This is a genomic window from Streptomyces sp. RLA131 (assembly GCF_056270125.1).
The window spans coordinates 454,180-508,110 of the sequence record NZ_JBWDOQ010000002.1; the positions used below are offsets into that span (position 1 = coordinate 454,180).

General features: G+C 70.2%; 56 protein-coding genes and 4 pseudogenes (2 of these 60 cut by a window edge). 35 read left to right on the forward strand and 25 right to left on the reverse strand.

Annotation, left to right across the window (positions count from 1 at the left end; all coding sequences use genetic code 11):
* Both RWE79_RS02760 and RWE79_RS02765 read right to left on the reverse strand, forming a co-directional pair.
* Positions 1–1,011, reverse strand: the 5' portion of a protein-coding gene (locus RWE79_RS02760) for a PfkB family carbohydrate kinase (protein ID WP_475938376.1). 588 nt of this gene lie to the left of the window's left edge; the window shows 1,011 of its 1,599 coding nt (coding positions 1–1,011); the start codon lies at positions 1,009–1,011; the stop codon falls past the left edge of the window.
* Positions 1,001–2,452, reverse strand: coding sequence for a PfkB family carbohydrate kinase (locus RWE79_RS02765; protein WP_475938377.1), 1,452 nt, complete (start codon positions 2,450–2,452; stop codon positions 1,001–1,003). Before RWE79_RS02765 ends, RWE79_RS02760 begins: the two co-directional genes overlap by 11 nt.
* 326 nt (positions 2,453–2,778) lie before the next feature.
* Here RWE79_RS02765 and RWE79_RS02770 point away from each other — a divergent pair, with 326 nt between their 5' ends.
* The 3 genes from RWE79_RS02770 (at position 2,779) to RWE79_RS02780 (ending at position 5,623) form a co-directional block, all read left to right on the forward strand.
* A complete protein-coding gene (locus RWE79_RS02770) occupies positions 2,779–3,498 on the forward strand; it encodes an MBL fold metallo-hydrolase (RefSeq protein WP_475938378.1) in 720 nt (239 codons plus the stop codon).
* Between the two features lie 518 nt (positions 3,499–4,016).
* Positions 4,017–5,147, forward strand: coding sequence for a YihY/virulence factor BrkB family protein (locus RWE79_RS02775; RefSeq protein WP_475938379.1), 1,131 nt, complete (start codon positions 4,017–4,019; stop codon positions 5,145–5,147).
* Positions 5,148–5,356: 209 nt separating this feature from the next.
* Positions 5,357–5,623: a DUF4235 domain-containing protein gene (locus RWE79_RS02780; protein ID WP_475938380.1), complete on the forward strand. Its 267-nt coding sequence runs from the start codon at positions 5,357–5,359 to the stop codon at positions 5,621–5,623.
* Positions 5,624–5,785: 162 nt separating this feature from the next.
* Here the strand turns inward: RWE79_RS02780 and RWE79_RS02785 are convergent, their stop codons facing one another.
* Entirely contained in the window at positions 5,786–6,928 is a 1,143-nt protein-coding gene (locus RWE79_RS02785; RefSeq protein WP_475938381.1) for a carboxylate-amine ligase, read from the reverse strand.
* Between the two features lie 538 nt (positions 6,929–7,466).
* Here RWE79_RS02785 and RWE79_RS02790 point away from each other — a divergent pair.
* The 3 genes from RWE79_RS02790 (at position 7,467) to RWE79_RS02800 (ending at position 9,868) form a co-directional block, all read left to right on the forward strand.
* Positions 7,467–7,769 (forward strand): helix-turn-helix transcriptional regulator, encoded by a 303-nt coding sequence (locus tag RWE79_RS02790; RefSeq protein ID WP_475938382.1) that lies wholly within the window; start codon positions 7,467–7,469, stop codon positions 7,767–7,769.
* A 520-nt stretch (positions 7,770–8,289) separates the two neighbouring features.
* On the forward strand, positions 8,290–9,387 hold the full coding sequence (locus RWE79_RS02795; protein ID WP_475938383.1) for an amidase domain-containing protein: 1,098 nt from the start codon (positions 8,290–8,292) through the stop codon (positions 9,385–9,387).
* 127 nt (positions 9,388–9,514) lie between these two features.
* Positions 9,515–9,868, forward strand: coding sequence for a hypothetical protein (locus RWE79_RS02800; protein ID WP_475938384.1), 354 nt, complete (start codon positions 9,515–9,517; stop codon positions 9,866–9,868).
* 16 nt (positions 9,869–9,884) lie between these two features.
* Here RWE79_RS02800 and RWE79_RS02805 read toward each other — a convergent pair whose 3' ends face one another.
* Positions 9,885–10,877 carry a magnesium and cobalt transport protein CorA gene (locus RWE79_RS02805; RefSeq protein WP_475938385.1) on the reverse strand — a complete coding sequence of 331 codons (993 nt, stop codon included), beginning with the start codon at positions 10,875–10,877 and terminating at the stop codon, positions 9,885–9,887.
* Positions 10,878–11,014: 137 nt separating this feature from the next.
* On the opposite strand from RWE79_RS02805, the gene RWE79_RS02810 reads away from it, so the two are divergent.
* Both RWE79_RS02810 and RWE79_RS02815 read left to right on the forward strand, forming a co-directional pair.
* On the forward strand, positions 11,015–11,770 hold the full coding sequence (locus RWE79_RS02810; protein ID WP_475938386.1) for a ZIP family metal transporter: 756 nt from the start codon (positions 11,015–11,017) through the stop codon (positions 11,768–11,770).
* A 150-nt stretch (positions 11,771–11,920) separates the two neighbouring features.
* A pseudogene (locus tag RWE79_RS02815) lies at positions 11,921–12,274 on the forward strand (ATP-binding protein); the annotation flags it as partial.
* Between the two features lie 92 nt (positions 12,275–12,366).
* Here RWE79_RS02815 and RWE79_RS02820 read toward each other — a convergent pair.
* The 5 genes from RWE79_RS02820 to RWE79_RS02840 all read right to left on the reverse strand — a co-directional run bounded on the left by RWE79_RS02820 (position 12,367) and on the right by RWE79_RS02840 (position 15,658).
* Positions 12,367–12,636: an STAS domain-containing protein gene (locus RWE79_RS02820; protein WP_475946431.1), complete on the reverse strand. Its 270-nt coding sequence runs from the start codon at positions 12,634–12,636 to the stop codon at positions 12,367–12,369.
* Between the two features lie 17 nt (positions 12,637–12,653).
* Positions 12,654–12,992 carry an STAS domain-containing protein gene (locus RWE79_RS02825; RefSeq protein WP_475938387.1) on the reverse strand — a complete coding sequence of 113 codons (339 nt, stop codon included), beginning with the start codon at positions 12,990–12,992 and terminating at the stop codon, positions 12,654–12,656.
* 117 nt (positions 12,993–13,109) lie between these two features.
* Positions 13,110–13,529 (reverse strand): ATP-binding protein, encoded by a 420-nt coding sequence (locus tag RWE79_RS02830; protein ID WP_475938388.1) that lies wholly within the window; start codon positions 13,527–13,529, stop codon positions 13,110–13,112.
* A gap of 208 nt (positions 13,530–13,737) precedes the next feature.
* Complete coding sequence (locus RWE79_RS02835; protein WP_475938389.1) at positions 13,738–14,403, reverse strand: HAD family hydrolase; 666 nt, start codon at positions 14,401–14,403, stop codon at positions 13,738–13,740.
* A gap of 382 nt (positions 14,404–14,785) precedes the next feature.
* A complete protein-coding gene (locus RWE79_RS02840; protein WP_475938390.1) occupies positions 14,786–15,658 on the reverse strand; it encodes a Rieske (2Fe-2S) protein in 873 nt (290 codons plus the stop codon).
* A gap of 236 nt (positions 15,659–15,894) precedes the next feature.
* On the opposite strand from RWE79_RS02840, the gene RWE79_RS02845 reads away from it, so the two are divergent.
* The 4 genes from RWE79_RS02845 (at position 15,895) to RWE79_RS02860 (ending at position 18,481) form a co-directional block, all read left to right on the forward strand.
* Positions 15,895–16,050, forward strand: a complete 156-nt coding sequence (locus RWE79_RS02845; RefSeq protein WP_475938391.1) for a DUF6131 family protein — start codon at positions 15,895–15,897, stop codon at positions 16,048–16,050.
* A gap of 198 nt (positions 16,051–16,248) precedes the next feature.
* Positions 16,249–16,524, forward strand: coding sequence for a DUF8129 domain-containing protein (locus RWE79_RS02850; protein WP_475938392.1), 276 nt, complete (start codon positions 16,249–16,251; stop codon positions 16,522–16,524).
* A gap of 193 nt (positions 16,525–16,717) precedes the next feature.
* A complete protein-coding gene (locus RWE79_RS02855; protein WP_475938393.1) occupies positions 16,718–17,725 on the forward strand; it encodes a TIGR03557 family F420-dependent LLM class oxidoreductase in 1,008 nt (335 codons plus the stop codon).
* Between the two features lie 81 nt (positions 17,726–17,806).
* Entirely contained in the window at positions 17,807–18,481 is a 675-nt protein-coding gene (locus RWE79_RS02860; protein ID WP_475938394.1) for a class I SAM-dependent methyltransferase, read from the forward strand.
* A gap of 75 nt (positions 18,482–18,556) precedes the next feature.
* Here the strand turns inward: RWE79_RS02860 and RWE79_RS02865 are convergent, their stop codons facing one another.
* The 3 genes from RWE79_RS02865 to RWE79_RS02875 are packed head-to-tail and all read right to left on the reverse strand — an operon-like array spanning position 18,557 to position 20,435.
* Positions 18,557–18,877, reverse strand: a complete 321-nt coding sequence (locus RWE79_RS02865) for a hypothetical protein (protein WP_475938395.1) — start codon at positions 18,875–18,877, stop codon at positions 18,557–18,559.
* Positions 18,878–18,910: 33 nt separating this feature from the next.
* Positions 18,911–19,225: a hypothetical protein gene (locus RWE79_RS02870; protein ID WP_475938396.1), complete on the reverse strand. Its 315-nt coding sequence runs from the start codon at positions 19,223–19,225 to the stop codon at positions 18,911–18,913.
* 49 nt (positions 19,226–19,274) lie between these two features.
* Positions 19,275–20,435, reverse strand: a complete 1,161-nt coding sequence (locus tag RWE79_RS02875) for a phospholipase D-like domain-containing protein (protein WP_475938397.1) — start codon at positions 20,433–20,435, stop codon at positions 19,275–19,277.
* Between the two features lie 565 nt (positions 20,436–21,000).
* On the opposite strand from RWE79_RS02875, the pseudogene RWE79_RS02880 reads away from it, so the two are divergent.
* A pseudogene (locus RWE79_RS02880) lies at positions 21,001–21,339 on the forward strand (SDR family NAD(P)-dependent oxidoreductase); the annotation flags it as partial.
* 17 nt (positions 21,340–21,356) lie between these two features.
* Positions 21,357–21,617, forward strand: coding sequence for a hypothetical protein (locus tag RWE79_RS02885; RefSeq protein WP_475938398.1), 261 nt, complete (start codon positions 21,357–21,359; stop codon positions 21,615–21,617).
* 10 nt (positions 21,618–21,627) lie between these two features.
* Here RWE79_RS02885 and RWE79_RS02890 read toward each other — a convergent pair whose 3' ends face one another.
* Complete coding sequence (locus tag RWE79_RS02890; protein ID WP_475938399.1) at positions 21,628–22,158, reverse strand: nuclear transport factor 2 family protein; 531 nt, start codon at positions 22,156–22,158, stop codon at positions 21,628–21,630.
* A gap of 339 nt (positions 22,159–22,497) precedes the next feature.
* Between RWE79_RS02890 and RWE79_RS02895 the strand changes: the two genes are divergently transcribed.
* Positions 22,498–22,944: a carboxymuconolactone decarboxylase family protein gene (locus tag RWE79_RS02895; RefSeq protein WP_475938400.1), complete on the forward strand. Its 447-nt coding sequence runs from the start codon at positions 22,498–22,500 to the stop codon at positions 22,942–22,944.
* 54 nt (positions 22,945–22,998) lie between these two features.
* Here the strand turns inward: RWE79_RS02895 and RWE79_RS02900 are convergent, their stop codons facing one another.
* Positions 22,999–23,991: an alpha/beta hydrolase family protein gene (locus RWE79_RS02900; RefSeq protein ID WP_475938401.1), complete on the reverse strand. Its 993-nt coding sequence runs from the start codon at positions 23,989–23,991 to the stop codon at positions 22,999–23,001.
* A gap of 388 nt (positions 23,992–24,379) precedes the next feature.
* On the opposite strand from RWE79_RS02900, the gene RWE79_RS02905 reads away from it, so the two are divergent.
* Positions 24,380–25,270, forward strand: coding sequence for a sigma-70 family RNA polymerase sigma factor (locus RWE79_RS02905; RefSeq protein ID WP_475938402.1), 891 nt, complete (start codon positions 24,380–24,382; stop codon positions 25,268–25,270).
* A gap of 185 nt (positions 25,271–25,455) precedes the next feature.
* Here RWE79_RS02905 and RWE79_RS02910 read toward each other — a convergent pair whose 3' ends face one another.
* Positions 25,456–25,914, reverse strand: a complete 459-nt coding sequence (locus RWE79_RS02910; protein ID WP_475938403.1) for a PPOX class F420-dependent oxidoreductase — start codon at positions 25,912–25,914, stop codon at positions 25,456–25,458.
* Positions 25,915–26,050: 136 nt separating this feature from the next.
* Here RWE79_RS02910 and RWE79_RS02915 point away from each other — a divergent pair.
* Positions 26,051–26,519, forward strand: a pseudogene (locus tag RWE79_RS02915) (carboxymuconolactone decarboxylase family protein).
* 139 nt (positions 26,520–26,658) lie between these two features.
* Here RWE79_RS02915 and RWE79_RS02920 read toward each other — a convergent pair.
* Both RWE79_RS02920 and RWE79_RS02925 read right to left on the reverse strand, forming a co-directional pair.
* Complete coding sequence (locus RWE79_RS02920) at positions 26,659–27,867, reverse strand: FAD-dependent oxidoreductase (RefSeq protein WP_475938404.1); 1,209 nt, start codon at positions 27,865–27,867, stop codon at positions 26,659–26,661.
* Positions 27,864–28,325 carry a hypothetical protein gene (locus RWE79_RS02925; protein ID WP_475938405.1) on the reverse strand — a complete coding sequence of 154 codons (462 nt, stop codon included), beginning with the start codon at positions 28,323–28,325 and terminating at the stop codon, positions 27,864–27,866. The genes RWE79_RS02920 and RWE79_RS02925 overlap by 4 nt, the downstream gene beginning before the upstream one ends.
* 105 nt (positions 28,326–28,430) lie before the next feature.
* Between RWE79_RS02925 and RWE79_RS02930 the strand changes: the two genes are divergently transcribed.
* Positions 28,431–29,045 carry a PadR family transcriptional regulator gene (locus RWE79_RS02930; RefSeq protein WP_475938406.1) on the forward strand — a complete coding sequence of 205 codons (615 nt, stop codon included), beginning with the start codon at positions 28,431–28,433 and terminating at the stop codon, positions 29,043–29,045.
* 105 nt (positions 29,046–29,150) lie between these two features.
* On the opposite strand, the gene RWE79_RS02935 is transcribed toward RWE79_RS02930, so the two are convergent.
* Positions 29,151–29,408 carry a WhiB family transcriptional regulator gene (locus RWE79_RS02935; protein ID WP_475938407.1) on the reverse strand — a complete coding sequence of 86 codons (258 nt, stop codon included), beginning with the start codon at positions 29,406–29,408 and terminating at the stop codon, positions 29,151–29,153.
* A 693-nt stretch (positions 29,409–30,101) separates the two neighbouring features.
* Between RWE79_RS02935 and RWE79_RS02940 the strand changes: the two genes are divergently transcribed.
* The 4 genes from RWE79_RS02940 to RWE79_RS02955 all read left to right on the forward strand — a co-directional run bounded on the left by RWE79_RS02940 (position 30,102) and on the right by RWE79_RS02955 (position 34,298).
* Complete coding sequence (locus RWE79_RS02940; protein WP_475938408.1) at positions 30,102–30,410, forward strand: hypothetical protein; 309 nt, start codon at positions 30,102–30,104, stop codon at positions 30,408–30,410.
* A 264-nt stretch (positions 30,411–30,674) separates the two neighbouring features.
* The gene (locus RWE79_RS02945) at positions 30,675–32,858 is read left to right on the forward strand and encodes an NACHT domain-containing protein (RefSeq protein WP_475938409.1); all 2,184 of its coding nucleotides are present in this window, start codon (positions 30,675–30,677) and stop codon (positions 32,856–32,858) included.
* Between the two features lie 109 nt (positions 32,859–32,967).
* A complete protein-coding gene (locus RWE79_RS02950; RefSeq protein ID WP_475938410.1) occupies positions 32,968–33,501 on the forward strand; it encodes a hypothetical protein in 534 nt (177 codons plus the stop codon).
* A gap of 251 nt (positions 33,502–33,752) precedes the next feature.
* Positions 33,753–34,298 (forward strand): YciI family protein, encoded by a 546-nt coding sequence (locus tag RWE79_RS02955; RefSeq protein WP_475938411.1) that lies wholly within the window; start codon positions 33,753–33,755, stop codon positions 34,296–34,298.
* A gap of 90 nt (positions 34,299–34,388) precedes the next feature.
* Here the strand turns inward: RWE79_RS02955 and RWE79_RS02960 are convergent, their stop codons facing one another.
* The gene (locus tag RWE79_RS02960) at positions 34,389–35,447 is read right to left on the reverse strand and encodes an Lrp/AsnC family transcriptional regulator (protein WP_475945563.1); all 1,059 of its coding nucleotides are present in this window, start codon (positions 35,445–35,447) and stop codon (positions 34,389–34,391) included.
* A 160-nt stretch (positions 35,448–35,607) separates the two neighbouring features.
* Here RWE79_RS02960 and RWE79_RS02965 point away from each other — a divergent pair, with 160 nt between their 5' ends.
* The 4 genes from RWE79_RS02965 (at position 35,608) to RWE79_RS02980 (ending at position 41,160) form a co-directional block, all read left to right on the forward strand.
* A complete protein-coding gene (locus RWE79_RS02965) occupies positions 35,608–37,143 on the forward strand; it encodes an MFS transporter (RefSeq protein ID WP_475938412.1) in 1,536 nt (511 codons plus the stop codon).
* Positions 37,144–37,310: 167 nt separating this feature from the next.
* Positions 37,311–38,399, forward strand: coding sequence for a LacI family DNA-binding transcriptional regulator (locus RWE79_RS02970; protein ID WP_475938413.1), 1,089 nt, complete (start codon positions 37,311–37,313; stop codon positions 38,397–38,399).
* Positions 38,400–38,733: 334 nt separating this feature from the next.
* Positions 38,734–40,134: an ABC transporter substrate-binding protein gene (locus RWE79_RS02975; protein ID WP_475938414.1), complete on the forward strand. Its 1,401-nt coding sequence runs from the start codon at positions 38,734–38,736 to the stop codon at positions 40,132–40,134.
* 87 nt (positions 40,135–40,221) lie between these two features.
* A complete protein-coding gene (locus RWE79_RS02980; RefSeq protein ID WP_475938415.1) occupies positions 40,222–41,160 on the forward strand; it encodes a carbohydrate ABC transporter permease in 939 nt (312 codons plus the stop codon).
* Here RWE79_RS02980 and RWE79_RS02985 read toward each other — a convergent pair.
* Positions 41,132–41,305 (reverse strand): hypothetical protein, encoded by a 174-nt coding sequence (locus RWE79_RS02985; RefSeq protein ID WP_475938416.1) that lies wholly within the window; start codon positions 41,303–41,305, stop codon positions 41,132–41,134. The genes RWE79_RS02980 and RWE79_RS02985 overlap by 29 nt on opposite strands.
* Between RWE79_RS02985 and RWE79_RS02990 the strand changes: the two genes are divergently transcribed.
* The 4 genes and pseudogenes from RWE79_RS02990 to RWE79_RS03005 all read left to right on the forward strand — a co-directional run bounded on the left by RWE79_RS02990 (position 41,304) and on the right by RWE79_RS03005 (position 45,460).
* Positions 41,304–42,122 carry a carbohydrate ABC transporter permease gene (locus tag RWE79_RS02990; protein ID WP_475938417.1) on the forward strand — a complete coding sequence of 273 codons (819 nt, stop codon included), beginning with the start codon at positions 41,304–41,306 and terminating at the stop codon, positions 42,120–42,122. The genes RWE79_RS02985 and RWE79_RS02990 overlap by 2 nt on opposite strands.
* Positions 42,123–42,199: 77 nt before the next feature.
* Complete coding sequence (locus tag RWE79_RS02995; RefSeq protein ID WP_475938418.1) at positions 42,200–44,341, forward strand: beta-galactosidase; 2,142 nt, start codon at positions 42,200–42,202, stop codon at positions 44,339–44,341.
* A gap of 13 nt (positions 44,342–44,354) precedes the next feature.
* Positions 44,355–44,777 (forward strand): annotated as a pseudogene (locus RWE79_RS03000) (hypothetical protein); the annotation flags it as partial.
* A gap of 89 nt (positions 44,778–44,866) precedes the next feature.
* Complete coding sequence (locus tag RWE79_RS03005) at positions 44,867–45,460, forward strand: YagU family protein (RefSeq protein WP_475938419.1); 594 nt, start codon at positions 44,867–44,869, stop codon at positions 45,458–45,460.
* A 255-nt stretch (positions 45,461–45,715) separates the two neighbouring features.
* Here RWE79_RS03005 and RWE79_RS03010 read toward each other — a convergent pair whose 3' ends face one another.
* Positions 45,716–46,696: a phosphotransferase enzyme family protein gene (locus RWE79_RS03010; protein WP_475938420.1), complete on the reverse strand. Its 981-nt coding sequence runs from the start codon at positions 46,694–46,696 to the stop codon at positions 45,716–45,718.
* A gap of 275 nt (positions 46,697–46,971) precedes the next feature.
* Between RWE79_RS03010 and RWE79_RS03015 the strand changes: the two genes are divergently transcribed.
* Positions 46,972–47,640: a DUF6215 domain-containing protein gene (locus RWE79_RS03015; protein WP_475938421.1), complete on the forward strand. Its 669-nt coding sequence runs from the start codon at positions 46,972–46,974 to the stop codon at positions 47,638–47,640.
* Positions 47,641–47,765: 125 nt separating this feature from the next.
* Here RWE79_RS03015 and RWE79_RS03020 read toward each other — a convergent pair whose 3' ends face one another.
* The 3 genes from RWE79_RS03020 to RWE79_RS03030 form a co-directional block, all read right to left on the reverse strand.
* Positions 47,766–48,074, reverse strand: a complete 309-nt coding sequence (locus tag RWE79_RS03020) for a hypothetical protein (protein WP_475938422.1) — start codon at positions 48,072–48,074, stop codon at positions 47,766–47,768.
* A gap of 201 nt (positions 48,075–48,275) precedes the next feature.
* Positions 48,276–48,872: an HAAS signaling domain-containing protein gene (locus tag RWE79_RS03025; protein WP_475938423.1), complete on the reverse strand. Its 597-nt coding sequence runs from the start codon at positions 48,870–48,872 to the stop codon at positions 48,276–48,278.
* Positions 48,869–49,243, reverse strand: coding sequence for a PadR family transcriptional regulator (locus tag RWE79_RS03030; RefSeq protein WP_475938424.1), 375 nt, complete (start codon positions 49,241–49,243; stop codon positions 48,869–48,871). Before RWE79_RS03030 ends, RWE79_RS03025 begins: the two co-directional genes overlap by 4 nt.
* A 336-nt stretch (positions 49,244–49,579) precedes the next feature.
* On the opposite strand from RWE79_RS03030, the gene RWE79_RS03035 reads away from it, so the two are divergent.
* The 3 genes from RWE79_RS03035 (at position 49,580) to RWE79_RS03045 (ending at position 52,123) form a co-directional block, all read left to right on the forward strand.
* A complete protein-coding gene (locus RWE79_RS03035) occupies positions 49,580–50,284 on the forward strand; it encodes a VanZ family protein (protein ID WP_475938425.1) in 705 nt (234 codons plus the stop codon).
* Between the two features lie 68 nt (positions 50,285–50,352).
* A complete protein-coding gene (locus RWE79_RS03040) occupies positions 50,353–51,027 on the forward strand; it encodes a response regulator transcription factor (protein ID WP_475938426.1) in 675 nt (224 codons plus the stop codon).
* Positions 51,020–52,123: a sensor histidine kinase gene (locus RWE79_RS03045; protein WP_475938427.1), complete on the forward strand. Its 1,104-nt coding sequence runs from the start codon at positions 51,020–51,022 to the stop codon at positions 52,121–52,123. The genes RWE79_RS03040 and RWE79_RS03045 overlap by 8 nt, the downstream gene beginning before the upstream one ends.
* Here RWE79_RS03045 and RWE79_RS03050 read toward each other — a convergent pair.
* Positions 52,066–53,051, reverse strand: a protein-coding gene (locus RWE79_RS03050; RefSeq protein ID WP_475938267.1) for an IS5 family transposase whose coding sequence is annotated in 2 segments (ribosomal slippage) — positions 52,066–52,662 and positions 52,665–53,051 — 984 coding nt in all. Because the reading frame shifts where the segments join, the coding sequence is not laid out codon by codon here. The two genes, RWE79_RS03045 and RWE79_RS03050, sit on opposite strands and share 58 nt — an antisense overlap.
* A gap of 788 nt (positions 53,052–53,839) precedes the next feature.
* Here RWE79_RS03050 and RWE79_RS03055 point away from each other — a divergent pair.
* Positions 53,840–53,931, forward strand: the start of a protein-coding gene (locus RWE79_RS03055; RefSeq protein ID WP_475938428.1) for a hypothetical protein. The gene runs 1,021 nt beyond the window's last position; the window shows 92 of its 1,113 coding nt (coding positions 1–92); its start codon is at positions 53,840–53,842; its stop codon lies off the right edge, out of view.

The window sequence follows — 53,931 nt, forward strand, 5'->3', positions numbered from 1 at the left end:
CAGCAGTCCTGCGGCGAATACGTCGCCGGCTCCGGTGGCGTCCTCGACCTGGTCGTCGGCGAGTACGGTCTGGGGGTAGAAGTCGCCCAGGGCCTTGCCCGTTTCCAGGCGCCATGTGTGGATGCCGGTGCGTCGTTTGACAACGATGACGCTGCGGTCGCTGCCGAGCCGTTCCAGCAGCCGGGTGGCGATGTTCTCGTCGGCATCGGTGGGTGTACCCGCGCCGAGTTCGCGGAACTCGCGGTGGTTGAGGAGCAGGTAGTCGGCCAGTGCCACGATGCTGCGGATCTCGGAGGTGGGGTCGAGGCACCAGACGTGGCCGGGGTCGAAGCTGATCAGCGTTGCCGGGCTGGCCTGTTTGACGGCGCGGAGCAGGGCCAGCAGCAGCGCGGGGGTCCGCTCGTCGAGGAAGGAGGTGACATGGACGACCCGTGCGGAGGACAGATAGCCGACCAGGTCGTCGAAGGAGCGTTCCAGATGGTCGGCCATGGCGGCATTCGCGCCGGCGTGAGTGAGCAGGGTGCGATCGCCGTCTTCGGTGAAGGAGAAGCACACCCCGCACAGGCGTCCGTCGTCGCGGAAGACCATCCGATGGTCGACGCCGAGGGCCTGCAACTGGCCGACGGCGGACAGGCCCGGCCCCGGGACACGGCCGGCGGTACCGACATAGCCCAGGCGCAGGTCGAGCTGGAGCTGAGCAAGAGTGTTGATCGCGTTGAACGCGGAGCCGCCCAGCGCGGTCTGCAGCGAGGCGGGCTCGACTGCCTCCAGGGCCGCGTACACGATGTGTTCGTCCACCGCGGTTTCGGTGCCCCACTCGGGCAGTGGACGGCCTTCCTCCAGGAGGCCGGCGATGCGTACGCTCAGGGGAATCCCGCGGTCGGCGTCCGGTGCGCAGGCGCGGGAGGTGTTGGTGATGTAGTCGAGGTTCAGCGCCCCGATCCCGACCACGTCGAGGGCGAAATCCGACCGGGGCAGAACTGCGGGCCCCTTGCTCAGCTCATCGGTCATGCCGACTGCCTCCTCCTCGCAGGAACCCTTCCCTGACCAGCATTCTCTCCAGTTCCAGGAAGGTGGCATCGATACGGTCCGGTGCGAAGTCCAGCCGAATCAGGCCTCCGATATTCGACGGCGCCTCGCACCCTTCCTCTGCCAGGATCGCCACCCGGCCGAACCCGTAATACCCCTGGAAGATGCCGGCTTGGTGAACTGCGTCCTCACTCGCCCGCCGCCCCCCGCTGCTCATCAGCCGCGACGCGGACAGCACACACACCGCGAAACCGCACCACCCGAGCCGGTCACGCATCACCTGTTCGTAGTCGCCGCCGCTCACCTCGTCACGGGCCAGTGCGTGCACGACAAGACCGCAGTCCTCCTGCAGGAACCGTCTCAGCGTCCCCCACCCGCTGCCACCGTCATGCGCGACCAGCACCCCGGCGGGCCGGGTGCCCGGACCGGTCAGCTTTTCGGCCGACTGTACGAAACCCTCGCCCACCAGCGGAGGCCCGGCCACCGGCAGGTGCCCGTACTGCATACGATGACGGGCCAGACTCAGCCCGAGGAAAGACCCCAGCTCTGCCTGCATCCGCCGTGACATCAACGCGGCGAGCACCGCGGCGGAGAACACGTCCCCGGCGCCGGTCGCGTCCTCGATCGCCGTCTCCTGGCCGGGCCTGCGCAACTGGAACCGCTGCGCGAGCACCCCGGCCGCCGAGGAACGAAAGACCTCCACCAAGTCGTAGCGCTTGGTGACGAACACCGTGCACCCCGGCCCGCAACGCTCCAGGACCCGGACGGCCAGGACTTCGTCGGACTCCCCCAGCGCGTACTCCCCCAGCGCCTTGAACTCCCGGTGGTTGACGAACAGCAGATCGCTCAGAGCCAGAATCCCGCCGATGGCTTCGGTACGGTGCTCCGCCCAGTCGCAGCCCGGATCGAAACTTATCCGCAAGGCCGGGTTGTGCCGCCGCGCATCAGCCAGCACCTCCAGCATCAGCCCGGGCGTCACCTCGTCCAGGAACGACGTGACATGGACAATCCGGGCCCCCGCCAGATACGAGGCGATGTCCTCCCGGTGCTCACGTAAATGATCGGCCATCGCGAAATTCGCTCCCGGATGGGTCAGCATCACCCGCTCCACATCGTCCAGGAACGACAGGCACATCCCGCACAGCCGATCACTCCGACGCGCCACCCAGCGCCGGTCGATCCCCAGCAGATCCATCTGCCGGATGAACGACAGCCCCGGCGTCTCGATCCGCCCGACCACCCCCACAAACCCAAGACGGACGTCCACCCGCATCTGAGCCAGCGCGAAGACACAGATCCACGCCGAACCGCCCAGCGAAGCGTCCAACGACGACACGCCCAGCCGCTCGACAGCCTTGGTGATCACCGCCTCGTCAACCGGGCCCTCGGTGTTCCACTCGAACCGGGCGGTCGACTCGGACACCCGCTCAGCCATCCTCTGCGACAGCCTCGAAGCACTCGCGATCAAGTCGATGTTCAGCGCACCGAACCCGACAACCTCCGGACTGTGCCCCCCACCGGCCGAAACTCCACCAACCCCCACGGCCGCCCCCTCACAGCACGTCAGAACCCGCCCCCGGCTACTCCAACCCGGGCTATACCCCCACCCGGCTGCCCTACCCCCCGTCAGAGCCGCGATGGGGGAAGCCGGGGCCATCGGTGTTCCGTGGCCTGCCGTTCACGCCGCGCATAATGCGCCCGCGGCGGAAAGCAGCGGGCCACTCCTCGGCCTCCCGTTAGCGTCGCGCCATGGAACTCATCCGGATCACCTCTGCCGTCTGGCAGTTGGCCCTCCCTGTCGGGCACGTTCACGTCGTGCGTCTGCCGGACGGATACGGCCTGATCGATACCGGTGTGCCGGGGTCGGCCCCGGCGGTCCTGGACGCAATCGATCAGCTCGGCGGCCGTCCTCAGGACGTGCGGCAGATCGTTCTGACCCACTCTCACATCGACCATACGGGCTCGACTGCGGATCTCGTCGCGGCGACGGGCGCCCAGGTCTTGGCCGGCGCGCCGGACACCCCGTTCATCCGCGGCACCGCCCCCGAACCCGAGCCGGTGTTCACCGCCTCGGAACGCGCCCTTCATGCGCGGATCACGGCAGGATTCGCGGACGCGGGCGTGCCTCCTGTGAAGCATGTGCCGGTGGACATCGAGCTGCGCGACGGCGACACCCTCGCCGGCTGGGCCGAGACCGTCCACGTCCTGCATGTTCCGGGCCACACTCCGGGAGGCATCGCACTCCATCTCGCCTCCAGCGGCGTGTTGTTCCCGGGTGACATCGTCGCCACCGCGCAGGGCCGGGCCATCCTCGGTCCGTTCAACGTGGACAGGGAGGAGGCCATCGCTTCCTTCCGGCGCCTGGCCGCACTGGAGGTGGAAACGGTGTGCGTGCCTCACGGCGAACCGTTGATGGAAAACGCGGGCTCGGTGCTCCGGGCAGCTGCTCCGGAGGGTGACTGGCTGTGAGACGAGCGTCCGTCTGCTGCCGTCGCGGGTCGTGGGGTTCTTCGTGCCGGCCGCCCAAAGGCACTGCTCGACGGCGAATTCGTCACCGACGAGCCCGGTCTTCACCGCGCGATGGCAGAGGCTCTCGTAGGACCCGGGGGCTACTTCCGGCCGGGAGTGGAACGCGCGGACGTAGCGCGCCAAGCGCTGGCAGGTGTCGTCTCGGACCCTGATGAGGGGCTCACCTATGTCGAGGACATCGTGCGGCTGCTCGAACGCCGTGATGCCACCGTCGTTCTCCAGTAGCAGGGGGAGCACTCCGGAAGCCGGTGCGGGCCGATGGTGCCCGGGGTCGTCGGTTCGTCCACTTGGTGGCCCGTAAGCACCACGTCCACCTCTCCCACGCCCTCACCGCGGCCCTGCCGCTCCTTGTCCTGTCCCGCCTCGGGGGCCGGGCCACCCGGGCGGCGTGCTGCCGGTGGCGCGGTCGACCTCGGTGAATGAGGTGTGTGACGCGGGTACCGGGTTACGCGTTCCGTATGACACGGCTACTCGATTTCAGACACCGACACGGTTCGGATCGCCAGGACGGGGAGTCCCCGCGCGATGCTCCGGCCCAGCCGGCGACGCGTGATGCTGCCGACGGTCCTGGCCGGCCCCCGGACAGCCACGATCCCGACGAGAGTCTCGGCCCGGATCCGGAAGTGGAGCGCGAGGCGCCGGACGCTCCGACGGATATGTCGAAGAGGTCCTGGTGGGCGGTGCTGCGGCGGACGTTCGGCGAGTTCAAGGACGACGAGCTGACCGACCGCGCCGCGGCGCTGACCTACTACGGAATCCTGTCGCTGTTCCCCGCGCTGCTGGTGCTGGTCTCGCTGCTGGGGATCGCCGGCAGTTCGGCGACGAACAGTGTTCTGGACAACCTCAGGCGGTTCGCCCCGGGCCCTGCCCGTGACGTGATCACCAACGCGGTACGGCAGCTGCAGGGCAACGCGGGCACCGGCTCGGTGGTGGCGATCGTGGGCCTGGCGCTGGCAGTGTGGTCGGCGTCCGGTTATGTGGCCGCCTTCATCCGCGCCTCGAACGCCGTCTACGACATTCCCGAGGGCCGGCCGGTGTGGAAGGTGCTGCCGATACGCCTGGGTGCCACCGTGGTGCTGATGGTCCTGGCGGTCGTCAGCTCGCTGATCGTTGTCTTCACCGGCGCTTTGGCCCGGCGGGTCGGCACCACCCTCGGGATCGGGGACACCGCGTTGACGGTGTGGTCGATCGCGAAGTGGCCGGTGCTGGTCCTGCTGGTCACCAGCATGATCGCGATTCTGTACTGGGTGACGCCGAACGTGCGGGTCCGTGGCTTCCGCTGGATCACTCCGGGCAGCTTCCTCGCGCTGCTCATCTGGATGATCGCCTCCGCCGGGTTCGCATACTACGTGGCGAACTTCGGCTCGTACAACAAGACGTACGGCACCTTCGCCGGAATCATCGTCTTCCTGCTCTGGCTGTGGATCACCAATCTGGCGATCCTCCTGGGCCTGGAATTCGACGCCGAGATGGCCCGGGAACGTGCCATCGTCGGCGGCCACCCCGCCGAAGCCGAGCCCTACGTCGAGGTGCGCGACACACGCAAGTGGACGGAGCAGGACAGGCGGCGTCTCAGAGGGCAGCAGTGACGATTGTCCCGATCACGGTGTGAGCTGGACGGACGAGGGAAGCCAAAGGTCATGGCCCATGAACGCCGTGGCGGGTCTGCAAGACGGTGAACGACCGGCCGGACCACTCTTCCTTCCCGCCGGGCGCATGGCTGCCGCGGCAGAACAACCGCACCGTGCTGCTCGCACGCCGCTCCCGCACGGCACACCGTTCACGGAAGGGGAAGTCAGTGAAAGCCTCCAGCATCGTCTACAAGCCCCTCGGCATGGCTCTGGGCGCGGCCGGCGGCATGCTCGCCAGCCTCGTGTTCAAGCAGACCTGGAAACTCCTCGGCCGCGACCGGAACGCTCCCGACGCCACCGACGAGGAACGCGCCTGGCGGGAGATCCTGCTCACCGCAGCCCTGCAGGGCGCCATCTTCGCGGTCGTCAAGGCCGCCGTCGACCGTTCGGGCGCGGCCACCGTCCGCCGCCTCACCGGCACCTGGCCCGGCTGACGCCGATACCGCAGCCGGTGGCATCCGTCCTGATGGCCCGCTGGTGGGCGGCGTCCGGCACCTTCCGCGTGGCGGGCCGCCGCCGAGGCCGGGAGCACGGACGCTCAGGCCGGTGGCGACGGCGGCCGCCATACGACGAGCCGGTACGTCACGGGGCGCCGGTCAAGCCGACGTCCGGACGGGCTCGCCCTCGTCTCCGTCGGCCTTCCGGGGCGCCGGTGCGATCAGGTCCAGGAGGCCTTCGGTGCCGCCGTCGGCCAGTGCGACCCGCTGCCGCTCCGCCCCCGTGCCGCCGTCGAGCAGCCGCTTGACGCCGGACGTCACCCGGTCGAGGTCGCCCAGGTCGTTCAGGGCGGGCGTGATGTGGTCCAGCAGGGCACCGACGACCTCGGCGGCGGCAGCGGGTGTGCCACGCCGCGGGTCGACCAGGTCCGCGCTCAGCCCGTGGCGTGCGGCGTGCCAGCCCGCGGCCTGGAGAATGCTGGCCGGCGGGTCCAGCGGCCGCGCCCCGCGGCGCCCCTCACGCAGCGCGGTCGCCACCAGTGCGCGGGCGATCCCGGCGAGCGTGACGGCGGTGTCCACGTCGAGCTGGACGTCGGGCGCCCGGATTTCGAGCGTCGGGTACGCGTCGCAGAGCCGGGCGTGCCAGTACAGCTGGCGCCGGTCTCGGATCACCCCCGTGGCCAGCAGCGCGGCCACGCGCTCCTCGTAGTGAGCGGCGTCAGCGATGAACGGCGGCGGACCGCTGACCGGCCAGCGCCCGAAGACCACGGTGCGCCAGCTCGCGAAGCCGGTGTCGCGGCCGTCCCAGAACGGCGAATTGGCACCGAGCGCGACCAGCACCGGCAGCCAGGGCCGCAGCCGGCCGAGCGCGGCGGCGCCCGCGGGGCGATCGGGCACGGCGACATGAATGTGCATGCCGGCGATCAGCTGCTCGTCGACCAGGCGGGCGGCGTCCGCTCGCATCTCCTGATAGCGCCGCTGCTGCGTCACCGGTACGGCCGCCCCGGCCGAGAGGGGCGCTCCGCCGGTCGAGGCGAGCCGGCAGCCGGCACTGTGCGCGGCGGACGCCAGCGCCTGCCGGAACCGTGCGAGGTGTCCGGCGACCTCCTCCAGCCCTGTGCAGACCGGAGTGGCCACCTCCACCTGGGCCTGGAGAAGCTCGCTGTCGATCTCGTCGCCGCCCAGGGCGCCCTCGCGCTCGGCCGCGGCCCGGACCTGGGCGATCCGCGGTATCGGCAGCCCTGTCCGCTCGTCGAGCAGCAAATATTCTTCTTCCACACCGAGAGTCACGCCTGTCGTCATGTGAGTCCGGCTACCCGCGATTCACCGAGTCACGGCTTCCTGACCGTACGGCTCCCGGGGGCCTGCGGCCGCGGTTCCGGAGACCGGGTGGGTGACCGAGCGCCTCCGACGGACCCGGCTCACCAGCGCACAGCTCAGGGACCTGGAGCCCTCTCAGGCCCCGGCGCCCGTGGTACCGCGCCCGGCCCTTGAGCCCGGACACAAACCGCCCTGACGGCAATTCCTGGAAACTCAACATGGCGCTCGCCACGCCGGCGAGGGCCCCCGCACCAGCCCCTGCACGAAGAAGCACGGCGACGGAAGTGTTCGGCCCGGCGCCTGCCGCGGCGGAGGTCCGGGGCCTGGCGGCACGGACCCGCCCCCGCTGCTGCGCGAGGTCATCGTCCGCCTGACCGACGACGCGCTCCGTCCCACCCGCACCCCACAGCAGCGGCGCACCCTGGAACAGGTCGCCCTCGACGAACTGCACGGTGTCGACGCCCTCCCGCTGCTGCTGCCCTCGCCCACCGACGACCGGCTGCGTGCCCTGGCCGATCTGTTGCACGCCGATCCGGCCGATGCCCGCTCGCTGACCGGCCTCGGGATGGCCGTCGGCGCGAGCGAACGCACCCTCAGCCGACTGTTCCGCCAGGAGATCGGCATGAACTTCCGCCAGTGGCGCACCCAGTCGCGCCTGCATCACTCGCTGATCCTGCTCTCCGCCGGGGAGCAGGTGACCACCGTCGCCACGGCCTGCGGCTACGCCAATCCCAGCGCCTTCATCGAAGCGTTCCGGCACACCTTCGGCACCACCCCTGCCCGCCACCGCCAGGATCTCGCGTACCGCCCCGGCGCGGATTGAGCCGCCGCGGCGGCTCCCTGCCCGGCCGGTTGTCCGTCGATGCCGCCGCCATGGTCTGCGGATCGGTCGCCCGCATGCCGCCCCGTCCCTCGGCGGCTCGGCTCCCGCCGGGCACCGGCAGATGGCGGCCAGCGCTGGAATCGCCCGATCGCCGAGGCTGTCCCACGCCCTCGAACTGTCAGCGCCAGTACGCCCGGAAGCGCTCACGGGGTGGTGTGGTCGGGCTGCCCCGACGAGGGGGCTCCGCCCCGGCGGAGGGCTGTCCCGGCGCGGACGCGGGTGCACTCCTTGCCCCGTACCGGAGCCGCCCCGGTCGGCGGGGCGGCACCTCGCGCGTAGTGATGGTTCCACTTCGGTAACCCCCTTCACAGGAGCCGCACAGGCCGTGCGAGGATGCGGCTCCCGGTAGCGAGTGCCGGCGTAGAGGGGAACATCGTTGAAATCAAGAAGACTGAGCCATAAGGGGCGTCGGGCGACCATAGTCACGGCGGCGGCAGCCTCGATCGTCGCCGGCGCGGCGATGCTGCCCAACTGGACTGCGGGCGCGGCGAACGCCGACGACCCCACGGTGGACCCGTCGACCAGGGCCACCTTCCAGCGGCTGGCGGACGCGGTCTTCACCGACCGTACGGACGCCCTGGTGGACAACGGCAAGGCCAAGGGGAAGGCGTCGCTGGCGTCAAAGTTCTCCGGCGACGTGCGGCTGTCCTCCACGCAGTCGCGCGAAGAGAGCTCCGCACTGTCGCAGCTGCGGGGCCGCAAGTCCCGCCTGGCGTCGCTCGGTGAGAAGTACAGCTCGGCCAACACGAGCGTCTCGCTGGACCGTACCCGGGTGAAGGGCGGTCACGCCACGGTCGACGTCACCGAGACCACGAAGCTGACGTACGAGAAGGTGCAGGGCAACGAGCCGAAGACCACCGGCTTCCAGGCGCACCACGAGCTGACGTTCAAGGCCGACCGCGACGGCGACTGGCAGCTGACCGGCATCCGCGACACCGACGACGGCGTCGCGGTCAACCAGGTCACCACCACCACGTTCGCCGCCGCACCAAAGACCGCCGCCGACGACACGCCGCCCACGGCGGCCCGCTCCGTCACCACATGGCCCGCACCGGCCAAGCCGAAGACTCTCTCCGGCACCGCCTACGACTACAAGGCCATGGCGACGTACGCGGCCAAGTACTGGAACAAATACAACCCGGACTACCCGGACTTCAACGGGCAGGGTGCCGGCGGCGACTGCACCAACTTCGTCAGCCAGTCGCTGAAAGCAGGCGGCTGGAAGCATGTCCCCGGCTACACGAACGACTTCCACAAGTGGTTCGGCAACTCCGACATCCAGTCGGACTCGTTCGTCGGGGTCAACGAGTTCTCGTGGTTCGCCCTGTCCTCCAAGCGGGTCACCAGCCTCGCCAACGTCTACCAACTGGACGTGGGTGACGTGCTGCAGATGGACTTCAACAAGGACGGGTCCAAGGACCACAGCATGATCGTCACCTCCCGCAGCTCGCAGGGCGTGCCGTATGTGACGTACCACTCCACCAACACCTACAACAGGTCGGTGGCGAGCATCATCGCGTCGTACCCGAACGCGGCGTACTACGCCTACCGCACCTGAGCGGTCTCCTTCCGTGGGGGCGGGAGCCGGTCCGAGTGGTCCGGCTCCTCGCTCCTTCCGGGGCTGGTGATGTGGAGGTCGCCTTGGGCAACATCGACGACTCTCGTGCAGTGCGGCGGGGCGTGCGATGAGAACCGCCGCCGTGCACTGCGGGCGCAAGATGATCTCCGTTGGCCAGGAGGCCTCGATCCAGACCGTCCACGAACGCGTCTGGCATCTGGAGCGAAGCCCTTGGCATGCGGCCTGGCGTCGGGCCGTCGGTCTGGTCGGCCTGACCGGCTACATCGTCCTCGCCGCCTGGAGCGGCAGCCCGTGGCAGCGCAGCGCGGCTCAGCCCGCTCTGCGTGTCACCGCGACCCTGCCCGGCGGACTCCTGTTGTTCTGGTGGCTGCAGCGTCTCCTTCTCGGCTCCCGCGTGGCGTGGCCACGGCTGCTGCCCGGAGCCGTGGCCACCATGGCCGGCCCACCGGCCACGCACTGACCAACTGCGGGGAACCCTACAGCCAGCCGTTGCGGCGGAACGCCCGGTAGAGCAGGCCGGCCGAGGCGACCATCACGCCGATCGCGAGCGGGTAGCCGTAGGTCCACTTCAGCTCCGGCATGTGGGCGAAGTTCATGCCGTACAGCCCGGCCAGCATGGTCGGGATCGCCAAGATCGCGGCCCAGGCCGAGATGCGGCGCATGTCGTCGTTCTGCCAGGTGCCCACCCGGGCCAGATGGGCGTCGAGGACCGAGTTCAGCAGCTCGTCCAGGGAGCGGACCTCGGTATCGGTGCGCTGCGTGTGGTCGGCCACATCCCTGAAGTACGGCACGATGCCTTGCGGCCATTCGTCGCGTCCCGCGGCGAACTCCTGCACGACCGGCACCAGGGGCTGTACCGCGTCGCGGAACTCAACAACCTCCCGCTTGAGAGAGTAGATCTCCTCGGTGACGTCGTCCCGCGCCGAGGAGAACACGCACCGCTCCAGCTCGGTCAGGTCGGAGCGGACCTGCACGGCGGCCCGCATGTAGGCGTCGACCACCACGTCCAGCACGCAGTGCAGCACACTGACCGGGCCCAGACCAACCGTGACCGGGTCATTCCGCAGGCGGCGTACGGTCTCCTCGGTGGGGTCGACCGGGCCGTGCCGGACGGTCAGCACGAAGCGCGGGCCGACAAAGACCATGACCTCTCCGGTCTCGACGTCGGCGCTCCCCTCGACGTACCACAGCGTCTTCAGCGCGACCGCCAGCACGTCCCCGTACCGCTCGCGCTTTGGCCGCTGGTGGGCCTGGACCGCGTCCTCCACCGCCAGCGGATGCAGTCCGAGGTGATCCGCCAGGTCCTCCAGGTCGGGCCGGCCCGGCTCATCGAGATGGACCCAGGCGAACTCCCGCGGCTTCAGCTCCGCCACCCGGTCCAGGACCGCCCGCCGGCCACCGTCCGCCGCCTGCCCGCAGTCCACCTGCTCCGACTCGAAGCCTTGCTCGCTGTAGATCACGCACTCCATACATCACGTATGTGTCACCACACGGGATTTATGCACCAGGCGGCGGCCACAGGACCAGGACGCCGAACCATCCGCGGCCGGGCCGGGCGGCGGGCGCGCCTGGGTCGCAAGCGCCCCGCCGGGGTAGGGAGGTGATCATGTCGGAAGTGCTGCAGGCGGGTTTGTGGGGTTTGGTCGCGGGTTCGGCCCTTCTGTTGGGTGCGGCGCTCGGGTTCGGGGTGCGGGTACCGGCGAAGGTGATCGCCGCGGTCATGGCGTTCGGCGCGGGCGTGCTGCTGTCGGCGGTCTCCTTCGAACTCGTCGGGGAGGCCTACGATCGGGCGGGCATGGTGCCGACGACCATCGGAACGCTCGCCGGGGCCCTCGCCTACACGGCGGGAAATGTGTGGCTGGCCGGCCGCGGCGCGCGTCACCGCAAGCGTTCCGGACACCGGCAGGCCCAGCCTTCGGAGGCCGAGCAGGACGGCTCCGGGCTGGCGCTGGCGCTCGGTGCGCTGCTGGACGGTGTCCCGGAGTCGGCGGTCATCGGGGTCAGCCTGCTGGACGGCGGCGCGGTGAGCCTGGTGACCGTGGCGGCGGTGTTCATCAGCAATGTGCCCGAGGGGCTGTCGAGTTCCGCCGGCATGAAGCGGGCCGGCCGCAGCCGGGGTTACGTGTTCGGCGTCTGGGGCGCCATCGCGGCCGCGAGCACCGTCTCGTCGGTGCTCGGCTACACCGTGGTGGGCGGCTTCTCCCCGGCCGTCATCGCGGGCGTGACGGCGGTCGCGGCAGGCGCCATCCTGGCCATGATCGCCGACACCATGATCCCGGAGGCGTTCGCGGACAGCCATCTGGGCATTGGCCTGATCACTGTGTGCGGCTTCCTGGTCTCCTTCGGCCTCTCCCACATCTGAGCCGGAGCTCCCATCAAGGGAGACACAGGGGGTGACGTGCGGTGGATCAGGACATGAGGGGAACACGAAGCACAAGGCAGTCGACCGGTCCGCAGGAGCAGGTGAGCGGCCCGGCCCCTGTCCGAAAAGAGCGACGCGGGGAGATCAGTGATGGCGGAACGCTTCCTGGCAGTGCTGCCGGCCCTGGGACAGGCCGGCCGGGCCCGCCAGTGGGCCCAGGAGCAGGTGGACGAGTTCTCCTGGCCCACCCGCTGGCATCCCGAGGGCGCCGTGGTCGCGCTGGTGGTCTCGGAGCTGGTGACGAACGCCCTGAAACACGCGGGAGGCCGGGCGGGCCTGACTCTGACGTTCGGCGCGCGGCGGTTGCGGATCACCGTGAGCGACGAATCGCCCCGGTTGCCCGTCCTGTGCCGTCCCGGACGTGGTGAGCCGGGGCCGTGGGGTCTGCCCCTGGTGACGGCCGCTGCCGAGGACTGGGGCGTGGCGCGCCACGGGACCGGAAAGGCCGTGTGGGCGGATCTGGCCGCCCCCGGCGCCCCACCGTGTCCGGCACCTCCCGGAGCATCGCTGGGTACCGTCGGCGTTCAGGAGGTCGCTCAGGGGTGCTTGAGCTGCCCGGCAGCGACAGCGGGAAACAGCACTGCGGCGTCGGCGAGTTCCAGCAAGCGGGTCATGGCGTCGCTGGGGGTCGGCGGACACACACTTGCGGCCTGCTTCTCGGCGATCCGCCGGGCGATGATCAGGACATTGCGGAAGCTGGGGTCGGCAAAGGTCACGCCCGCCAGGCCAAGGACCAGATGCGGGTGGTGAGTCAGCGCCCGGTCCACCGCCCCGCGCGGGCGGGTGACACCGGCTTCGGAGTCCACAGGCCGAGCGGGCGCAATCAGGTGTGCAGGGCCTGCCCGGTAGTGGGGTACAGCGGGATGACCTCGTTCAGACCCACGAGCTTGATGGTGCTCAGGACAGGTTCGACCGCCCCGGCCAGACGGAGCCAGCCGCCGGCTGCCTGGACACCGGCATTGGCACGCAGCAGGGCGTTGATGCCACTGGAGTCGACAAACGCGGTTTCCGAAAGGTCGACCACCACATTGGGGCAGGCAGCACTGGTGACGGCGTGCATAAGTGCCGGGCTGGTGGTGAGGTCGAGTTCCCGGTCGGCGGTGACGACACTGACATCCGCAGGGACAGGGGGACGTGTCGTCGGTCGGTCGTCAGCAACCATCTTTCGACTTTCTTCTCGGGCAGCTCGGCCGCCGGTGTGCCCGTTCAGGCTGATCCAGGCACTACGACAGCGCAGAGTAAGGGCGGCTGTCAATCGGAGCCCGCACCGCCTGGCAGGCTACGTCATGGATACGCACACCCGTACCCGTTTGCCGGTCGGTGTCGGCTCGTCCTCGACGCTGTGACACAGGGCGAGCACGATCTCCAGGCCGTGCTGCCCGATGCGGCCCGGATCGCGGGGGCGTGCCGCCGGGTGGCTGCGGGAGGTGTCGCTCACGGTGATCTCCAGCAGGCCCGCGCGCAGCTCCACATCCAGCCGGCACGGCCCCGGCGCGTGCCGCACCGCGTTCGTCACCAGCTCGCTGACCACCAACCGAGCCGCCTGAAGCCGCTGTTCCGGCACAGGGACTCCTACCGCGCGGACCCGCTGCAGGAAAGCGGCCACGAAGTCGCGGGCGGCACCGATGGCGGACACCTCGCCGGCGTAGCCCACCGACGCCCGCAGGACATCCGGCCCTTCGTCCCCGTCGTGATCCATCCGGCTCACACCTGCCCCCTCGCCCACATCCGTGGAAGGAGACTCTACGGACGCTCTCCGCATGCGCCACTGACCGCCCCCGTGGTTCCGGCCCGTATGGCCCGTGGGACCGACGAGCATGTCGATCTCGTGCCTGGAGGCCGCGGACGACGGGGAGTCGGCCCGGAACCGGCCCGGAACATGGTCGTGTCGGCCAAAGGCCGTCATGTCAGGACCCCAGGGGGCTTGCGTCGATCCGCCGGAGCAGCTCCGCGGGGTCGTCGTAGACCGCGACAGCGCCGGCCGCCTCCAGGTCCGCACGAGGGATGCCGCCGGACAGCAGCGCGACACAGGGCACGCCCGCCTTGGCCGCGGCCTCGACGTCCCAGACCGTGTCGCCGACGAAAACCGCCCGCTCCGCGGGTACCCCGGCCTTCCGCAGAGCCTGCTCGACGATATCGGGCGCCGGCTTGCTGGCGGGAACGTCATCGGCGCTGGTGGCATCCGCGATGACGTCGTCGGCGTCGAGGGCGGCTCGCATGGCGGCGAGTTCCTTGCTGTCCGCCGAGGTGGCCAGCACGATCCGGCGTCCCCTCGCCGCGACCGCGCGCAGGAGGTCCACGGCACCCTCCAGCGGGGCCAGAGTGCCGGAGTACACCCCGTACAGGGCCTTGTGGGCGGCGCTGATCGCCGCGTCCTGGTCACGGTCCCGGTCATCGCCGAGCAGGGCGTCCAGCAGTTTGTCGGAACCCATACCGATGCTGCGGTGGATCGAGGCCGTCGCGACCCGGTGACCGGCCTGCCGGAACGCCTCCCACCAGGCCACGACGTGAAGATGGTTGGTGTCCACCAAAGTGCCGTCCATGTCGAACAGGGCGGCCCGCTGCTCATTCATGTCTCTCCCTCGTCGGCGGCTGCCGAGGCCCGGCTCCGGCCGCTCCTGCGCTGCTGCCGGTGCTGCCGGCGCTGATGCCGGTGCTCGCGGACTCACCCGAACGGGCTCATCTTTCGTTCTCCGTGCGGGCAGCGACCTCCTTCTGATCGGAACCTGCGGGCATCGATCTCATCCCGTTCGACGAGGTATGCCCGCGAGGGCGGCTACCCACTTCGGCGGAATCATCACCTCGGCGCTGGGGCCGTCGGCGAGAGGGGCACGCCGCACGCGGGGGGCGCTGACCGACGGGCTGTGTGCGGTGTCCGGCTCGCACGCCGGTGGCCCGGCCGATGGACCCGGCCGATGGACCCGGCCGATGGACTCGCTCGGTTCGTGACCGTCGTCAGGCCATGCGGATCTCGACCTGGCCGTCGGATGCCACCCGGCATTCGAACGCGGGCTGCGGGGCTGTCGCCGGGCCTTTCACGATCCCGCCGTCGGAGAGCCGGAACACGCTGCCGTGCCAGGGGCACGTGATGCACCCGGTGTCGACTTCGCCTTCGGACAGCGGGCCGGACATATGACTGCAGCGTTCGGCCAGGGCGTAGAGCTCGTTTCCGGTGTCGCGGACGACGACGACGGCGACCTCCGCGACCAACCGCTTGACCGGGCGGCCGACAGGGAAGTCACCGAGCGGCCCCAGCTGGTGCCAGCCGGGCTCGGCCAGCACGGGAACCGCCGCCGCGTGGTTGACCCCGGCGGCCTGCCGGTAGGCGAGGTGACCGCCGATCATGCCGCCCGCGGAGACCGCCGTGAGACCGGCGTACCCCAGGGCTCGTCCGAGGAGGGGCCGGCCGCGGTGGCGGGCGATCAGGGAGGCCGCGTACGCACCGACCGCGGTGATGTTGGCCGCGGCGTGCACCAGACCCACCCGGGCCTGCGGTGGCGGTTGCTCGGCCCAGTCGATCCAGCCCGCCAGCACGGCGGGCCCGGCGGCGGCAAGCCCCACGGCCACCAGACGGCGCGCAGCACGGCCCTCACCGGGCAGGAGGTCCAGCAAGGCCGCCGAGGTCCACGCGCCGACCGGCACTTGGACCAGCGCGGGATGGAGCGGATGGCCGAGCCACAGCCCGCGCAACACGTCACGGCCGCCGCCCAGAGGCAGCGCCCGTACCCCCTTGCGGACCACGGCGGCGACGCCGTCGAGCCACTTCTGGCCTTCGAGCGACACCAGCGCGGCGGACACCGGCGAAGCACTGCGGATACAGGCGGACATCTCGCTCCTCGACGATCGGGTCAGCTTCATATTCATTAGCTTTCCACCCATAACAGGGCAAAAACCGAACCGGTCGACATGCCACGGTCACATCGCTCGGCGCTACCGCATGAGGGGCTCCGCGAGCTGGTCCGGATGGCCGAACGCGTGGCACCGGCCCGGCGGCCGGATCAGGCTCTCCGGACCGATCGGGTGCACAGTTGACATAGGCGAAGCACCCACGAAGGGGCAGCAGCATGATCATCCTGGGCGTCATTCTCTTGATCATCGGCTTTCTCGCGGGCATCTCGATCCTGTGGACCATCGGGATCGTTCTGCTCGTGATCGGCGCCGTCCTGTGGATTCTGGGCGCGACAGGACGCGAGGTCGGCGGGCGACGCCACTACTGGTAGCCGGAACGCGGCGGCCGTTCGCCGTCGGTCGCCCCCCGGACGTCGCCGCCAAAGGCTCCGCCGGACCCGGCGGGGGTCCGCGCGGGCGTCGACCCCGGTACCCGTCCGGTACGGACCCTGATCCGCATGCGGACCGCCGGGGGGCGTTTCACTCCCTGAAGTGCGGGCACTCGACGGGTTACTTCGGAGGTGACGTCCGTGGAACTGTTCGACGACGCGATCCCAGGTCCGACCACCAGGGAACTGCCCATAGTCGATTACAACCATCTTCCGCGTCTCACGGTCGAGAGCCGCGCCAAAGACCTGAACCGCGAGCAGCTCGAACTCGTCCTCCGCTACGAACGCGAGCACAGCGACCGCACCCCGGTGATCCAGCTCCTCAACGGGCGCCTGCGCCAACTGCGCCTGCTCCGGCGCGGTGCGGTGCTGCCCCCCGGCGGGCCCGGCCCGGCGCCCCACGACACGCGCCCCTGAACCCCCGTTCGCCAACCGGCTCGGGTCCGGTACATCAGCCGATCGGCGGCTCCTCACGAGCGCAGCCGACGGATCGTACCGAAGATCGAGAAGTGACCACGGACAACCTCCTGCCTCCTGCTGAACGGTTCGCCACAGCCACTGTCACCGTGAGTCAGCCGATCACCCGGAGAAAGCGCCAGAGGCGAATGTCATGACCGCATACGGATACTTTCTGTCCTCGGAGGAGTTCGGCCCGGGGGAACTGCTGGACCAGGCCCGGATGGCCGAGCAGGCCGGTTTCGAAGCCCTGGCGATCTCGGATCACTTCCACCCCTGGAACAACGCGCAGGGTCAGAGCTCCTTCGTCTGGTCCGTGATCGGCGCCCTGTCCCAGGTGACCTCGCTCCCGGTGACGACACTGGTGACCTGCCCGATCGTGCGTATGCACCCAGCGGTGAACGCCCAGGCCGCCGCAACGGCCGCCACCCTCACCCCGGGACGGTTCCGCTTCGGCCTGGGCACGGGTGAGGCGTTGAACGAGCACGTCCTGGGTGACGCGTGGCCCGAAGCCGCCGAGCGGATGCTGATGCTGGAGGAGGCCGTCCAGGTCATCCGTCATCTGTTCACCGGTGAGCAGGTAACGCACCACGGCAAGCACTACACAGTCCAGAACGCCCGGCTCTACACGTTGCCGGATGAGCCCGTGCCCTTGTACATCTCGGGGTTCGGACCCCAAGCCGCTGCCCTGGCCGGACGTATCGGGGACGGCTTCGTCACGATGACCCCCAACGAGGACCTGATCGGCCAGTTCCGCCGGGCCGGAGGAGGCGCCAAACCGGTCATCGGGGGCCTCAAGGTCTGCTGGGACTCCGACAAGGACCAGGCCGTCAAGACAGTGCACCGCCTTTGGCCGAACGAACAGCTGCCCGGCGAGCTCGCGCAGATCCTTCCCACTCCTGAACACTTCGAGCAGGCCAGCACTCTGGTCACGGAAGAAATGATCAGAAACGGCGTCACCTGTGGTGACGACCCGGACGCCCACATCGAAGCGGTCACCGCCTATACCGCGGCCGGGTTCGACGAGGTCTACGTCAATCAGATCGGCCCCAACCAGCGCCAGTTCTTCGACTTCTACCGCACCGAGATCCTCCCGCGCCTGCGGGCGGAGAGCCGGGGCGCGAGCCCCACCCCGGTCTCGCCTCACGGCAGTGACGGGTAGACGACGGGCCGGGCGAACGGACGGTAGGGAAGATCGTGATTCTCCGGGCTCGCCTCCGCACCAGGTACTACGGTCGCGAGCATGGTCGAACACGATGCCCTCAGTGTCACCCGCGAGGCCTACGACGCGGTTGCCCCCACGTATGCGCGGCGGTTCCGCGACGAGCTGCGTGAGCGGCCTCTGGACCGCGCCATCCTCAGCGCCTTCGCCGAGTCCGTACATGCGAGTGGGGACGGTCCGGTCGCGGATCTGGGGTGTGGGCCCGGCCATATCACCGCTCACCTGGACGAGTCGGGGCTGGCGGCGTTCGGCGTCGATGCCTCTTCCGTGATGATCGAGTTGGCCCGACAGGCCTATCCGGGCCTGCGGTTCGAGGTGGGCTCGATGGCCGCGTTGAACATCGCTGACGGCGAACTGGGCGGCGTGCTCTCACGTTGGTCCATCATCCACACTCCGCCGCGGGAACTCCCCGTCATCCTGGCGGAGTTCCACCGTGTGCTGGCACCTGGCGGCCACCTTCTGATCGGCTTTTCGGCCAGCGACGATCCATCTCACCCGACCCAGGTCTTCGATCACACAGTCGCGCCGGCCTATCGGTGGTGGCCGGACCACCTCGCCGCCACGCTGCGCGAGGCCGGGTTGGCCGAGGTAGCCCGGATGGTTCGCCGGCCTGAGCCCACCGACCGGCGGCAGTTCCGCGAGATTCACCTGCTCGCCCGCAAATCCGGGGCAGGGGCGCACCGGCCGAACGCATGACCGCGTCCAACCCGCCGGACGGGGAGCCGTCACGCTCCAGGTGCCGGCTCCTGCCCGGGCCGGGTGGACGTACTGTCAGAACTCGCGGTCGATGCCGGTGACCGCGGGGGGACCCAACGGGGCGTCGTCCTGCGTGAATCCGCTGTCGCGCAGGGCGGCCGAGACCAGGCGTACGGCGTCCGCCTCGGCTCCCGCCTGGTCCGGCGCCTCCACCTCAAGCCGCACCGAGAAGGTGTTGCCCTCCTCCTGCACGGTCAGCAGGTTCAGTTCCTCGCTCTCCCCCATATCGGTGTTCCTCGGGTCGTGCGGGCGTAGCCTGCGCCGCACCTCACGGCGGTCGGTGTCGGTGACCCCGTGCACGAACGTGCCGGGCACCGTGATGACGTAAGTGGTCACTGCAACTCCTCTCGTACGGCCAGGGCAGGGCCGTCAGCCGGCGTGGGCTCCGACGCGGTGGTCGCTCTGGCGGGCGGTGACCGGCCGGCCCGGCCTGGCGTGGTGCGCGGTGGCGCCGCGCACGGCGGTGTGGTGGCGCCACAGCAACAACGACGTCAAGGACAGCAGGCCGGCGAAGACGACCAGGAACACCAGCGGCACCCACATCTGCCGGCCACCCGACTGGTCCGCCGCACCGAACGCGGTTCCAGTCGCCCACAGGGCGACACCGGCGGCGTAGAAGGAACGGGTACGGCGCAACTGCCGGAGCGCCGACGGGGCCAGGGGTGCGGTCTGCTTCGTTACCATGCTCGCCCGTGTACCCCCGCATGACGGTTCCAACGGCACGCGATCACGCTTACGGCGCGGTCGCCTGCTGGAACATCGAGGTGAAGTTGCCCAGGTATGCGTCGTAGGGCGCGGCCCCCTCCAGACGGAGCAGTGTCTCGTCATTGTCACGCAGTGACGAGTAGTCGAGGTTGTGCGAGCCGGTGAAGGTCCACTTCGTGTCGGCATGACCGGCGTACGTGCCCTCGATCAGCAGGTACTTCGAGTGCACGAGATAGCCTTTATCTGTGCTGAGCCGGCGCATCTGGACGTTTTCCTGGCCGACCAGTTGCGCCACGTCATTACTCTCGGTGTATACGATATTCACCGTACAACCCTGCCGCCCCAGGGAAACCAGCGCGGCGGCGACCTCGTCTCGGTGCAGGGCGAAAGCCGACACGCTCACCGTCGATCCTCCGACGCACGAGACATTCTCCAGAATGTCCACCACCACGTCGCCGGTTTTCTGCGGGAAGAAGTAGTACTTCACATCTCCCGCCTTCCCGCTGGTGTAGTAGTCGGAATTCTTCTTCATGTCGGCCAGATCATTGAAATAGCTGACGTAGGCGCTGTAAAGGTCAGTGTTCCCGACGATTGTGTACGCGTTGTTCCAATACTTTCCGACATTGACGGCCGTTTGATTAGCAGACGTCTGGATGACGACGTCCTCGGCGACCCCCGCGTCGCCGACACGGGAAAACGTGAAGAATTTGTTGTGATTTATGGGATTCTCGCCACCCTCGGCGACGCAGGCCGCACCGACGGCGCATCGCACGACCCACGAGGAACCGGTCCGGTCGCTGCCGAGTTCTGCGACCAGGCTCTGGGTGGCGGGCGTATCCCAGTAACTCGCGTCCAGCACGACCCGGATGTTCACTCCGCGTCGGTGGGCGGCCGTGAGCGCGTCGGTGTAGTCCTGGTCCTTCAGCGCATACAGGGAGGCGCGGACGAGGCGACCGCTCTGCGTGTTGCCGATCGCCTCGATGATGTGGTCCTTGATGGCGTTCTGCTGCGCCACCGTCCCCTTGGGGTCGTTGAACACCGCGCCTGTGACGATCGGCGGCGCGTCGGCCGCCGAGACGGTCGGCGGATGCGCGATCGAGGCCAGGGCGGTCACCGCGAACGCCGCCGCCCAGTGCGCCCACCCGCCCCGGGCCCGCCCGAGGAACACCTTGCCACGTGAAATACCCAACTCAGTTACCTCACAACGATATTCGTCAATTCAGAACAGATTGCGCCCGGCGCCCCTCCGGGGTGGGGCAGAGCGGGGTCCTTTCATGTCGACGGCGGCGACAATCAATCGAATCCCCATTTACCCCCATCCCGGGATGATCTTGACTTGGCCATGACATGATCACAGTCGATGACCCAGGAGTCAAGCGATTTCTTACTCGCCGAGGCTTTTCCGTCGGATTCACAAGCGGAATTAGGAAATCATTCCCTTGCCGGCAGTGCCGGGATCGGCCGGGGCGTGAGCGGCCGCGCCGCCGGCACCCGAGGAACGCGATGTCCGGCTCCGGCACGCGGCGGTCGCACACCGAGGGCCGGCCCGCCGGGCAGGGCCTTCACGCCGCTCCGGGCCAGTCGGCGCACACGAACGCCCGCAGGGGCGACGCGGGACGCAGGTACAGTCCCCTGTCGACACTTAGGGCCCACAACGTCCCCCATGGGCCTTGATGCGGCATAAATGTCGACAGTAGGAAGGTGTGGTCGGGTCGCGGTGGCGGCCCCTGCGCACCTTCAGCGAGGAGAACGACGTGTCTGCTTCCCCATCCGCGCATCCGAGGACCGGCCTGCTGTCCGGCAAGGTCGCTCTCGTCACCGGCGCCGGCGCCGGCATCGGGCAGGGGTGTGCCCAGCTGTTCGCGGCCCAGGGCGCGGCCGTCGTCGGGTGTGACATCGACTCGGCCGCGGCCGAGCGCACCGAGAAGGAAGCCAGGGAACGCGGGCTCGACCTGCGGATGGTGCATCCCTGTGACATGACGGACCCCGCCGCCGCCCAGCGCTTCGTGGACGAGGCGGTGGCCCTGCACGGCAGGGTGGACGTCCTGGTGACCGCCGGGGCGATCCCACCGCACATGGCGCCGGCGGCCGAGATGGACTTCGAGCAGCAGTGGACGCGGCAACGGTCGACCCGCTCCTCCACAACTGCGTGGAGCCCGAGCTCGTCGGCAACGAGCGCAGGGTGCCCTTCACCCCGGACAGCGGCCCCTACACCCTCACCGACAAACTGTCGGCACTCGGTTTCGACCTCACGCACCCCCAGACCGACGAGGTGCTGCGACGGGCCCGCGGCATCATGGCCCGCGAGGACCGGCTGCTCGCCGACGCCGACCTGGCGGCCCTGGCGGATCAAGTGGCCGGGGAGGAGTGAGGAGTTGGAGTCACTTCGCCCCCGAGGCCGGCTTGGCCCCCTCGTAGGCGTCCATGCCGATGAAGAACGCCGAGAAGCGCCAGCATCCGTCCTCCTCACGGCGCAGCCGGGCGTCGTAGACGACGCTGGCGCCCAGGCGGAGACCGTCGGCGGCCACGGTCACCACACCGAAGGCGATGGCCGTGGCGGTCCCCGCCACGAGGTCGAGCTCCTCGACCAGGACATTGCCCATCAGATGCCGTCGCTGGTCGCCCTGTTCGGCGATGATGCGGTCCAGTCTCTCGCGTACCTCGGCCCGCCCCTCGAAGCGGGTGAACGGCTCGGCCCGCCCCTCGGCCACCTCGAAGAGCACATCCTCGGTGAAGCAGCCGGCGATCACGTCGATCCGTGCCTCGTCGTGCGCGATGCCGAAGCGGTAGAACGCGTCCGCGATCTGTGCCCGCGCGGCAAGAGCCTGCGGGCCGAAGTCGGCGGGCCGCAGCGCGCGCATCGCGATCCGACCCTGGCGGTGGGCCCAGGCCTGCGGGGGAAGTGAGGTCATCAGATACTCCAAGGAGGGCTTAGTGTCGACAGTATGGACCTCTATGGCTGCCATTCTGGGTGAGGATGAGACTTCTGTCGACTGCTTTGTCGAGTGAGGCCTTGTGTCGACACCCGCCCCCGAAGCCGCAGCCGCAGTCAGCCCAAGAAGCCCGAACCGTGCCTACGGAGTACCGATGCCCCCTTCTCCCACCAGCCGTCTGCCCCTCCTGCGCCCCGACCGCCTCGACACCGAACAGCGCTCCCTGTACGAGGAGATCACCGGCGGCCCTCGCGCCGACGGCCTCAGCTCTTCGCGCTCACCGACGCCGAGGGACACCTCAACGGCCCCTTCAACGCGATGCTGTACAGCGCCCCGCTCGGCTCCGCCCTGCAGGGCCTGGGGGCGGCGATCCGCTACCGGACCGCGCTGTCGCCGCGTGTCCGCGAGATCGCCGTCCTGGTCGTCGCCGCGGTATGGGACAGCGACTTCGAGCGCTACGCCCACGAACCCGTCGGCAGGGCCGCAGGACTCACCGCCGCCGAGATACTCGCGCTGCGGGAGGGCGCCGAGCCCGGCCTGACCGACCCGGTAGAACACCGCGCGTGGTCCGCCACCCTCGCCCTCGCCGCCCACCCGGACCGCCTCGACGACGCCTGGTACGCGTCGGCCCGCGACACCCTCGGCGAGCGCACCCTCTTCGAACTCTCCACGCTCGTCGGCTACTACGCCACGCTCGCCCTGCAACTGCGCCTGTTCGGCGTCGCCGCGCCCGGCGTCGCCGCGCCCGAGAAGCCCCACACGTGAGGCCGGCCGGGACAAGGTCCTCACAGGCGAGCCGATTGACGCCGCCCCGGCGGGTCAGGCGTCGGCGCGCACGCGATGCGGGTCGGGTTGCCTGGATTCGACTCGTCCGAGCGGCTTGGGGTCGGCCGTCAGCGCGTCACTCGCCGCCTGCCAAGCGGAGTCCCCGGGGCAGAGCTCGGTGCGGAGATAGGCCCAGGTGAGCCGCTGGACCGCGGACACTCGCTCGGGGCTCTCGTCCGTGGTCTCGGCGACGTCGTATCCGGAGACCCCGCCGAGCCCGTGCTCCGCGTCGAACAAGGTGAGCAGGGACTTGCGGCCCGGGGAGAGGAAGTACGGATCGGTGTGCCAGTCCGGGCCCCGAATCGTCAGATGGGCAGAGGCGTCCTGGTCGCCGGCGACCACGAGCGCGGGCGTCGTCATCTCGGAGAAGTCCGTGGTCAAGAAGAAGGGGAGATTCTCGGCGGCGGACTCGGTGAGGGCGTCGCCGCCTCTGCCGGGCGCGGCAAGCAGTACACCTGCCTTGATCCGGGGCTCGGCCAGGTCCACCTCCGTCCCGTCGTGCGGATCGGTGAGCCGGGCGCCCAGCAGCAGGCTCGCGGTGTGCCCGCCCATCGAGTGCCCGGCCACGGCGACCTTGCTCCGGTCCAGGCGTCCGAGGAGCTGCGGGACGGCTGCCTCGATCACGTCGAGCCGGTCGAGGATGCGCTTCATGTCCTCGGCCCGTGATCGCCAGTACAGAGGTGCCCCGGGGGTTTCGGGATCCAGGCTCAGCGTCCTAGAGCTCAGATGGGTGGGCTGGATCACGACGAAGCCGTGCGCCGCCCAGAAGTTGACGAGGGGGGCGTAGCCGTTCAGCGAGGAGAGGTTGTTCGAGTAGCCCTGACCGTGCGAGAGGAGGATGACCGGCAGCTCGCTCCCGGTCACGGGCGCGGAGACCCGCACCTCCAGGTCCACGGCTCGGCCGGGAGCCGACAGCACAACCGGACTGACCGAGAGGACGGGAGTGGGCGGGCCGACCGCGTCGGCCGTGCGGGTCGATTCACTCATGATGCGTATTTCCCTTCGATGGCCCCCGCGGCCGGTCTCACCCGGCCCGGCGGCGACGGGTGAGGCGGTCAGCAGCGTCCCGCTACGGCCGCACTAAAAGCGGATCGTCGTTCCGATTAATATACGGATCGCCGTTCCGCTTTGTCAACGGCCGTCCGAGGCAGAGAGCGTGGTGCCCCGTTCCCAAGTCGGACGAGCCACACCTGTCCGGTCCGTGACCGGGAGCGGCTACGGATCGCAGGCCGTGCGGACCCCGGTCATCGCGTCGGGGAGAACCTTGAGCCGGATCGTCACGCGTGCTTCCATCAGGTCCTCGTTCACACCGGTTACCTCGGCCCTTCCGGGCTCGTCACACCCGTGACGGAATTCGCGCGAGGAAGGTAACAACATGACCGCACCAGGTCCGGATGAAACCCTGGCGGGAGCCTTCGAGCAGCAGCGCGGGCGCCTCGTGGCGGTGGCCTACCGGATGCTCGGATCGCGGGCGGACGCCGAGGACGCGGTGCAAGAGGCATGGCTGAGGCTCGCTCGCCAGGACCCGGCCGCCATCGACAACCTGGCCGGCTGGCTGACCACCGTGGTGGGCCGGGTCTGCATTGACGTGCTGCGCTCGCGCAGGACCAGGCCCGAGGCCTCGTACGACGACCAGCTGCCCGAGCTGGAGGTGACCGAGGACGGCGGCGGAGCACCCGAGGACGACGCGCTGCTCGCCGAGTCGGTCGGGCTGGCGCTGCTGGTGGTGCTCGACACCCTCCGCCCCACCGAGCGGCTGGCGTTCGTGCTGCACGACATGTTCGCCGTGCCGTTCGTGGAGATCGGTCAGATCATCGGCAGGTCCACGGACGCCACCAAGATGCTCGCCAGCCGGGCCCGCCGGAAGGTACAGGGCACGCCTCGTCCGACCGATGAACGGCAGCAGCAGCGTGCGGTGGTCGACGCGTTTCTCGCGGCAGCGCGGAGCGGAGACTTCGAAGGGCTGCTGCGGGTGCTCGACCCGGACGTCACGTGGCGCTCCTACACCGCGCGCGGCCTGGTCGTCAGACTGGGGGCGGCCGAGGTGGCCGGCAGGGCCCGGCGCGGGGCTCGCGCCGCGGTGAGTTCGCGCCCCGCCCTGGTCAACGGTGAGTCCGGGATCGTGGCGTGGGGCCCGAACGGCAAGCCGCTGGGCGTGATGGCGTGCACCGTGATCGATGGTCGGATCGTCGGGATCCTCTCCGTGAGCGACCCGGAACGCATCGCCTCCATGGACCTCCCGGCACATCCAGGCCAGGGTCTGTAGCGGACCCGGCTCCCGAGGTGGTCGGCCACCGAAGTTCGGCGAGGCCGACCACCGGGAGCGTCATGCGGTCGAGTTCGGGATCAGCGGTGGCCGATAGATACGGCAGGATCGCTGTCCGCCGCGGGGCGAACAGGCTGGTCGCAGTCCTCAACGAGCGGCTACGGCCGGCACCGACCCGGTATGTCCTATCCGTCGATGTCCAGCGCCGTTCCGTACAGCCGGTCCACCTTCAGCCGGATGACCACCCGGCGTTCGGCGACCAACTGCTCCAGGAACGCGTCTTCGTCCTCCGGCCTCGCATCCTTCGGGACCATCCCGAGCAGTTCCCGCCCGACCGCGTCGCCGGGAACCGTCGTGACCTCGGAAACCTCGCCGTCGCCCTCGGCGACGGCGAACGACCACACGTCGCCACCCTGCACATGCAGCGCCGCACGCGGGTCGCGCCGCAGGTGCCTCACCTTGACGCGGTCGGCCGTCGTCGAGAACCGCAGAACGCGGGCCTTGGAGTCCCAGCTGTAGAGCATGGTGGTCAGGTGGGGGTGGCCACCGCGCTTGACGGTGGCGAGAGTGCCGAACTGCTGCCTGCCGAGCAGGCTGGAGAGGGCTTCGTCGGATAACGGGCGAGGTGCCGGGCCTGGAGTCATGATCGGTCAACGTCTGTGGCTGCCCCGGAAATTTCGTGAACGCCCGCCGTGAGCCCGGCCACCGGCGCGGTGTTACGTAAGGGAGGACCTCCTCGTCCAAGTAGGTGGAACCTCACCAACGACGAAGGAGCCCATCATGCAGACTCGGCTCAACCTCCACGGCACGGACCTCGCGCCGAAGTTCGGCAAGTACCTCGTCTCGGCGAACAAGGTCGTGGCCGACTCGACGCTGCCGGCGGCAACACAGGAACTGGTGAAGATCCGCGCCAGCCAGATCAACGGCTGCGGGGGATGTCTCGACATGCACACCAAGGAGGCCGCGCGCGGGCGAGACATCGGTACGGCTCAGCCTGATCGCGGCATGGCGGGACACCTCGGTCTTCACCGACCCGGAGCGGGCCGCGCTGGAACTCACGGAGCAGGGCACCCGCCTCGCCGACGGCAGTGGCGTCACCGACGAGGTATGGGCGAACGCGGCCAAACACTACGACGAGGAGCAGCTCGCGGCCCTGGTGTTCCAGATCGCCGTCATCAACGCCTTCAACCGGCTCAATGTCATCACCCGACAGCGCGGGGGCGACTACCAGCCCGGGCAGTTCGCGTAACGGGGGCGGACCCGATTCAGGTGGCGTCGGGCGAACCCGGCCGGACTTGGGCTCGCCTGACTGCCGCCCACCGGCTGCTGGCGGCGCCGACACCATGAGGACACTCGCCCTCGCCAACCGGCGGGCGGATGGCCGGAGTTCAGGTGAGCGGGGCCGCCTTCGCCTCCCAATCGATGTGGTGGTCGAACTGCCAGGCCGTTTTCTCCGGGTCGATCAGCTTCATGGCCACCGGCATCATGAGGTCGCGCAGTACGCGGCCGACCGGGCCCGCGGTCTTGTTGCTGTTCGTACGGGCGCCGAGCTTGATGATGCGTTCGACGCGGGGGCGGCGCAGTCGTTCGTACGCCGCGAAGGCCTGGTCGTAGGGCAGGTCCCGCAGGCAGCGCGCCAGTTCGACGGCGCTTTCGATGGCGATGGAAGCGCCCTGACCGGAGCTGGACGAGGCGGCGTGGGCAGCGTCACCGATCAGGGTCATGCGGCCGCGGGTCCAGGTCGGGACCCTTGGCATGTTCTCCATCGGGCCGGTGACGAGGAGTTGGCCGGTGTCGGTACGGCTGATCATCTCAAGGGCCGGGGTGCGGTCGTCGGCGAAGGCGGTCCGCAGGGTGCGCATCCACTCCCCCGCGCCGATCGCCTGGGCCTCGGCGACCGTCATCGGCAGGCCGTGGGGCAGGTTGACGAACCACACCGCCGAGGAGTCGTCGAAGACCTGGTAGCCGAAGAAGGCGCGCTTGCCGAAGCACATGTACATGACGCCGTCGGTGGAGGGCATTCCGGATTGGTCCATCCTCGCTCCGAAGCAGACCAGGCCGGCGTAGTTCGGCCGCGGTGCGGCCGGGTCGATCAGGCGGCGGACCGTGGAGCGGATGCCGTCGGCGCCGACGAGGATGTCGGCGCTCACCCGCGTACCGTCCGCGAAGTGCGCGGTGACACCGGCGTCGGTGTCCGTCGCGCTGGTCAGCCGCTTGCCGTGGTGAACGGGTACCGCGCGGCGCTCCGCCTCGTCGTGGACCGCACGGTGGAGATCGGCGCGCCAGACGAACTGCGGGGAGGGGAGGCGGGAGGGCGGGGCGAACCGCGCGAGGGGCTTGCCCGTCCAGCTCCGTAGAGCCATGGCGGTGACCGGTGTGCCGATGGCGCGGACGAGGCCGCCCGCGCCGATCGCGTCGAGGGCATTCTGGCCGTTCGGGGCGATGGTCATGCCGCCTCCGGCCCCGTCGGCCGTGGAGTCGTACGCCTCGTAGACGGCGGCCTCGACACCTGCCTGGCGCAGGGCCATCGCGGCGACCGGGCCCGCGATGCCGCCTCCGATGACGAGCGCGGTACGGGCTTTGCCGATGCCGGTCACGGCCGCTGCCCCCTGGCCGGGTCGTCGATCGTCGGTACGCCGCCGGTCCGGTGGGCGCGGCGCACGTCCTGGACGTACGCGCGGGAGAACATCGCCGACAGGATCGCGATGCCCCCGCGGTGGACGCGGATCTCGCTGTTCGTCGCCGAGCCGGACAGATGGATACGGCGACCGGCCGCCTTGTCGTCGGCGGACGAGGACCGGGAGTCCTTGATCCTGCCGCGGGCGGTCCACCTCAGGTTCCAGTGGTCGATGGCGGTGCCGTCGTCGACGAGCAGCTTGACCATGGCCCGGTCCATGTCGACGTGGATCTCGATGTCGTCGGGAAGGCCGGGAGAACGGAGGTCGAGGACAGCGGCGCCATGGCGGGCCCTGACCTCGAAGCGGCCGGCCTCGGTCCAGTTGCCCAGGTGCTTGACGAGGCCGTGGTCGGAGTGGATGTGCTCGGTGAGGGACATCTCGTGGGTTCTCTCTGGAGGGTGGTGGTGTTGCGCTGACGATTCGATAGTTGCACTGAAACTAGTTGCTCGTCAACTAGTCATTCTGAAGCTAAAATCAGCCCCATGACCCCACCGGCTCCCCGCAGCTCCCCCCTCGCCCTGACCGTCCTGGCTCTCCTGCACTACAAGCCGCTGCACCCGTACGGCATCCAGCGCCTGGTCAAGGACTGGGGCAAGGAGCAGGTCGTCAACGTCAGCCAGCGTGCGAGCCTGTACCGCACGATCGAACGACTCCACCGCGACGGGCTGATCGCGGTCCGCGAGACCGGGCGCGATCAGCTGTACCCCGAGCGGACCGTGTACGACGTCACCGACGCGGGGCGTGCGACCGCCCACGCCTGGCTGGAGGAGATGCTCTCCGCGCCCAAGCAGGAGTTCCCGGAGTTCCCCGCCGCCCTGTCCAATCTGCTGCTGCTCACGCCGGAAGAGATGGCGGACGTACTGGAGCGGCGGGCCGACGCACTCGCGGAGAAGTCCGACACGCTGGAAGCGGCCCTGGCCGCGGAGGCGGAGCAGGGACTGCCCCGCATCACACGCCTGGAGACCGAGTATCTGCGGGCCGTGACGGCCGCGGAGCTGACGTGGGTGCGCGCGGTCGTCGAAGACCTGCGAGCCGGCGCGCTGACCTGGTCCAAGGAGCAGCTGGACACCTTCGCGGAAGGGCCCGTGGAGACGTGAGGCCGCGCCCCCGGTGCGTCCCGGGGATGACCAGGCCCGCCCGGGCGGCCTGGAGCGCCGCGTGTTCGGCGTGTTCGGCGTGTTCGGCCAGGACCGGTCCGGTGGCTATGTGGCGTTCTGGCGGGCACGGTTGCGGGCGACCCGGCGCTTCATGGCGCGACGTTCGTCCTCGCTGAGTCCGCCCCACACGCCTGCGTCCTGTCCGCTCTCCAGCGCCCACCGCAGGCACTCCTCGATGACCGGGCAGCGACGGCAGACAGCCTTGGCCTCTTCGATCTGCAACAGAGCCGAACCGGTGCTGCCCACCGGGAAGAACAGGTCCGGGTCTTCATCGCGGCACACCGCCTGATGACGCCAGTTCATGACACTCCTCCGTTTCGTTCGGGAAAGATCAGTTGGCCACAAGCCCCCATGAGCCCGGACCGCTTGCTGCGGTTGGTCCCTCCCGCCTGCCCGACTGCGGGGTACCTATGCATCCGGGCAGAGGAGACGGCAGCGAACCCGCTTGCCGGTCGGCGAGGACCCCCATGCCACTCGGGCGGCACCGGGTCCGCGGGGGTACGCGGGCCCCGGCGTCCGGGAGCGCGGCCGTCAGTGCACCGCGGGGGCTCATGCCGGGCAGGAAGGGGATGGCCGCGGTTTCTCCGCTACTCCTCGCCGACCACGACGTTCATCTGGCAGCTGACCTTGCCGCCGAACACGCCGACGGTCGTCGAGTCGACGTACAGGGCCCGCGTCTCGATCCACGCCTGTACAGCGGCCACCTCCTCCGCGGACCCGCGTAGCTCGACAACGACGACATTCGGATAGGGAGACGGAGACAGCGGCTCATCAGTGGGGACGTCCATGCCAGGCTCAACGCAGCAGAGCACGGCAGGGCACGGCAGGGCCGCTCGTAGCCTCGCCAGTAGTGCCGGGTCGGACGCCGGGCCGGCAGCCGCGCGCAGTCGCCCGCGCCTCCGGTGCCATGATGACCGTCATCGGCGGGTCCTCCTCGTGGAACGCCTGGCCCGCTGAGAGACCCGTCTCGCTCACCCCCGGAAGGCAGCGCCACACGTGGATGACCGCACGCAGCAGGAACAAGCGGTCAGCCGGGCGACCGCGCAGTCCACCGTCCGGCCGGCCTTCTTCCCGGCGGAGGGTGACGAACTCGCGCTCGGACCCGGGCTGGGACTCACGCTCGGTGCCGCGCTCGTCGGTGCCGCCCCTGATTCCGCCACGGACACCGAGCCGGAACCGGAACCGGAACCACCGCAGGCGGTGAGGGCCAGGGTCAGCGCGGCGGAGGCGGCGAGAAGAACAGGGGTCGGTCGGTTGGTACGCAAGGCAGTTGCCTTCCACATGCGGCTGACGCTCAAGTACTGACTCCCGAGATCATCCTGACGGGAACTCACAGACAGGTGACGGCTCCATCCCGGATGCAGCACGGCCGGGCCGGATATCGGCGGCCAGGGCGCCCGGGTCGCGACGGCCTCGGATCGTGGCGGCCCTGGCTCGGGTCCGGGGCCGACCGCGCAAGCCGACCGCTCAACACGCCCTGGCGCAGCGGACTGTGCCGATTCGTCACAGTCCGGCACCGAATGCAGTATCCGTCCGTCTACGCCGGGTGAGCGCGGAAGCATGCCTTCCATGAAGCGATCGCGGGCCCGCCGGGCAACCGTCATCTACGCAGTTCTTCAGGTCGTGACCGCGGCGCTGGCACTGTGGCTGTCCAAGCAGTTCCAGGTGGCCCGTCTGGCCAGCACTGTCATCGCCATGGCCCCCACCCTGCCCGGGGCCTACCTGGCCTGGGCCGCCTACCGCGACGACCGCGCCGACGCCGCGACGGACACCGACGCCAGGACCAGGGCCCTGACAGCCGCCCTGGCCGCAGCTGTGACCGCCGCCGAGGCCCCGCAACGCGCCCAGCTGGTCGGCCCCGGTGCCCATCGCATCGACCTGACCTTCACCCACCGGCAGGAGCCCGCCAACAACGCGGACGGCGCCGATCCGCAAGGCCACCTGACCGGCATCGTCGGCTACTACCAGCAGCTGCGCCCGGCCCGGCTGGTCATCACCGGCGAACCCGGCGCCGGCAAGACCCTGCTCGCCCTCGACCTGCTGCTCGGCCTGCTCACCCACCCCGACCGTACCGACGCCGATCCCGTCCCGGTCCGGCTCTTCCTGGCCGGCTGGGACGTCACCCGCCCACTTCACGACTGGCTCGCCGACCAGATCCACGACCAGTTCCGCGACCGGGGCATCACCCTCGCCGACGCCCGGCACCTGGTGAACAGCCACCGGGTGCTGCCGATCCTGGACGGCCTGGACGAGATGGACTCCGACGCCACCCCGGCCGCCCGCCGCCGCGCCGCGTGTGCACTGGACAAGCTGAGCGCCTACCAGGGCCCGACCGGCAACGCCCCGGTCATCCTCACCTGCCGCACCACCCAGTACGCCGAACTGGCCGCCCTGGACGTGCGCATGCGCGAGGCCGCCCGCATCGAGATCGACCCCGTCACCCACGATCAGGCCGCCGCCTACCTCACCGCCCGCAGCACCAGCCGCGACCGCTGGGTCACCGTGCTGGGCACCCTGGACCGCGCGCCCGGCAGCTCCCTGGCCCGCGCCCTGAGAACCCCCTGGCGGCTCAACCTGGCCGCCACCGCCTACGAGGAACGTCACCCCGGCACCCGCGCCTATCTCCGCGACCCCGACCACCTGCACACCCTCACCTCCCCCGGCGCCGTCCGCGACCACCTCCTGGCCCTCTACCTGGCGGCCACCGTCAGCCAGCACCCCACCCGCCCCGGGCGCTACCGGCCCGACCAGACCCATCGCTGGCTCGCCGCACTCGCCACCCACCTCGCCACCGCCACGGCCACCACCACTGCCACCGATCTGGTCCTGCACCAGCTGTGGCCGATGGCCGGCTCCCGCCGCGTCCGCACCACCGATGCCCTCCTCGCGGCCCTCCCCATCGCCCTCCTCGCCCTCTCCGCCCTCCTCCTGGCCTGGGTCCGCACCGGCCTGTCGCCCCGCCATCTGCTCGGGGCCACGTTCATCGCGCTGCTCGGGGCCCCGACCGTCCGGCGGGCCGGCCGTGCCGCTGTGCCCGCCCCCCGCACAGCCCGACCAAACCGGCTGTACGCCCCGGCCCATCGCCGCCGGCTGGCCGGCACGCTCGTGATCGGGCTCGTAGGGATGCTCGTGGTCGGGCTGGTGAGCCGGCCCGCGATCGAGTTCACGGCCTGGCTCATGGGCAGACTCACCCTCGGTCCCGCGGCCGTGCTGGTGGTCTCGCCCCTGGTCGGCCTGGTGCTCATGCCCGTGATCGGGCTGGTGGCCGCGCTCATGGTCGGGCTCACGGACACCAGCGACGCCACGCCGACGGACCCTCGCCGTCCGGTACGGGACGACCTCGGGGCCGGGATCGTATTCGGGATCGGGATCGCGCCCCTGATCGCGATCCCGAGCGGGATCGGGGCCTGGATCACGGGCGGGATCAAGGTCGGCATCGCGGTCGGGATCGTGCTCGGGCTCGCGTCAGGGCTCATTCTGGGCATGTACTTCCTCACAGGTGCCGGCCGGCGCTACCTGGTGTTCCTGTACTGCTCCCGGGGCCGGCTCCCCCGGCGACTGGGCACCTTCTTGAACTGGGCCTACGGAGCGGGCCTGTTACGGATCTCCGGCGTGGCCTACCAGTTCCGCCACCGGGAACTCCAGGACTGGCTTACCACCCACCCCGGCCCCGGCCCCGGCGCTGTGGACCCCCGGGGCGGACGGGAAGAGGCCGGCCTCACCCAGGAGATGCGGATCGGACGGCGCGCCTGAACCCTGACCGCCCCTGCGGCGCGGGCCGCGTTCGGCTCCCGTCGCCGCCGGGGCCCAGCCGCGGGTAATCGCGTGCGATCTTTCGGCAGCGGTGGGTACCGTACCAACCATGGACGTAACGTTCACCAAGGTGCACGGGCGCCGTTATCGGATGACCGTCGTTCGGGAACGCGGCCCGGAGTTGGCGCCGCGGCAGGGCCCGGGCTATGACGACTACCTGCCGCACGACGCCGTGCACTTCCTCGTCGAGGCTGAGGCGGGCTTGTCCGGCGGTGTCTTCGGCCGGATCGCCGACGGACGGAACAACATCTTCTGGGCGGCCGATCCCGCTGTCAGGAAGCGTCAGGCGCGTCGGGAGGCGAAGCGGCCGCCCAGCGCCGCCGAGCACGCCGACATGGCTCGGTCCGAGACATTGTCCTCCCTGTGCCAGCCGTTGTGGCAGCTGCGGGCGGGTCAGCGCTCGGCTCTTCCCGACTGGTTCTCCTCGATGAAGCCGGGCATCGGCGAATCGCCTCTCGTCGAGCGCATCCTGCTCCGCCTGGACGCATTCGCCGCGCGCTGGTACGCGCTACCGGTAGGCGGCAGTGTCACGTTGTCGTGGCCGTCACCCGAGCGGGCAGGCGTACGGCGGGATCGCCGCTGACCGGTACTCAGGTCGCTGTCATCTCACCGTACTCGGCCAAAGAACCGCGAGTTCGCCGGCGGGGCCGGGCGGTTGCGCCGGCGGCTTTCCGGGTGACCTTGGTGCTGCCCGGGAGGGGTACGAAGTCGCTGGAGGACCGGCCGTGGAGGCAGAGCGGCGGCAGCACGTCGCTGATCGCGGGCCCGGAAGCCGAGCCGCCGTCGCGGTGAATTCCGCTCGACTGATCACCTCCTTGAAGGGACCCTGTGGGCATGGAGTTCTTCTGTTACCACCGCGACCGGCCCGGCTCCGCAGCACTGCGCGACGAGCTGCTGGAAGAGCACTGGTCGTATATGGACCAGTACGCGAAGGAGATGATCGCCCGGGGCCCGACCCTCGCCGGCGACACAGCCACCGGCAGCGTGCACATCGTCGACCTGCCCGATCCCGCCGCCGCCCGCGCGTTCGCCTTCGACGAGCCCGGCTACCAGTCCGGCGTGTACCGGGACGTGCTGCTGCGGCGGTGGCGCAACACGCTGGGCCGCACCATGTGGGACTTCCCCGGCGGCCGGACCGGTGGCGACCGGTACCTGGTGATCGGCCTCGGCACGGGGCAGGCCGCCGACCTCGCGGGGCCGCCCGACCGGGACGGGCTGATCGCCTACGGGCCGCTGCTGTCCGACGACGGCGCCGGCTGGCTGGGCACGGCGGCGCTGGTCCGGGCCCCGGACCCGGACGCGGCACGCGCCATCCTCACTCCGGACCGGTACGCCGACATCGAGGTGCACAACTGGCAGTTCGGCGGGCGGCCGTCATGACCTGAGGACGTCCGGGCCTGGTCGCGCCGAAGGACCTTCGGCGCGCCCTCCCGAAGGTGCCGCCGGAACGTGGTCCGGCCCGTCGGCCCGTCACCCGATGCGCAGCGTCGCGGCGGCCTTGTAGGTGCGCAGGACGGGCGCGGTCTCGATCCGCGCGATCGCGGTCAACGCCACCTTGCGGGTCAGGTAGTGGTGCAGTTCCTCCGCGTCCCGGCACAGCGCGTGCGCGACCAGGTTCGTCGGTCCGGTCGTCGCCGCGACCACCGCCAGCTCCTGGTGACCGGCCAGTTCGGTGGCGACCGCGTCCAGGTGTGCGGGCGCGACCTGCATCCACAGCAGCGCCGACACGGTCACACCCAGCATCGACGGGTCGATGTCCACGTCGAAGAACAGCGCGCCGCGTGCCCGCAGTTCGGTGATCCTGCGGGCCACCGTGGATGCCGTCGAGCCGGTCGCGGCGGCAAGCTCGGCGTAGCTGCGGCGGGCGTCGTCGCGCAGCGCGTCCAGCAGGAGGCGGTCGGCGTCGGTGAGCAGGTAGACGGGGCCGCTCGGCTCGGCTTCCGCTGTGCCCGCGCCCGGGTCCGGGTCCGGGCCCGCGCCCGGGTCCGGGTCCGGGCACGGGCACGGGCACGGACCTGTGCCGGTGGTGCTTTCGGCGCGCAGCCGCGCCTGCTGGGCGGCGTCCAGGGTGTCGACGCGTCCGCGCCACGCGGTCGGGCCGCCGAGGTAGGTGTGCAGGAGGTAGTGCGCGGACACCGCGGTGATCCCGGCGGTGCGCGGGATGTCGCGCAGCAGCAACGCGTGCGCGTCGGGGCCTGCGGGCGTGGTGTGGATGATCGCGACGATCTCGGTGCCGCCGGAGGTCAGCCGCACCCACGAGGTGTCGGGGCGGCGTGCCAGCGCGACCGCGATGTCGTGCGCGGTGCGCGTCGCGGCGGTCAGCCGCACGAACCACTGGTGGGTGCCGGAGCTGCGCGGCGCGGGCAGCGCGACCACGCGAAGGCCGGCATGCGCGTACAGGCGGCGGTAGCGGCGAACCACGGTCTGGGTGGAGGAGCCGAGGATGTCGGCGACGAGCGTGAACGGCGCCCGGGCGTCGACTTGCAGGGCATGGATCAGGCCGCGGTCCAGATCGTCCAGTACAAGCATATCCACCACATGAGCCACCTTCGATGGCAGTAATCCCCGAATCCTGTCACAGCAATGGAACCAAGTGCTTGATGGGCGGGACGGTGGTCGCGGGTCACGCTTCGCCCGGCCGGCGGGCGGGCCGACGTCCCGGACACACCGCACACCCAGGGGGAGACGCATGTCCCGCAGCACCGGCCACGGCACTTCGATCGGCTCGGAACCGAATCCGGAAGCGGGCGGGCCCGTGGCACCGCCCGCGTACCGATGGCGGTGGCACGCGTTGGCCGCGGTGCTGGTCGCCGAGGCGATGAACCTGCTGGACGCCACGATCGTCCAGGTCGCGGGCCCGGTCATCCACACCGACCTGGGCGGCGCGGATGCCGCCATCCCGTGGTTCAGCGCCTCCTACACCCTCGCGTTCGCGCTCGGGCTGCTGACCGGCGCCAGGCTCGGCGACATCGCGGGCCGCCGCCGCGTCTTCCGCATCGGCGTCGCAGCGTTCGCCGCCACGTCCCTGGCGTGTGCGCTCGCGCCGAACGCCGAGGCGCTGATCGGGCTGCGCGCGTTGCAGGGCGCTGCCGCGGCGCTGATCATCCCGCAGACGTTCGGCCTGATCCGGGCGATGTTCGACGGCGACGAACTGCCCAAGGCGCTGGGCACGATCGGCCCGGTCATGGGCCTGTCGGCGGTCCTGGGCCCGGTGCTCGGCGGGGTCCTGACGCACGTCGACCTGTTCGGCTCGTCGTGGCGCGCCTGCTTCCTGGTCAACCTCCCCCTCGCCGCCGTCGTCCTGGTCGTCGCACGGCGGCTGCGCGAGGACCGCGCGCCGGTCCGGCCCCGCCTGGACCCGGTGGGGACGGCGCTGGCGATGACCGGCACCGCGCTGGTGGTGTGCCCGCTGGCGACCGGTACACCGGGACCGGCCGGATGGGCGGCGGCGGGCGCGGGTGCGGCCGCCCTGGCGCTGTTCGTCGCCCACCAGCGCCGCGCCGGGCGCGGCGGCCGGGCCCCGCTGATCGAACCGGCTCTGCTGCGCGGCCGGTTGTTCCCCGCCGCGCTGGCCACCTCCACGCTGTTCTTCGCCGTCATGACCGGCGTCATGATCACCGTGGTCCTGCACCTGGAACTGGGCCTGCACCGCGGGCCGCTCACCGCGGGCCTGACCCCGCTGCCGTGGTCCGCCGGGCTGGCCGCCGGGTCGTGGGCCGCGGGCGCGTACCTGGTCCCCCGGCACGGGACCCGCGTCATGCACGCCGGGATCGCCGCCCTCGCCGTCGGGCTTGCCTGCGCGATCCTCGCCTACCGGTCCGCCGCGCCGGGCGTGTACCCGCCGGCACTGCCGTTCGCGCTCGCCGTCGCGGGCCTGGGCACGGGCCTGTTCACCCCGCCGTTCTTCACCACCGCGCTGCGCGGCGTCGGCCCGCAGGAGACCGGCTCGGCGGCCGGGCTCCTCAACGCCGTCCAGCAACTCGGCGGCACGCTCGGCGTCGCGGTGGTCGGCGGCGTCTACCTCGCCGGAGACGGCACCCCGCGCGGCGCGGCGCAGGCCGCGCTCGGCACGGCCGGGGCGATCCTGGTGGCGACCGCGCTCGCGGCGGCCGCGATGACCGTACTGCCACGGCCACGGCCACGGAACCGGGACCGGAACCGGGACCGGGACCAGGACCGGGACCAGGACCGGGACCGGGACCTGACGTGTATCCGCCAGGCGTGACGGGATTGCCGCGCCGGCCCGGCCGCCACGGTCGCCCTCCTCGGGACGCGGCGAGGTTACGGACAGATTGCGCAAACTCTTGACGCACTGCGCCTGACTGCGTAGACATGACTGCGCAGTCACACGGATGATTGCGCACAGGATCCAGGCGGCATCGGGAGACATTCATGACGCGACCGGCAGGACGGGGCGGGAGCTCCACCACTCCACGCAGTGTGGATGTGGCCCGTCTGGCGGGGGTCTCCCAGAAGACGGTGTCGAGGGTCCTCAACGACGAGCCGTACGTCTCCGCCGAGGTACGCCGACGGGTTCTCGAAGCCGCCGAGGAGCTCGGCTACCGGCTGAACAACGCGGCCCGGTCGCTGGCCTCCGGACGGACTCGTTCCGTCGGTGTGGTGACGCTCGGAACGGCCATGTACGGGCCCGCCTCACTGCTCATGGGCATCGAGCGAGCCGTCCGGGGCACGGGGTACGCGCTGCGTGTGGTCAACACGATGGAAGGCGACCCGACGGGTGTTGCCGGTGCCGTGGAGTCACTCCTCGATCAGGGTGTCGACGGCATCGTCATCTCCGAGCCGATCGACGAGGGAGTGGTCCCCCTCCACATCGACGTGCCGGTCCTCGTCCTCGGCGCGCCACCGGCCCTGGTCGGCCCCCGGGTGATGACCGCGGGGGTCAGCTCCGACCTGCTGGCGCGGGTGGCCACCGAACATCTGCTGGACCTGGGACACGTCACCGTTCATCATCTGGCCGGTCCGCAGCGGTGGTACTCCGCCAGGGACCGTCTGGAGGGCTGGCGAGCGGCGCTGGCGGCCCAGGGCAGGAGCGAGCCGCCGGTCGTCGAGGGCGACTGGTCGGCCTCGTCCGGATACGCGGCGGGCCGTGAACTGGCCACCGACGGCGAGGTGACCGCGGTCTTCGCCGCCAACGACGACATGGCCATCGGTCTGATCCGCGCGCTGACGGAGGCCGGCCGACGGGTGCCGGAGGACGTCAGCGTCGTCGGTTTCGACGACGTCCCGGTGGCCGCCTACGTGACTCCTCCCCTGACCACCGTGCGGCAGCCGTTCGACGCCGTGACGGAGGAAGGACTCAAGCTTCTCGTGCATGCCATCGAGAAGCCGCAAGCAGACCCCCTACTGGCGAGCGACCCACCGGTCGAGCTCGTCGTACGCGCCTCGACCGCGCCGCCCCCGCCACCCCGGACGACCCCGGGACGCGGGCGGCACACCATCTCCCCCTCCCCGCTCACGTAGTGTCCCGGCCCGCCCGGGCCCGGCCACGAACCGACGATCCACCCACCCACCCCTGATCAGCACCGGTCAGCGCAGTCCTGAGGCAGGTCACCGTACCGGCCTCCACCTCGACCTGCGCCTCATCTGCACCATGCGCGGCGCGCGCCGCCGGTCACAGTCCGCGAGGGCGTCCGTCTGAAGCTGCCGGCCTCGACGCCCCGGCCGTCACTTCCACGTTCCTCTCCCTCGTTCCTCCCCCTCGTTCCTCCCCCTCGTTCCTCCCCCTGTCACTCACACCTGCCGCCACGCCGGCGCCAGGTGTGCCACCCCCTTCGCCCACCGGCGGGAGTTCACCATGCCCGGATTCACCCCCAACAGCCCCTCCTCGATAAGCCGCCGACTCCTTCTCGGCGCCGCGGGAGCGGCTTCGTTGACCGCCGCGCTGTCCGCGTGCGGCGGCAGCGGCGGGACCGGCGCCGGCTCCGGCGGCGCCTCCTCCGCCGCCAAGTCGGTCAGCAAGGCCGCCATCGACAAGGCCATGTCGACCCCGACCGAGCTGACGTTCTGGACGTGGGTCCCGAACATCGCGCAGGAGGTCGCGCTCTTCGAGAAGAAGTACCCGGCCATCAAGGTCAAGGTCGTCAACGCCGGTCAGGGCACCCCGCAGTACACCAAGCTGCGCACGGCGCTCAAGGCCGGCACCGGCGCCCCGGACGTGGTGCAGATCGAGTACCAGTACATCCCGACGTTCACGATCACGGACAGTCTGCTGGACCTGGCGCCGCACGGCGCGTCGGCGCTGAAGGACAGGTTCGTCGACTGGACGTGGGGGCAGGTCAGCGGCAGCAACGGCGAGGTCTGGGCGATCCCGCAGGACACCGGACCGATGGGCATGCTGTACCGGCAGGACATCTTCGACAAGCACAAGATCCAGCCGCCGGAGACCTGGGACGAGTTCGCCTCCGCCGCGCGCAAGCTCCACAAGGCCGACCCGGACATCTACCTGACCAACTTCGCGGCGAACCAGGCGGCCGCGTGGCACGGCCTCATGTGGCAGGCGGGTGCCAAGCCGTATGTGAACAACAGCAGGAGCGACATCTCCGTCAACGTCGACGACAGAATCTCCAGGAAGCTCGCGGCGTACTGGGGCGGCCTCGCGAAGGACGGAGTCATCGGCGTCGAACCGGACTTCACCGACTCGTGGTACGCCGGCCTCAACAAGGGCAAGTACGCCACCTGGATCACCGCGGCCTGGGGGCCGGTCTTCCTTTCCGGTTCGGCCAAGTCCACCGCGGGCAAGTGGCGGGCGGCCCCGCTGCCCCAGTGGGACGCGTCCGCGCCGAGCGCGGGCAACTGGGGCGGCTCGACGAGCGCGGTCATCAGAGCGACCAAGAACCCGATCGCCGCCGCCCAGTTCGCGCAGTTCCTCAACAGCGACCCCGCGAGCGCCAAGCTGTTCGCCACCAAGCAGTTCTTCTTCCCGGCGACGAAGTCACTGCTCACGGACCGCGGTTACGTCGGGGAGGCTCCCTCCTTCTACGGCGGCCAGAAGGTCAACCAGGTGTTCGCCGACATCAGCGGCACGGTCAGCCCCTCGTTCCAGTGGCCGCCCTTCCTCGACCAGGTGGTGACGGACTGGACCGAGACCGTCGGCAAGACCCTCGCCAAGAAGACCGACACCGTCGCCGCGCTCGGCGAATGGCAGAAGCGGATCACCGCCTTCGCCAAGAACCAGGGCTTCACCGTCCAGTCCTAGCCCTGGTGACGCCCGGGGTGGGTCCCGTGCCCGAGTGAGGGCGCGGGGCCCGCCACCGGGACCACCTCAACTCAGAAAGGCCCGCTGATGACTGCCACAACCGCGGCCTCCCACGAGGGCCCGTACCGGGCACGGCCGACACGTCACCGGCTCCGCGGCGTGCGCCACGGCACGGCAGGGACGCTGTTCGTCGCACCCTTCATGGTGCTCTTCCTCCTGCTCTTCCTCGCTCCGCTCGCCTACGCCGCCTACCTCAGCCTGTTCCAGCAGAAGCTCATCGGCGGCACGACGTTCGTCGGGCTGGGCAACTACCTCAACGCCGTCAAGGACCCGCTCCTCGTCCACGGGGTCGTCCGGGTCGCGACGTTCTTCGTGATCCAGGTGCCCGTGATGCTGGTGCTGGCGCTGCTCTTCGCGCTCGCGCTCGACAGCGGCCTGCTGCGGCTCGCGCGGGTGATCCGGCTGGGCATCTTCGTCCCGTACGCCGTCCCGAGCGTGGTCGCCACCCTCATGTGGAGGTACCTGTACGGGCCGGACTTCGGCCCGTTCGCCCAGCTGAGCCGGAACCTGGGCCTGCCGGTCCCGCGTTTCCTCAGCGACGGATGGATGCTCGGGAGTCTGGCGAACATCGTGACCTGGGAGTTCGTCGGCTACAACATGATCATCCTGTACGCCGCCCTGCGGACCATTCCCGAGGATCTGTACGAGGCCGCCGCGATGGACGGGGCCAGTGCCTGGCGGATCGCCTGGTCCATCAAGCTTCCCGCCCTGAAACCGGCGCTCCTGCTCACGCTGCTGTTCTCCGTGATCGGCAGCTTCCAGCTCTTCAACGAGCCGAACCTGCTGCAGCGCGTCGCACCGGACGTCATCGACAGTTCCTACACCGCGAACGTCTACGCCTACTCGCTCGCCTTCACCGGCCAGCAGATCAACTACGCGGCCGCGGTCTCCTTCCTCCTGGGGCTGGTCATCGTGATCGTCTCGTACTCCGTCCTGCTCACCGCCAACCGCAGGAGGACCTCGTGACCACGATCCCCACGGCGATGACGACGACGCCGACGACGCCGACGACGCCGACGTCAACGTCAACGTCAACGTCAACGTCCGCGACCGGGACCACGCGCCGCCGGTCGTCGGCCTCCCGTCGCAGCACCCCGCTGACCATCGCCATGCTGGCCGTCCTGGCCTACTTCCTGCTGCCGCTGTTCTGGTTGTTCGTCGCCTCGACCAAGAGCACCGAGGACCTGTTCACCACGTTCGGCCTGTGGTTCTCGCACTCCCCGCAGCTGCTGACGAACATCCGGCAGACCCTGACCCAGGACGGTGGGGTCTTCCTGCACTGGGTGCTCAACACCGTCCTCTACGCCGGCGTCAGCGCGCTCGGGGCCGCGCTCCTGGCGGCCGCGGCCGGGTACGGATTCGCCAAGTACCGGTTCCGCGGCAACAACGCGGCCTTCAACCTGGTGCTCGGCGCCATCATGATCCCGGCCACCGCCCTGGCGATCCCGACCTATCTGCTCTTCGCGAAGGTGGGCCTGGTCAACACCCCCTGGGCCATCGTCCTGCCCTCCCTGGTCAGCCCCTTCGGCCTCTACCTGATGCGGGTCTACGCGCAGGACGCCGTGCCCGACAGCATCATCGAGGCCGCCCGCATGGACGGAGCCGGGGAGGTCCGGATCTTCTTCCAGATCGCCATGAAGCTGCTGGCACCAGGCCTGGTGACCGTCGTGCTCTTCACCCTCGTCGCGACCTGGAACAACTACTTCCTCCCGCTCATCATGCTCAACGACCCGCGCCTGTACCCCGTCACCGTCGGACTCGCCTCCTGGGCCGCCCAGGCCCAGAACGGCGGGGCCGGTTCCAGCAGCGACATGCTCGCGCTCGTCGAGACCGGTTCGCTGCTCTCGATCGTCCCGCTCGTCGTGGCCTTCCTGATGCTGCAGCGCTACTGGCAGAGCGGCCTGGCCACCGGTGGCGTCAAGCAGTGACGCGCCCCGCGGGCGGTCCGCACGTCGCCCGCTCCACATCGCCCGCCTCACTTCACTATCTTCCGGAGGTTCCCCCCATGGCGGTTCTGCCCGCCCGCGTCCTCTTCGGCGCCGCTTACTACCACGAGTACCAGCCCTACGAGCGGCTCAGGACCGACCTCGACCTGATGGCCGACGCGAACTTCACCGTCATCCGGGTCGGCGAGTCGGTCTGGTCGACCTGGGAGCCCGAGAACGGACGGTTCGACCTCGACTGGCTCCAGCCGGTACTCGACGGCGCCCACGAACGCGGGATCTCCGTCGTCCTGGGCACACCGACGTACGCCGCGCCGCCGTGGCTGGCCCGCCAGTACCCGGAGATCACCGGCGAGCACGCCACGGGCGAGCGCGTCGGCTGGGGCGCCCGCCAGGAGATCGACTTCACCCACCCCGCTTTCCGGTTCCACGCCGAGCGGGTCATCCGCAAGATCGTCAGCCGGTACGCCGGGCACCCCGCGGTCATCGGTATCCAGGTGGACAACGAGCCGGGCCTGCATCTCCTGCACAACCACGGTGTCTTCCAGCGGTTCACGGACCACCTGCGCGCCACATACGGGGACGTCGAGACCCTCAACCGCGAATGGGGGCTGGTCTACTGGTCGCACCGCCTGTCCACCTGGGCCGACCTGTGGAAGCCGGACGGCAACGCCCAGCCCCAGTACGACGTGGCGTGGCGGGAGTTCCAGGCCCGCCAGGTGACCGAGTTCATCGGCTGGCAGGCGGACATCGTCCGCGAGTACACCCGGCCGGAGCAGTTCGTCACCACCTGCATCTCGTACACCCGTCCCGGGGTGGAGGACGACGAGCTGACGGACCGCCTCGACATCGCCTCGGGCAATCCGTACTACGACATGCAGGACGGTCTCGCGCACCCCGGCCCGGCGCCCGACGACCACGAACAGAAGTGGAAGTCCACCGGGGTGTGGTCGATGTACCAGACCGCCGACTGGATGTTCTCCTCGCGCCAGGAACCGTTCCTGGTCACCGAGACCAACGCCGGTTCCATCGGCTTCCCGTGGGACAACCGCCCCGCCTACGACGGCCAGTGGCGGCAGGCCGCCTGGGCTCTCGTCTCACGCGGGGCCCGGATGGTCGAGTACTGGCACTGGCACACCCTGCACTTCGGCGCCGAGACGTACTGGGGCGGAATCCTTCCGCACAGCGGCCGGCCCGGCCGTACGTACGCGGAACTGTCGCGCCTGGGAGCGGAGTTCGACGCGGCCGGCCCGCTCGTCGCCGGAATCGAGCCGGACGCCGACATCACCATGGTGTACTCGACGCCGAGCAAGTGGCTCATGCAGAAGTACCCGCCGCTCGCGACCCCCGACGGCGAACCGGACGCCACCGCCTACCACCGGATCTTCGACCCCTTCTACCGCGGCGCCTTCGACGCCGGCCGTCAGGTACGGATCGTCCACGCCCGGCAGCTGCACGACCCCCGCGGCGAGCGGGAGGGGATGACGCCGGAAGAGGCCGTGCGACGCCACCCCGTGCTCGTCGCCCCGGCCCTGTACGTCGTCGACGACGCCACGGTCGATTGGCTCGCGGCCTACGCCCACGCGGGCGGCCACCTGGTCGTCGGCCCGCGGACCGCCTACGCCGATCACGAGGCCCGTGCGCGGCACGAGCCCGCCCCCGGACGCCTCGTCAGAGCCGCGGGCGTCCGCTACGACGAGTTCAGCAACCTCACGCACGACGTCCCGCTCCGCGCCGTGCCCGGCGGCCCGCTCGAACTGCCGGAGAACGCGACCGCGACGCGCTGGATCGAGGGCCTCACTGTCGTCAACGCCGACGCCGACACCGACACCGACACCGACGTGCTCGTCGAGTACGACCACCCGCACTTCGGCCGCTGGCCCGCGGTCACCACCCGCCGGCACGGCGACGGCCGCGTCACCTGCGTCGGCACCGTGCCAGGACGCGACCTCGCCCAGGCACTGGCCGAATGGCTGGTGCCTTCCGCGAGCAGCGCCTGGCAGGACCTGCCGACGTCCGTCACCGCGACGACCGGGACGTCCCCGGACGGACGCCGCGTCCATGTGGTGCACAACTGGAGCTGGGATCCCGCCCGCGTCGCGGCCCCGGTGGCACTGACCGACGTCCTGAACGGCACTCCCGTCCCCGCGGGCACGGCGCTGGACCTCGGCGCCTGGGACGTGCGGGTGTTCGTCACCACCTGAGCCGAGGGCCCGCGTCGCCACCACCGACGGCGCGGGCCCTCGCCGGTCCCCCGACCACCTGGTCCCCTCTCAGGTCCGCACCCTGATGGACCGTATAGAGGCCGAGCAGGGCCGACTGGACATCCTGGTCAACGACATCTGGGGTGGCGAACCCCTCTTCGACCACTTCGGTGTGACCGAGGAGACCTGGCGGGACGCGCTGGTGAGCGAGCCGCACTTCTGCGTCTCCGAGACCCCGTCCTACGTCGGACGCGCCGTCGCCGCCCTGGCCGCCGATCCCGAGGTGGCACGCTGGAACGGCAAGTCGCTCTCCAGCGGCCGACTCGCGCAGGCGTACGGCTTCTGCGACCTCGACGGCAGCCGGCCCGACGCCTGGCGCTACATCGTCGAGGTCCAGGACCCCGGCGGGTCCGCGGACCCGGCCGGGTACCGCTGAGGCCCTCGTATCGCTTCCGCCGCTGTCGCGTGGTCCCTACGGCGGTGTCCGCCATGCGCACGGGATCGGGAGCCCGTACCGTCGGTGCCATGCGCCTGTCCCTCACGCCGCCCTCCCGCAAGCGGTATGCGGTGGCTGCGGCCGTCGGTGTGGTCGCCGGCGTCATCAGCGGTCTTGTGAAGCTGGGCTGGGAGGTCCCGCTGCCTCCGCGCTCGCCGGATCGGCAGGATCCGGACCCGCCGCAGATGCTGCTGGAGCAGCTCGGCGTGCCCGCCCGCGGCACCCATGCGGTCTGCCGGTACAACGGCAACGAGGTGCCGTACGTCAGCCTCCTCGCGCATTTCGGCTTCTCGGTCGGGGTGTCCACGCTGTACACGGTGGCCGCCGAGAGGTATCCGCGGATCACCCTGGGGCAGGGCACGGCGTACGGTCTCGGGACCTGGGCCGTCCTGCACCTGGTGCTGCTGCCGGCGACGAGGACGATTCCGGCGGCCTGGCGTCAGCCGTGGCAGGAGCACCTGTCCGAGGCGGCGGGCCACGCCGTGTGGATGTGGGCCGCCGAACTCACCCGGCGTGGTCTGCACGACCGCCCCGTCCACCGGCCCGGCCTCATGGCGGCTGCCGCTCTACCAGGACGGCGTGGCACACGGCGAGTTCCCTCCGCTGCCGGTGAGGGCCGGTGAGGCGATCGATCTCATCAACGACCTGCCGTCCGCGGCCTATCTCGTCGACGCTCTCGCTGCCCAGGCCGAGGACGCGCTGGCCCGAGCGGGAAGGCGATGACTCGAAACCGTGCCGACATCCACACGTCTCGGCCTGCCGCAGCGGACGCGCCCCGCGAACCACTCGGCGCCACCGGCCTGCGACGCACGTCGTCGTCGTCGTTCCCACGGTCTCCGCGCCCCTGTTCGGCGGCTGTGGCATGAACTACCCGCCGGTCACCACTCGGTCTTGAGAGCCCTGATCAATCGGGAGACCGCAGCCAGGTCCGGCAGGCTCCGCAAGGAGGTGACCACCTGGTCGCTCGCGAACTCGCGCTGCGCGGCGGTCACGGTCGGATCGATCACGCACTTGGCCTGCACGTAGAGATAGTTCAAGGCCGTTGCGAAAAGCATCGAGAACGAATCCAGGCTTTTGACGGTCGCACGACCTCCGGCATCCACATATGCGCGCACCAGTCGCCGGGCGGATTCCGTGTTGAACTGATTCCCACCCGACCATACATAAACGGCACGTGCGAGCTCGCGTTCCGCCGATGTGGATCCCGCGTTGTCCCAGTCGAGGAGAACCGGACCGGCCGGACCGACCAGAACATTGCGGGGTTGCAGGTCGAGATGTGACGTCACCACATCGCCGGGATCCGACCTGGTCACATGGTGCGTCAGCTCCGCCGCCGAGGTGGCGACGAACCGGCCCAGCGCGTCCGACCACGGCAGGCCTGCCTGGCGAATCTCCTTGCGCAGCTCCGCCCAGTCGGCATCCTGGTGGCATTCCTCGTACCAGGAGTCCGGTGCCTCGGTCGCGCCCTCTCCGGCCATGTGCAGAAGTGCCATGGTCCGGCCGAACCAGCCCAGGACTTCCGGATCGGAGGCGTCTGCCTCGGTTCCGTTGACCCAGTCGTACAGCTTCACGTAGGAGCCGCCCGACGAGGGGGCGAGTTGTGATACATGCTCCTCGTCGCGATTCGCGATGAGTCTGGGCGATACGATCCCCAGTTTCTCCGCGGCGTTCCGTAGCGCGGCTTCGCGGCTTACCTGCTCCTTGTCGCAGCCGAAGAGAAGTTCCTTCACCGCCCATGAGGAGCCGTTTCCGGTCAACTTCCAGATCTGCCCCAGTGCGCCACGGGTGATGGGCGTCATCGTCCACGGCCCGGCGCCGAGCGCATAGGCGTCCGCTACGAAGTCGGCTGTGTCGTGCATGCAGGAGCCTCCTTGGGTGCTGATGGCCGCACTGACTCTATGGGAACTCAACTCGGCGCCCTCGAACCGGATCGGCGGCCTGGGGCAGGCCGGCTCCGACAGGTGATCCAGCGCCCGGCGCAGCACGACGCCGGGTGCCGGCACCCGGTCGTCGGAGCACAGGATTGGATGAGCGCGCGCATGTGCACAGGCCCCGGAAGATTTCTGTTTCCCGCGAAACGATCACCGGTTGGGCCCCCGGCGCGCAACGGGTGCTATCGGGCAGGGTGGGGGACGTGGTCGACGATTTCGCCGAATCCAAGGTCGGCAGGAGCGCGGGGGCCCAGACCGCCGCGGCGGTGGTTCTGGTCGCAGTCGTCGTGGGCGGCATGTGGGGACCGGGGATCTTCCGGCAGCAGCCCGCTGACAGTGAACCCGCCACTTGCTCAAGCACGCATGACACCCTGGCGTCGCAGTACGTCTCCGCGGCACAGCTGTGCGCGGCGCTGAACCGTCCGGACCCGCCGACGCTCCTCGAAACCCCGGAGGACCACACGCGGACCGCCGGGGGCAACGGGGACTGGATCACCCTCGCCGGCGGCGCCAGGACAGCCGCTCCCGAGGCGAACGTCGTGCTCCAGACCTACTCCGTGAAGCTTTCGGCGTCCTACGACCATCTCCCGGTCACCCAGGCGGCCGACCCCCCGGGTGATACCGGGCAGACGAGAACGGTCCTGGGGCACCCGGCGGTCCTCTACTCGGACCGGACCATCGCCCTCACTTTCACCGGCAGCAGGACCACTACCGGGCCCGGCAACATCGCCCGCCGCCTGCTGGTGGCCAGGAACGCGAAGGACGGCGGCGGCTCCTTCGAGATCGTCATCCGGCGCCAAGACGACATGCTGCCCGATGACGCGGCTCTGGTGCGCGTCGCCGAGAAGGTGCTGCCGACGATCCCCGGGTGACCGCCGGCTGACCGGACTTCAGCTCGTCCGGTCCGGTGCGCACCACACTCGCAACGCGGACGGCGTCGGCGAGGCCCATGAGAAGGCCCGGACCTCCCGACGCCGATCCGGCCACGCCATAGCCGTCACGCCTCGGAGGCGACCTCCCGGATCAGCGGCTCGAACTCCCGCCGTACGTAGGCGTCGAACGGCTCCGTCAGCGCGCCGTCGATCACCCGCCGCACCCGGTGCCCCGTCGCGAACTCCTTGATCGCCGCGCGGGAGTCCGGGTCCACGCCCCCGCCAATGATCAGCACCCCGAACTCCCCGGTCTCCAGCAGTTTCCGGGCCTCCTCGTCGGTGCTCACTCCCTCCGCGTCAAAGCCGTCGCCACGCAGCGTGGCCAGCACATCCCTCACCCGGGCGGGCGTCCTTCCCAGCACCAGCGTCCTCACGGCTGTTCCTCTCCGGTACGTCGGCGTCAACCCGACCGACCCTAAAAGCTCAAGCAGACTTGAGGTCAACCCCAACTCCCGCCCCGCCACGCCCACCGGCGGCAGGCCCACTGCGCGTCCGTCAGATCCGCACGCCACAGTGGGCTCGGCCGTGTGGTCACTCCTCGGAGGACTAGCCGGGTATGAGGGCGGTGGCCGCGCTCAGACGCGGCGGACCCGCCAGAGCCATGCTGCCGTACCAGCCAGCAGGGCAAGCGTCGCCAGGTTGCCCAAGAGGGCTGGGCCGTCGCCCGCCGAGCCGCCGCTGGACAGGTTCCAGGTGGCGATGACGGCACTCGGCAGGACGGCGGCAAGCAGTACGCCGGTGGTCTTCTGGACGGCGATCCAGTGCACCGAGGTGCAGAGAAGTACCGCGCCTATAACGCGGAACAGGACGCCGAACAGCGGGCCGGGGGTGGCGGGGAAGATCATCATGAAGGGCAGCGAGAGGGTGAGCATCAGGAGCGGGACCAGGGGGTGCACCTTGCCGCGCCGGGCAGGTGCGCCGGCCTCGCCCCGGGGCGAGGCCCCGGCGGCCCCGTTCCCCGCCTCGGCCAGCGCCGTTGCAGCGATCGTGCGGGGGTCCCCAAGCTCCGCCAGGACCTCGCCGATCGCGGCGTCGGGGCGTTCTGCGCACGTCACCTCGATGTGTTCGGCGAGGTCGGCGAGGAGTTCCTGGCGGCGGTCGGCGGGGAGTGCGGAGGCCTCGCGCTCGACGGCGGAGAGGTAGTCGCGTACAGGGTCGGCAGAAGTCTTCATTCGAGGTCTCCGGTAAAGGGGTACGGGGTGGTCAGGAAGGCATCGACGGCGTTGCGGAAGCCGGGCCAGACGCGGGAGAACTCGTCGAGCGCGGCCCGGCCGCTGTCGGTGAGCGCGTAGTAGCGACGCGGTGGGCCGGAGGCGGACTCCTGCCAGGTGGTGGTGACCAGGTCGTCGCGGCGGAGCCGGGAGAGCAGCGGGTAGACCGTGCCCTGGCTGGTGGCCAGGGCGCCGGAGTCCTCCAGTGCGTGGAGGAGTTCCACGCCGTAGCGGGGGCGGTCCCGCATCAGGGCGAGTACGCAGTACTCCAGGACACCCTTGCGCAGTTGGGCGGCTGCCCGGGCCTGCTTGGTCGAATCACCTGGTTCCATGCGATGCAAGATACCTGGTGGGGCAAGTGGATGGGAAGGGGGGCGCGGATCCCCTTGAAGGTTGGACAACTCGCCCCAGACGTGACAGGTTTGGGCGTTCACGGTCCAGGGCAGACCTGCGGGCGTGACGGCGAGCTCGTCCTGGATGCTCGGCAGTGCGATTGTTCACGGACGAGTCGTCCAGCACCTGCGGTGGCCGGACCGGCGCGATCACCGGCGGCGGGACCATCTCACCGCCGGCTTGCGCCAGTTCCTCGATGCCCGGGATTCCGTATATGGCGGGCGTATCGAAAACCGCATACGCCACCGCAACGGCCCTGCCTCTCCAATGGGGGCATGAACCACAACGCATCCCTGTCAGCACCGCCCCGCCGCACGCGCAGGATCGTGCTCCTCAGCCTGGCGATCCTCGGCATGGCGAGCGCCGCGTTCGTCGTGCGGCGGCCGCTCATGATGTCCGCTCCGATGTGCATGGCCGGGCGGTGGCACGGCTGCTTCGACACGTTCAACGGTGTGGTGCTCATGACCTTGGTCGCGCTGCCGTTGGCCGCGCTGGTGGTGTGGGCTCTGGCGCGCCGTCGGCGTGCCTCCGGCGTCACATCGGCGTGGCGGATGTCGCTGGCCGAGGTGGGCATGGTCCACGGGACGGTACCGTTCCTGTGGATGACCATGATGCCGGGCGGCGGGGCCGGCGTCGCACCCCGTCGGGTGAGCCTGGTACCGCTGCGGGATCTGGTCACGATGGGGCCGGGCGGGATCGTCGGCAACCTGCTGATCTTCGCGGCGCTGGGGTTCTTCGCCCCGATGCGGTTCGCGGCGCTGGCGTCCGTGCCGCGGATCCTGGCGCTCGGGGCGGGCTGCTCGCTACTGGTCGAAACCGCGCAGTACGTCCTGTGGCTGGACCGGGTGTCCTCCGTGGACGACGTACTGGTCAACGCCACAGGCGCCGTGCTGGCCGCGCTGGCGTCGCGCCGCTGGTGGCGCACTACGGCGGAAGCGCCGTCGGACCAGCCCCGCCCCGCGCTGACACCGGCAGGCTGAGTCGCGTGTCCGGTGTGCACACGTCTTCGCATACGCCGGCGATATGTTGTGCTGCTTAGGCTTCAGCCATGCGCGTACTGATCGTGGAGGACGAGCCCTACCTGGCCGAAGCCGTCCGTGACGGTCTGCGGCTGGAGGCGATCGCCGCCGACATCGCCGGCGACGGCGACTCCGCCCTGGAACTCCTCAGCGTCAACTCCTACGACCTCGCGGTCCTCGACCGCGACATCCCCGGCCCCTCCGGCGACGCGGTCGCCCGGCACATCGTCGCCTCCGGCAGCGGCATCCCGATCCTCATGCTCACGGCTGCCGACCGGATCGACGACAAGGCCTCCGGGTTCGGGCTCGGCGCCGACGACTACCTCACCAAACCGTTCGAGCTGCGGGAGCTCGTCCTGCGGCTGAGGGCGCTCGACCGCAGACGCGCGTACGCCCGGCCCCCGGTCCGCGAGATCGCGGGCCTGCGGCTCGACCCCTTCCGCCGCGAGGTCTTCCGCGACGGACGCTACGTCGCGCTCACCCGCAAACAGTTCGCCGTGCTGGAAGTCCTCGTCGCCGCCGAGGGTGGGGTGGTCAGCGCCGAAGAGCTGCTGGAACGGGCCTGGGACGAGAACGCCGACCCCCTCACCAACGCCGTGCGCATCACCGTCTCCGCACTGCGCAAACGGCTCGGCGAACCATGGATCATCACCACGGTGCCCGGCATCGGCTACCGGATCGCCCCCGGCAGTACGCATGCATAGACGCCCGGGGCTCAGCGCCCGGCTGAAACTCACCCTCAGCTACGCCGGATTCCTCCTCGTCGCCGGCGCTCTCCTGCTGACCGTGGTGTGGATGTTCCTGCTGCGCTACGTACCCGACAACTCCCAGGGCCTTCTCGGGATCTCACCCAACCGCTACCTCCTCGTACGCACCTTCGCCCCCGCCGCGGCCGTGGCGATGGTCGTCCTGCTCGTGTTCGGCCTCGTCGGAGGATGGATCCTCGCCGGCCGGATGCTCGCACCACTCACCCGGATCACGGATGCGGCACGGATGGCCGGGAACGGGTCGCTGTCCCACCGGATCCGCATGAAGGGCCGCCAGGACGAATTCCGTGAACTCTCCGACGCGTTCGACTCGATGCTCGAACAACTTGAGTCCCACGTCGCCGAGCAGCAGAGGTTCGCCGCGAACGCCTCCCACGAACTGCGCACCCCGCTGGCGATCTCGCGGACGCTGCTCGACGTCGCCCGCAAGGACCTCACGCGGGACCGGGGCGAACTCATCGAACGCCTGCACGCTGTCAATACGCGGGCGATCGACCTCACCGAGGCCCTCCTGCTGCTCAGCCGCGGCGACCGCGGAAACTTCACCCGCGAAAGCGTCGACCTCTCCCTCATCGCCGAAGAAGCCGCCGAAACACTGCTTCCCCTCGCCGAACGGCGCCGGATCACGCTCGACGTCACCGGCGCGGCGGCCCGGACCAGCGGCTCCGCGGAGCTCCTGCTGCGGATGGTGGCGAACCTCGTCCAGAACGCCATCGTCCACAACCTCCCCGCCGGCGGCACCGTGACGGTCCGCACCGAGGCGCACGGCGACACGAGCGTGCTGCGGGTCGAGAACACGGGCCATCCGCTCCCACCGGAACTGGTAGCAACCCTCACCGAACCCTTCCAGCGCGGAAGCGAACGCGTACGCACCGACGAGCACGCCGGCGTCGGCCTCGGCCTGGCCATCGTGCACAGCGTCGTCCGCGCCCATGACGGGACCCTCGACCTAGGGACTGTGCCGAGTTGGGATCTTCATGTGAGGCTCCGGAGCCAGATGACCGCGCCGCGTAGGTGGAGTCCGGCGAGGTAGCTGTCCGGGGTCTTGTCGTAGCGGGTGGCGAGCCCGCGCCAGTCCTTGATCTTGTTGATGCAGCGTTCCACCGTGTTGCGGTCGCGGTAGAGCTCGGTGTCATGGACGGGGGGCCGCCCGCCCCGGCGTCCCTTGTTCTTGCGGTTGGCCGTCTGGTCGGTCTTCTCCGGGATCACCGCCCGGATCCTGCGTCTGCGCAGGTAGGCGCGGTTGGCGCGGGAGGAGTACGCCTTGTCCGCGGCCACGGCGGCGGGGCGGGTGCGGGGCCGGCCGACCGGGCCCCGGACCCTGATGCGTTCCAGGACGGCGGTGAAGCGGGGGCTGTCGGCGGCCTGGCCGGGGGTGAGGACGAAGGACAGCGGGCGGCAGCGGCGGTCCGCCGACAGGTGCACCTTGCTGGTCAGCCCGCCGCGCGAGCGCCCCAGTTCAGCGGCCCGGAGCCGGGCCTTGCGGCGCCGACGCAGGCGCCGTCGCTCCTCGCGGGCGGCAGCCTCCTGCCCGTCCGGCCCGGCTACCGGGGCGTTCTGTCCCTTTGGCGAAGCCCCTTTTCCTCCGCGACGGCCTTCTCCAGGGTTTCGAGCAGCTCCGCATCGACCGTCATCCCGGCGGCATGGTGGTGGGCCCGGGCCACGGTGGAGTCCACGCTCACTAAGCCGAGGTCCACCTGACCACGCGCGGCGGCCTCGGCGATCACCGCTTCCATCAGCCTCTGGAAGACCCCGGACCCGGCCCACAGGTGGAACCGCCCGTAGACGGTGGACCAGGGCCCGTACCGCTCGGGCATGTCCCGCCACGGACCGCCCGTACGGAACCGCCACATCACGCCGTTGACGAGCCTGCGCAGGTCAGGAATGGGACCGCGTTCGCCCAGCGGCAGCAGCGGTTCGAACACAGTCCACTCATCGTCCGTGAGATCACCCCGGGTCATCCCGCCTGTCTACCGTCCCGACCCAGCCAGGACAGCGAAACAGCCAAACCCGTGATCCCAACTCGGCACAGTCCCTAGTCCCCCGCCCCGCCGGCGGTCTCCTCGTCACGGTCCGGCTGCCCGTCACGCCGTAGGCATCGTCCCCGGGCGGGGCCTCTGGATCGTTGACCGGAAGTTCGGTGCGGGCGCTCGCCTGTGCAGGATTCGTCTGCTCCGGTATCGGCAGCCATCTCGCGCCACTGGCCGCCCGGCTCGCGGGCATCTGCTCGGTGCCACCGCGGTCTCCACGGGAGTGGACTCCATGGCCGCGGCCATGGGCTACGGCGCCTCCGGTTTCACGGCACTTGTCGGCCGCGCCTCCAGTGGACGGCCGAGGACGGGAGTGCCGTGGGGGCACAGGAACTGCCGCGCGCGTATCGGGCGAACAGGCGGAAGACGAAGGTGGCCCTGATCACCAAGAGCGTCACGATGCTGGGTGAAGCCGCTGGTGACCGTGGCGGCGCCACTGTTCGTCGTGGCCGTGACCGTTCACATTCCATGCCGTTCGGGGCCCGTGACAGGGCGCCGATGCCGACCGTGATCACGTACGCCTACTTGTCCAACGGCCGGCGCAAGCTGCTCAACTGCGCGGCGCGGAGCCGGAACCGCGTGCCGTGTTGGCGTGACCACCGGGCGATCCACGCTCACTTGGATTCCGTCGGCTGACCGACTGTCAGAAGGTGGCGATAGAGTCCTGACACATCCCCGGCACTGCCCAACGAACCGTCGAACCGTCAGGAGCAGCGCGCATGGAAGCGACCTTTGCCGACTTCTCGATATCCCCGCCGCTGTGCGGAAACGCCGAGGTGCGAACCGACGGTGGCGGGTTCGGTGGGGACCA

What these genes read in the sequence shown, in the direction of transcription:
- RWE79_RS02770 (WP_475938378.1), top strand. Translation starts at nt 2,779, where the DNA reads ATGGAACTCATCCGGATCACCTCTGCCGTCTGGCAGTTGGCCCTCCCT.
- RWE79_RS02775 (WP_475938379.1), top strand. Translation starts at nt 4,017, where the DNA reads ATGACACGGCTACTCGATTTCAGACACCGACACGGTTCGGATCGCCAG.
- RWE79_RS02785 (WP_475938381.1), bottom strand. Translation starts at nt 6,928, where the DNA reads ATGACGACAGGCGTGACTCTCGGTGTGGAAGAAGAATATTTGCTGCTC.
- RWE79_RS02795 (WP_475938383.1), top strand. Translation starts at nt 8,290, where the DNA reads ATGCTGCCCAACTGGACTGCGGGCGCGGCGAACGCCGACGACCCCACG.
- RWE79_RS02800 (WP_475938384.1), top strand. Translation starts at nt 9,515, where the DNA reads ATGAGAACCGCCGCCGTGCACTGCGGGCGCAAGATGATCTCCGTTGGC.
- RWE79_RS02805 (WP_475938385.1), bottom strand. Translation starts at nt 10,877, where the DNA reads ATGGAGTGCGTGATCTACAGCGAGCAAGGCTTCGAGTCGGAGCAGGTG.
- RWE79_RS02810 (WP_475938386.1), top strand. Translation starts at nt 11,015, where the DNA reads ATGTCGGAAGTGCTGCAGGCGGGTTTGTGGGGTTTGGTCGCGGGTTCG.
- RWE79_RS02825 (WP_475938387.1), bottom strand. Translation starts at nt 12,992, where the DNA reads ATGGTTGCTGACGACCGACCGACGACACGTCCCCCTGTCCCTGCGGAT.
- RWE79_RS02830 (WP_475938388.1), bottom strand. Translation starts at nt 13,529, where the DNA reads ATGGATCACGACGGGGACGAAGGGCCGGATGTCCTGCGGGCGTCGGTG.
- RWE79_RS02835 (WP_475938389.1), bottom strand. Translation starts at nt 14,403, where the DNA reads ATGAATGAGCAGCGGGCCGCCCTGTTCGACATGGACGGCACTTTGGTG.
- RWE79_RS02840 (WP_475938390.1), bottom strand. Translation starts at nt 15,658, where the DNA reads ATGTCCGCCTGTATCCGCAGTGCTTCGCCGGTGTCCGCCGCGCTGGTG.
- RWE79_RS02845 (WP_475938391.1), top strand. Translation starts at nt 15,895, where the DNA reads ATGATCATCCTGGGCGTCATTCTCTTGATCATCGGCTTTCTCGCGGGC.
- RWE79_RS02855 (WP_475938393.1), top strand. Translation starts at nt 16,718, where the DNA reads ATGACCGCATACGGATACTTTCTGTCCTCGGAGGAGTTCGGCCCGGGG.
- RWE79_RS02860 (WP_475938394.1), top strand. Translation starts at nt 17,807, where the DNA reads ATGGTCGAACACGATGCCCTCAGTGTCACCCGCGAGGCCTACGACGCG.
- RWE79_RS02870 (WP_475938396.1), bottom strand. Translation starts at nt 19,225, where the DNA reads ATGGTAACGAAGCAGACCGCACCCCTGGCCCCGTCGGCGCTCCGGCAG.
- RWE79_RS02890 (WP_475938399.1), bottom strand. Translation starts at nt 22,158, where the DNA reads ATGACCTCACTTCCCCCGCAGGCCTGGGCCCACCGCCAGGGTCGGATC.
- RWE79_RS02895 (WP_475938400.1), top strand. Translation starts at nt 22,498, where the DNA reads ATGCTGTACAGCGCCCCGCTCGGCTCCGCCCTGCAGGGCCTGGGGGCG.
- RWE79_RS02900 (WP_475938401.1), bottom strand. Translation starts at nt 23,991, where the DNA reads ATGAGTGAATCGACCCGCACGGCCGACGCGGTCGGCCCGCCCACTCCC.
- RWE79_RS02905 (WP_475938402.1), top strand. Translation starts at nt 24,380, where the DNA reads ATGACCGCACCAGGTCCGGATGAAACCCTGGCGGGAGCCTTCGAGCAG.
- RWE79_RS02910 (WP_475938403.1), bottom strand. Translation starts at nt 25,914, where the DNA reads ATGACTCCAGGCCCGGCACCTCGCCCGTTATCCGACGAAGCCCTCTCC.
- RWE79_RS02925 (WP_475938405.1), bottom strand. Translation starts at nt 28,325, where the DNA reads ATGTCCCTCACCGAGCACATCCACTCCGACCACGGCCTCGTCAAGCAC.
- RWE79_RS02930 (WP_475938406.1), top strand. Translation starts at nt 28,431, where the DNA reads ATGACCCCACCGGCTCCCCGCAGCTCCCCCCTCGCCCTGACCGTCCTG.
- RWE79_RS02935 (WP_475938407.1), bottom strand. Translation starts at nt 29,408, where the DNA reads ATGAACTGGCGTCATCAGGCGGTGTGCCGCGATGAAGACCCGGACCTG.
- RWE79_RS02945 (WP_475938409.1), top strand. Translation starts at nt 30,675, where the DNA reads ATGAAGCGATCGCGGGCCCGCCGGGCAACCGTCATCTACGCAGTTCTT.
- RWE79_RS02950 (WP_475938410.1), top strand. Translation starts at nt 32,968, where the DNA reads ATGGACGTAACGTTCACCAAGGTGCACGGGCGCCGTTATCGGATGACC.
- RWE79_RS02955 (WP_475938411.1), top strand. Translation starts at nt 33,753, where the DNA reads ATGGAGTTCTTCTGTTACCACCGCGACCGGCCCGGCTCCGCAGCACTG.
- RWE79_RS02960 (WP_475945563.1), bottom strand. Translation starts at nt 35,447, where the DNA reads ATGCTTGTACTGGACGATCTGGACCGCGGCCTGATCCATGCCCTGCAA.
- RWE79_RS02965 (WP_475938412.1), top strand. Translation starts at nt 35,608, where the DNA reads ATGTCCCGCAGCACCGGCCACGGCACTTCGATCGGCTCGGAACCGAAT.
- RWE79_RS02970 (WP_475938413.1), top strand. Translation starts at nt 37,311, where the DNA reads ATGACGCGACCGGCAGGACGGGGCGGGAGCTCCACCACTCCACGCAGT.
- RWE79_RS02975 (WP_475938414.1), top strand. Translation starts at nt 38,734, where the DNA reads ATGCCCGGATTCACCCCCAACAGCCCCTCCTCGATAAGCCGCCGACTC.
- RWE79_RS02980 (WP_475938415.1), top strand. Translation starts at nt 40,222, where the DNA reads ATGACTGCCACAACCGCGGCCTCCCACGAGGGCCCGTACCGGGCACGG.
- RWE79_RS02990 (WP_475938417.1), top strand. Translation starts at nt 41,304, where the DNA reads ATGCTGGCCGTCCTGGCCTACTTCCTGCTGCCGCTGTTCTGGTTGTTC.
- RWE79_RS02985 (WP_475938416.1), bottom strand. Translation starts at nt 41,305, where the DNA reads ATGGCGATGGTCAGCGGGGTGCTGCGACGGGAGGCCGACGACCGGCGG.
- RWE79_RS02995 (WP_475938418.1), top strand. Translation starts at nt 42,200, where the DNA reads ATGGCGGTTCTGCCCGCCCGCGTCCTCTTCGGCGCCGCTTACTACCAC.
- RWE79_RS03005 (WP_475938419.1), top strand. Translation starts at nt 44,867, where the DNA reads ATGCGCCTGTCCCTCACGCCGCCCTCCCGCAAGCGGTATGCGGTGGCT.
- RWE79_RS03010 (WP_475938420.1), bottom strand. Translation starts at nt 46,696, where the DNA reads ATGCACGACACAGCCGACTTCGTAGCGGACGCCTATGCGCTCGGCGCC.
- RWE79_RS03025 (WP_475938423.1), bottom strand. Translation starts at nt 48,872, where the DNA reads ATGAAGACTTCTGCCGACCCTGTACGCGACTACCTCTCCGCCGTCGAG.
- RWE79_RS03030 (WP_475938424.1), bottom strand. Translation starts at nt 49,243, where the DNA reads ATGGAACCAGGTGATTCGACCAAGCAGGCCCGGGCAGCCGCCCAACTG.
- RWE79_RS03035 (WP_475938425.1), top strand. Translation starts at nt 49,580, where the DNA reads ATGAACCACAACGCATCCCTGTCAGCACCGCCCCGCCGCACGCGCAGG.
- RWE79_RS03040 (WP_475938426.1), top strand. Translation starts at nt 50,353, where the DNA reads ATGCGCGTACTGATCGTGGAGGACGAGCCCTACCTGGCCGAAGCCGTC.
- RWE79_RS03045 (WP_475938427.1), top strand. Translation starts at nt 51,020, where the DNA reads ATGCATAGACGCCCGGGGCTCAGCGCCCGGCTGAAACTCACCCTCAGC.